Genomic DNA, 57,671 nt, shown 5'->3' with positions numbered 1-57,671 from the left:
CGAGCGCGGCTGGAGATGGCCCGGATTGGCCCGGCCGCGCCGGGTGAAGCTGAGGATGACACGCTCGCCATCGCGGGCGACATCCAGCCCGTCCGCATCGCCGGCAAAGACCGCGCGCAGCGAGCGACCCTCTGCGTCGCGCACCGGACGGCGCACCAGCTGGCCGACATCCTCGCGCATCAGCGTCCGCGCCGTATCCAGCCGCGTGGCATCGGCGAGGACGTCACCATTTTGCTCCTGCGCCGCCAGGCTGGCCGACATCAGACTGACCGAGATCGTGCCGATCACGGCGAAGATGAAGACCGAAACCAGGACTTCGGTCAGCGAAAAACCGGCCTCGGCGGGCGGTGATGTCGGAGCGAGCGGGGACATCACGGCGTCACCCGGCGAAACGTGTCGAGGCGGGCGAGGACCTGCTCGCCGCCGCTTTCGGTGAGTTCGATTTCGACGCGCACAAGACCCGGCTCACCGGTCGGCGCGGTTCGCGTGCGCCAGTCATAGCTGATCCCGCCCAGCTCATAGCGCCCGGAGCGGCCCTGCGGCACGCCGGCACGGAGCCATTCTGTGTTCAGCAGGTTCTCCGCCGCCAGGGCTGCCAGGGCCCGGCGCTCGACCGCGTCGGTATTGCGGGTCGTGACCTGGGTCAGAGTCATCAGGGCCAGACCGGCAATGGCCACCACGGCCAGGGCGACCATCATCTCGATCAGGGAGAACCCGGTATCGGAGCGCGGGGCGGACATCTAGAGCCCCACCCGCCGGATGAGTGCACCATCAACCTGCCAGGCCAGCTCGACCCGGCCCGCCTCGCCTTCAAGGCTCAGCGCGAAGGGTTCCGTGAGACCGGCCGGGTCGAACCAGATGACCGGGATGGCGGTCTCATCGGTGTCGGTCCGGGCGATCATCATCCCGTCCCGCACCTGCAGCCGCAGGGTCTCCGGCAAAAGGCGGGCGCGCAGGGCCGGGTGGTCCGAGAGCGGCCACCAGCGCTGGTCGACATAGCGATAGAAGGCATAGCGGCGCCCGAATTCCTCGATCACCAGACCGACCGGCTGGCCGGAGATGATGGCTTCCTGGCTCGCCGTCTGCAGACGCGCGGCCAGCGCATCGGACGCCGCCTGCAGGGGCGTACGCTCGGGCCGCAGGGACAGCGTTACCGCCAGCGCGACCGTCGCCATGATCGAGACCCCGACGAGGATTTCGATCAGCGACAGGCCCGCCTCGCGGTCGCGATATCTCGACCCGGACTGCATCAGCCCTGCCAGTTTCCGATATCCGCATCCAGGCCTTCCCCGCCCTCACGGCCATCACGGCCAAGGGAGAAGATGTCGATCATGCCATTTTGGCCCGGATAGACATATTGATAGGGATTGCCCCAGGGATCATCCTGCAGGCGACGGATATAGCCGCCCTCGCGAAAGCGCGACGCATCGGCCTCGCGCGGCGGGGTCACCAGGGCATTCAGTCCGGCCTCGGAGGACGGGTATTCCCGCATATCCATGCGATAGGCATCCAGCGCCTGTTCCAGCGTGGCGATATCGGTGCGCGCCTTCTGGACCATGGCCTGGTCCTGCGCGGGCAGGACATTGAGCAGCACGATCGTGCCCATGATGCCGATGATGACCACGGCGATCATGATTTCCAGCAGCGAGAAACCGGCTTCGCGGTCTTCCGTGTCGTCCGTATTGGATACGGGTTGAGCGAGTGGGTCGGTCATCGACGCCTCCCTAGCCAAGAGCCAAAGTGTTGAGTTGAAGAATGGGCAGGAGGATGGAGAGCACGATCACCACAACCACGCCGCCCAGGATGAGGATGATGCCGGGTTCCAGCAGGTTGAGCGCCACGGTGACGCTGCCGTCAATCTCCTGCTCCATCTGGTCAGCCGCGCGGCGGAACATCTCCCCCAGCGCGCCCGAGCGTTCACCGGCCGCGACCATGAACAGCATCAGGGCGGGAAACCAGGCCTGCGCCCGCAGGGCGTCGGACAGGGCGCGGCCGCTTTCGACTTCGCCCAGAACCGCATCGAGCTTGGCCTTGAAGGCCAGATTGCCGGTCGCGCGCGACGCGGCCCGCAAGGCGTCGGGCAGGATGGCCCCGCTCTCCACCAGAATACCCATTGTGCGGGCGAAACGGGCGGATTCGACCTGGCGCAGGAAGCCGCCAAGGCCGGGCAGTCGCGCGGTCGCGCCATGCACCCGCAAGCGGATCGCCGGCTGGCGCATGAGGAGGCTTGTCGCGATCACCAGAACGGCCAGGCCACCCAGAATGAACGGCCAGCCTGCGGTCAACAGGCTGGAGGCGGCGATCATGAAACGGGTCAGGGCCGGCAGGGCCATACCCATGCCGGTGAATTGCTCGGCGATGCGCGGGACGACGAAGGTCATCAACAGCGCGACAACGCCGGTCGCCACCACACTCAGCACGACGGGATAGACCAGCGCGCCGGTGATCCGGTTGGCGATGGCCTCTTCCTTCTCGAGATAATCAGCCAGCCGGGCCAGGACCTGGTCCAGCCCGCCCGCCGTTTCGCCGGCCGCGATCATGGCGCGATAGACGGCGGGGAAGGATTTGGGAAAGGCCTGCATGGCATCGGACAGGCGCTCGCCTTCGGAGACCCGCGCCCGCACCGCCATCAACACCCGGCGCATATGATGCCGTCCGCCCTGCTGGGCGAGCAGGCCGAGACATTCGGCCACCGGCATGCCGGCGCCCAGAAGACTGGCCAGCTGACGCGTCACCAGCATGCGTTCGCGGGCCGAGAGGTCCTGTTGGCGCAAGCGCTCACCGAGGCCGGGCTGCGTCCCCGCCGTGCGCCGGGCTTCGGCAGGACGGATGGCGAGCGGCGCCATCGACCGGCCGCGCAATTCCCGCCGCGCCGCCAGCGCACTGTCGGCGGTGATCAGGCCGCGCGCCGTCTTGCCGCGGGCATCGAGGGCTTCATACTCAAACGCCGGCATGACGCTCGCCCTCCTCGCGGCAAACGCGCAGGACTTCGGCCAGGCTGGTCGTGCCGGCGAGGGCCAGTTCGACGCCATTGCGGAACAGGGTCGGTCGTTTGGCAAAGGCATGGGCGGCCATGTCGGCCTCGCGGGCATCGTCATGGATCTGCTTGCGCAGCGTGTCGTCGACCATCACCAGTTCATACAGCCCGGTCCGGCCGTCATAGCCGGTCTGCTTGCACTGGCTGCAACCGGTCGGCCGGTGCAGGGTGATATCGCTTCGCCCGGCCAGGCCCAGCAGGTCGAGCTCGGCGGCGTCGGGCGTGTAGCTTTCGGCGCAATGTCCGCACAGGCGGCGCACCAGGCGCTGGGCGACAATCGCAGTCAGGGTCGAGGCGAGCAGATAGCTCTCCACACCCATATCGCGCAGGCGGGCAATCGCCGCCACGGCGGAATTGGTGTGCACGGTCGACAGGACGAGATGGCCGGTCAGGCTGGCCTGGACGGCAATGCGCGCGGTCTCGGCATCGCGGATCTCGCCGACCATGACGATGTCCGGATCCTGGCGCAAAATGGCGCGCAGACCGGCGGCAAAGGTCATCCCGACCTTGGTATTGACCTGGGTCTGGCCGATCCCGTCGATCGCGTATTCGACCGGATCCTCGACGGTGAGGATATTGCGGCTCTCCGCATTGAGCGCATTGAGCCCGGCATAGAGCGTGGTCGTCTTGCCCGCCCCGGTCGGACCGGTCACCAGGATGATGCCATTGGGCTGAGCGAGCGCCTTTTCCATATCCGCCAGCATCGCCGCCGGCAGACCGAGATCGGCCAGACGGAAACGGGCCGCGGAATTGTCGAGCAGACGCAGGACGACCCGTTCGCCATGCCGCGAGGGCAGGGTCGAAACCCGCACATCGACCGATTGCCGGCCCAGCGTGATCGACAGGCGGCCATCCTGGGGGATGCGTTTCTCGGCAATGTCGAGCCGGGCCATGACCTTGATCCGGGAGACCAGGGGCGAGGCCAGACGCGGCGGAACCGAGGCGGTCTCGTGCAGGACGCCATCGACACGATAGCGGATGGAGACGCGATCCTCAAAGGGCTCGACATGGACGTCCGAAGCGGCAGTGCGAACAGCCTCGGCGATGAGACCATTGATCAGGCGGATGATGGGCGCGTCGCTGTCACTGTCGAGCAGATCCTCGCTGCGCGGCATCTCGTCGATCAGACGGGTGAGACTGTCCTCACCCTCGCCGGCCTCCTCCATCGTCTCGCTGCCAACGCCCGTCCAGGCATAGATGTCCGACAGGGCCCGATCATAGTCGGCCGGGGCACATTCGCGGACCGGGCAGGTATGACCGACCACACGGCGCACCTCCAAGAGGGCCCGGCGGTCGGCGCCGCTGCGCAGAAGGAATATCCCCGCATCACCTGGGTTGGCCGCCGGCTGGAAAGCAATCCCGGCTTGGCGCGCGAAGGCGTAGGTGACCGGTGTGCGGCTGGCCGCGGGCGTGTCGGTAGCAGTGGCGGTATCGGTGGCGGTGTCAGTCACCGGCCGGCCCCGTTGCAGTCACTTCGCGGTCCATCTCCACCATCATCATCTCGACAATGGCTTCCAGCGAGCTGGTGCCGTTCTCACTGCCGGCGAGTTGTTCGGAGCGGATGAAGTCATAACGGTTCTCGGTCAGCGCCTGCATGTCGGCTTCCGAGCGGATGATGGTCGGGCGGATGAAGATCATCAGATTGGTGCGGCGACGCTCCGTGCCTTCGGAACGGAAGAGACGACCCACGCCCGGCAGGCGGCGCAGGCCTGGCACACCATTCTCGGTCCCTTCATCCTCCTGGCGGATCAGGCCGCCCAGCACGATGATCTCGCCATTATCGGCCAGAACCGTGGTGGAGATTTCCCGCTTGTTGGTGATCAGATCGGTCGACCCGGCACTGACTGCGCCGGCCACCGAGGAAACTTCCTGGACGATGTGAAGGCGGACCGTATTGCCCTCGGTGATCTGCGGCAGGACGGTGAGTTTCACCCCGACTTCCTCGCGGTCCACCGTACGGAATGGGTTGGTATTGTTCGAGCCCAGCGCCTCGCCCGTGGTCACCGGGATTTCCTGACCGGAAATGAAATAGGCTTCCTCATTGTCCAGCGCCATGATGGAGGGCGTGGCCAGGACGTTGGAATTCACATCGCTCTGGACCGCATTGAGGACGAGGCCGAACAGATTGCCATTGCCGTTCTGACCGCCAAAACCCAGCGTGCCGCCGGTCGCGCCCAATAGGGAATTGATCGCGGCCTGGCGCAGCGTGGTGTTGAGATCGCTGTCATCATCGCCCGCCGAGGCGGCGGCACCGGTCAGGGCGACCAGATCGGGATTATTGGCCGAGAAGCGGGTCATGGCGAGCGGGGCATCGCCCTCGCCGCCGGCCAGCAGCATCTGAACGCCCAGCGCCTGGGCGGTGCTGTCGGACACCTCGACGATAATCCCCTCGACCAGGACTTGCGGGCGGCGGATATCGAGCTGCCGGATGACCAGCTCGAGCTGGCGCTGCACATCCGGCTCGGCATTGATCACCAACGCATTGGTCGGAGCGTGATGGGAGACGGACGATGCCCGCGTGGCACCTTCAACGTCGGCCAGCGTATCGACGACTTGTTGCAGGATGGGCAGCAGGTCCTCACCATCGGCGTGGCTGAGATAGATGACGCGAAAGCTCTGATTGGACTGGCTGACACTGTCGACCCGTCGCACCAGGGCGATCATCTGGTCAACGGCCGGGCGATTGCCGCGCAGGAGGACCGTGTTCGAGGCCGGGATCGGGGCGATGGCAACATTGAAAATGGCCTCGTCCTCACCGGTCGCGGACCGGGTGCGCATCTGTTGCAGGATGCGCGTCATGTCGGCGGCGGAGACATTGGTCAGCTCGACCATTTCCACCACCGAGGTATCGCGGTCGAGATCGCGGATCACCTGGCGCAGGCGGGCAATATTCTCGGCATAATCGACCATCACCAGCACATTGCCGGTCTCGGTCGCATTGACACTGCCCTCGGTCCCGATCAGGGGGCGCACCACGGCCAGTGCATCGCGCGAGGCGACATGGTTGAGACGGACGACGGCGGTCACATACTGATCGCCGCGCAGGTTGGAATTGACCGGATTGGCCGAGCGCGCCCCGGCCTGGTCGGGTACGATCTGATAGGCGCCGGAGGCGGTCGGCACGACTGTGTAGCCGTGAACCCGCATGGTCGACAGGAAGACCTGGAAATACTGGTCCGAGGTCAGCGGCGCCTGGGAGGTGATGGTGACCCGGCCGCGCACATTGGGATCAACGATGAAGGTATAGCCGGTCACCGCCGAAACATCATCGATGACGGCCTGGATCTCGGCCTGGTTGAAATTGACCACCTGGTCCTGAGCGCGGGCTTGTGCCAGCGGCGCGGCGAGGAGGAGGATCAGGGCGCACAGCGCCGTCAGGGCATGGTTCGCAGACAGGGTCATTGCGGCAGTGTCCTCGACAGGGTCAGGGGCAGGCCGCCCCGGGAAATGGAAACGCGGATCGTGTCGCCGTCATCGGCGCGATCGAGCAGCGCGGAAAGATCGGAAATGGCGGCCACCGGGCGATCGTCGATCGCGGTGATGACATCGCCGGTACGCAGAGCCAGCACGGAGAGCATGGCTTCATTGCCGCTCTCGATACGGTAGCCGGTCAGTGCGTCGCCGGCATATTGCGCCCGCACCTGGAACAGACCGGCCACATCCTCGAGCGCGCCGCGGCGAGCGGCCGACTGTGAGGGTCTGGCCGGCGCGCGACGGGCTTCGGCCTCACGGGCAGCAGCGGCCTCCTCCGGCCGCAGATAGAGAACTTCAGCGATGCCACGGCGGCTGATGCGGACATGGTCGACATGCACCGCCTCCAGCGTCACGCCATCGAGAATCTCGACGCCGGCGCGGAAGAATTGCTGCCGGTTATCGGGAAGCTGGATGATGGCGCCGCCCGTCTCCGGCGTGGCACCGCGGCGCAGACCGCGTAGGACCAGGGCGAGTCGGGTTTCCGGCATGATGTCCGGCGTGGCATCGACGATTGCGCCGGCTCGCGGGTCGGTGAAAAGGGAGGTGTCGCGCAATCGGCTGATATCGGCGACATAGGTGCTGGTCCCAAGCCGCGTCCGCGGATCATCCAGCGCGTCCTGCTGGAAGTCGCCGGCACTGGCGCCAAAGGCGATCAGCCAGATCAGGCGGGCGACAAGCCCGGTCAGCGCGATCAGAAGGGCCAGCTCGACGGCCCGGACAGTCAGGCGCATCCAGCCGGGCAATAACGCTGCCCTGCCTTGTACCTGGTCCGGAGTGTCTGCTTGCGTCATGGTTTCCAGCGCCCGTTTTCACGTTCCGGAAACACGGCCCGCGGGCGCGATTGATCCGTGTGCGATGCGACCCGGATACACCCGCTATACGTCAGTTTGACGACGGTTCGCCGTCAGTTTTACGACGTTTCGCGATTCATCGTTGGATGATGCAGGTCTTGTGGAAATCGGGGCGGACCGGCTGGCCCGCCCCGTTCCGTATGACTACCAGGTGCGGCTCACCGAGAAGCTCAGCGAGGTCCCGATTTCATAGGTGTCGACCGGCAGTTCAACGCCGCCGGCAGACTGGGTGGCTTCATAATCGTCACCCAGGATATTGCGGACCGAGAAACCGAAGTCCCAGTCATTTCCGCCCAGATCCAGGGTACGCGAGTAGACGAAGTCCAGGGAGGCCGGGAGCTGTTCGACGATCTCCGGGAGATCATCGGACAGGTTGGCCACGGCACGGGTGCGCTCTCCGGTATAGTTGTAGAGCAGTGCGCCACGGGCCCGGCCGTCGAAGGTTTCGAAACCGACCTGCAGGTTGAACAGATGCTCTGACTGGCCTTGCAGGGCCCGGCCGTCCTGAACGAAACCGGCTGCATTCAGCTCGATCGCGGACGGGCTGCCAAAGGCACCCTGGGCGATCGTGACCGTGCCATCCGCCGTCACGTCGGACTGGATGTAGGTGTAGTTCGTCTTGATGAACCACTCGCGGTCATTGAAGAAAGCACCGTCCCAGCGATCCGAGAAATCGAAGGTCTTCTCGAACTCGAACTCGGCTCCCGTCAACGTCGCCTCGGGCGCGTTGATGAAGGAGGTGTTCAGCCCGTCACCGATCGGGATGATGTATTCCTCGATCGGGTTTTCCAGCACCTTGTAGAAGGCACCGACAGTCACGAACTGATCACGGCCGAAATAATACTCCAGGCGCGCATCATAGCTCTCGATCTCGGTGTTCACGAGGAAGGGATTGCCCTGGAAACGCTGGTCCGTATCGGTGTTGAAGAACTCGGCGAAGGCCAGCTCGCGGAACTGCGGACGGGCGATCGATTGCGAGTAACCGGTACGGAGCTGGAGATTGTCCGCGAAGGTCCAGGTCAGGGTCAGCGCGGGAAGGACATAATCCTCCGAAATCCGCGTTTCGATCAGCCCGCTATCCGCTGCGCTGGCAGGGAAGGCATAGGTGTCGACTTCCTGGGTGCCCTCTTCGAAACGGGCGCCGACAGCGGCCCGCACGAAATCATTCAGCGCCACATCAAAGCCCGCATAATAGGCCTCGACATCCAGCGTCCCGGTATAGGCTTCCGGGAAGGTCAGGCCACCGGTCTCGATCAGGCGCAGACGCTCATCGACGATGTTCTGGGTCGCAAAGATATAGTCGATCCGCGAGAAGAGGAGGTCAGCGGGAATACCGTTTGATCCCTGTTCGAAAGCGAACTGACGCGTATAGGCGTCACGCTCGCGGCTGGTATTGGCGTAACCCGCCTTCAGCTCGGCATCGAGACCGCCGACGGAAACCGGCAGGGTCACGTCGAAACCGGCGTCCTGCGTGTTGTCCTCAATCTCCGAGAAGCGGGTGAAGTTGTCGTTGATGTCGCCTTCATAGCGATAGCTCTGGGCGGCGTCTTCGTACTGGTAGTTCACGAAGCGCTGATAGGGCGCATCCCGCGTCGCGGTCGCATCGGACAGGCGCCAGTCGAGCGCCAGGCCGCCGAGACTTTCGAACAGATGCTCACCGCGAAGCTGGTTGAACAGGACCTGACGTTCAAACCATTCGGTGTAGTCACCGCGCACAACAGCCGAAGAACCAGCATTGAACTGCTCTTCGATCCGCGCCTCTTTCGAGGTCGAGCGCAGCGCCATCGACAGGAAGGAGATGGCGTGGTCGTTGTAGAAATCGATGCCGACCGAGACGAGGCCCGAGGCTTCGATCGCATTTTCCGTGCCGAAGAAGTTGTTGATGCCTTCGCCGACCGGGGCCAGGCCGGAACGGTCTTCGCTGGGCGGACCGTTTTCATAGATCAGCTCGTCACCGGCGCCGATGGCGCCCTTGCCGCGCTGGCCTTCACGGGTTTCCCACTCATTCGAATAGGACCCGGCAACGAGAAGGCCGAGAGAGAAATTCTCGAAGTCGAACCGGTCACCGGCCTCGATGGAGACCGAGCCATTGGCATCGGTATCGATCTGCTGGACCACCCAGAGTTCCGAATTCACCAGCGAGCGGCCGATCGCCTGCTGCTGGGCGGCGGGCAGGTTGTTGCCGACGCGGGTCGTGTTGAAAACCGCGGCCAGTTCGGCCGGCATGTCGCGCAGGCCGTCATCATAGCCCAGCCAGTCCGTGTCGGAACCGGCATAGGTCAGGCCGTGATTGCCGGTCGTGACCGTATCGCCGCTGGCGCCGATCGAGACGCTGAAGAAGCCGTCATCCGGCAGGGTTGCCGTCTCGATGCCGATCACGCCGCCACCGAACTCACCCGGGAATTCCGGCGAGAAGGTCTTCTGGACCAGCACGTTGGAGAGAACATTGGTCGGCAGGAGATCGAGCGGGGCCGCACGACGGAAGGGTTCCGGCGACGGCATGGGCGAGCCGTTGAGCAGCGTGTTGGAGTAGCGCTCATTGAGGCCGCGAACGACCACGAAGCGACCACCTGTCGTCGACAGGCCGGTGACGCGGACCAGGGCCGAGGCCAGGTCACTGTCACCGGTGGTTTCAAGATCATCGATGGACAGGGAGGCCGCGACCTCCGAGGTCACACGCCGATCATCGGGAATGTATTGGAAGCGGACTTCGATGACATCTTCATCATTGTCCTGCGCGAGGGCGGCACCGACCGGCACCAGCGTCGTGGACGCCAGCAACGCAGCCGTGAGCGCAAATCGATTGGTATTCATCTTCATCACCATGTGACTGCGATTGACAGACACCGTCACCGGCCGGCCCGAAGGCCGACCGGTTCCGGCGGTTGCGTTACTGGGTGCGCTGGAAGGTCCAGCCCTGGTACCAGGTGTCGTTGGCGTCTTCGACGGCGCCGATATAGTCGACATCGACGAACCAGCTATCGAGACCATTGATGTCAAAGGCGGTGACCGCTTGTTCGGTCGCGCCCGGCACCACACCGGTATTGCCCGGGATGAAGGTGAAGCCCGTCATCGTGTGGGTGATCTCGGCATTGTTGGCCTGACCCAGGAACCAGGTCGAGAGGTCGACAGTGTCGCCGGCGCTTTCGTCGAAATTCGTCGTACAATCGAACACGATCGACTGCATGATGATGTCTTCGTCGCCAGCAGCGCCGCTGGCGCCGATCCGGTCGAAGGTTTCCTGATCGTCGATGTCGAGACAATCCTCGCCGAAATCGACCACGATGCCGTTATAGAGTTCGCCCGCCGTACCGGCCCGGAGCAGCATGCCCTGGTCCGATTCAGCCGCACCGCGTTCACCGATCAGGGTGAAGTTGGAGATGCGCGGGTTGGAGCGCGGCAGCAGCGTGTTGTTGGAGCCGCGATTGTCGAACTCGAAGCCCTGGTCGGCATCATCGCCGGACTGGGCGACGATCACGAACTGGGCGCGGCCGATCCAGCCATCGGTGTAGTCGAAGCTGTCATCGCGGATGCCGGTCAGGACCAGGTGGCTCACATCCACCGCGCCGCCGAACATCTCGACGCCATCATCGGCATTGTTGTGGACCTGGACATAATCGACTTCTGTCGCCGAACCGACACCCTGGAAGGCGATGCCGTTGAGCTCGTCCTCATTGTTGATGAGGAAGCCGGCATAGAGGAGGCGCGTGTAGAAGATATTGCCCGAGTCATCGGTCGGCGTGGCGCCGCCGAAGAGACCGGAGGAACCCTCGCCCGACTTCTCACAATCGACCGTGCCGCCGGCGGCGGTGCCGTCGATACAGGCATTGATCGGCGCGCGACCATTGAGGATCAGACCGCCCCACTGGCCACGATCATTGGCGCCAACCGTGCCTTCAACATCCGAACGCGAGGTCAGGGTGACCGGCGCGGTGCGGGTGCCGTTCGAGCGGATCGTGGAGCCGCGGGTGACGACGATGTAGTCGGACCCGGCCGAACCGAAGACGGTGACGCCCGGATCGATGGTCAGCTCGGCTTCGATGCCGGACGGCAGCGGGCTGGCCGGATCGGGACCGCGATCGACACCGACGAAGACCGGACCGACCAGCTCGTAGATCGAGCCGCGGGTCAGGCGCAGGTCGGCGGTGACATTGCCGGTCAGCTGGCAGACGCGCTGGCCATTGATGACTTCGGCAGATTCCGTGGTGCCCGTCGGGCAACCCGGATCGGCGAACAGGTTGGACGTCCAGCCGGCCGCCCAGTTCGAGGCCGCCGTTTCAGCGCCGGAGAAGGCACCGATATAGTCGACCGCATCAAACCAGCTATCCAGGGCGTTGATGTCGAAGGCCGTGACGGCCAGTTCAACCGGGCCCGGGAAGACGTCGGACATGGAGTTGTCGATCTCGGCATTGTTGGGCTGGCCGAGGAACCAATCCGACACATCCACCGGGTCGCCGGCGCTTTCGTCGAAATTCGTGGTGCAATCGAAAACGGTCGACTGGATGACCAGGTCTTCATCGCCGGCCGCGCCAGAAGCGCCGATCCGGTCGAAGGTTTCCTGATCGTCGATGTCCAGGCAATCCTCTCCGAAATCGACGACAATGCCGTTGTAGAATTCACCGGCGGTACCGGCGCGGAGCAGCATGCCCTGGTCACTCTCGGCGGCATTGCGCTCGCCGATCAGCGTGAAGTTGGAGATGCGCGGGTTGGAGCGCGGCAGCAGCGTGTTGTTGGAACCGCGATTGTCGAACTCGAAGCCCTGGTCGGCATCATCGCCGGACTGGCGAACCAGCACATACTGGGCGCGGCCGATCCAGCCATCGGTATAATCGAAGCTGTCATCGCGGATATTGGTCAGGACGATGTGGCTGACATCGACCGTGCCGCCGAACATCTCGATGCCGTCATCGGCATTGTTGGAGACCTGGACATAATCGACTTCCGTGCCGGAGCCGACGCCCTGGAAGGCGATGCCGTTGAGCTCGTCCTCATTGTTGATGAGGAAGCCGGCATAGCGGACCTGGACATAGCGCAGGATGCCCGAATTGTCGGCCGGATTGTCGCCGCCGAACAGGCCCGAAGAGCCTTCGCCGGACTTTTCACAATCGGCCGAGCCGCCAGCGGCGGTGCCGTCGATACAGGCGTTGATCGGCGCGAAGCCGTTGATGATCAGGCCGCCCCACTGGCCGCGGTCGAGCGGTGCTGCCGTGCCTTCGACATCTTGGCGCGAAGTGAAGACAACCGGCGAGTCCGAGGTGCCGACCGCTTCGAGGCGCGAGCCCCGCGCGACAACCAGATAGTCAGAACCGGCCGAACCGAACAGGGTTGCGCCTGCGCCGATTTCCAGCGTCGCCGAACCACCCCCATCAACGCCGACAAAGGTCGGACCGGTGATGATCACGCCGGCATTGGCGGCGATTGTGGTGTTGGACGTGATATTGCCGGTGATCTCACAGGCATTGATCGTGATGTCGCCATTGGTGACCGAGGTCTCACGGATTGAACCGGTGCCGCAGCCGCCGGCCGGGATCAGGTCGATCGTGGTCTGGCTGCCGCCACCACCACCGCCGCCGCCACCGCCGGGAGGCGTGCCGACATTGGTATTGCCTGGCGAAGAGATGGATGTGTCCGCGCAGGCTGCGAAGAATGCGCAGGAGGTGGACACAAGCAGAAGCTTGCGGAAGTTTTTCGTCACCGACATGAAAGTCCCCCGGGAAGGAATGAATTGGACCGTTGATCGGGGGGACCCGTTCCGCCCCGATCGCTCGGGAGGCGGGTAGACATCAGCATTGTAACGGCTGAATGACAGCGCAGTTCGGATTCCGAACCGGACGTTTGCCGGAGCCGCCACCAGCACTGGGGCACCCGCGCGGTCCGACCCGCTAGATGCTGCCCTGACAGGGAAATTCGACGCGGTGGCAAAACCGCCACAATCGAAGTATTCGCGTTTGAAATTTTTGTGACATCGCGGAATGTGAGCCGGACTACACCTTCATTACGGGAATTCACGAATTACAAGTCTTTCCCGACGCAATCTGTACTTTGATCCGGGTACGGATTTATTCTCGAGGGTTGCGAAAGCGGTGGCGATGCGCGACCGTTCGACGGCTTCGCCCTGCCTCGCCCAGCCCCGGCTCCGACACGGAGGACGCCATGTCGACGCGAAAATTCGGCCGCCGCAAATTTCCCGCTTTACACACCCGAAAATTGACTTTAATCGCGCTCTTCCCGGCGGAGGTGACGATGCCGGATTGGGTTAACAACGAGCAGGGGGTCACGTGAATTGCACACGTACCATACTCCCCTGGACCTGGTCCGTTCGCGGCACGTAGAAAGTCCGGTCGTCTGTGTACGTCCGGACCGCGTTGCCGAAGCAGGACGCTGGTTCCAGGACAATTTCCCGGGCGAAGTCCTCTACGCCGTCAAAGCCAACCCGGCACCCTGGATACTCCAGGCGTTGCACAAGGCTGGCACGCGCTTCTTCGACGTCGCCTCGATCCCGGAAATCCAGCTTGTCGCCGAGCATTGCCCGGACAGCCGCATGGCTTTCCTGCATCCGGTGAAGAGCCGCGAATCCATTCGCCGCGCCTATTATGAATTCGGCGTGCGGATCTTCGCGCTCGATTGCGAAGCCGAGCTGGCCAAGATCCTTGAGGAAACCAATCACGCCAGCGACATCACGCTGATCGTGCGGCTGGCCGTGTCCAATGACGGAGCCATGTTCTCGCTGGCCGGCAAATTCGGTGTGCCCGCCTATGAGGCCGCCGAGCGGATCCGCAAGGTGCGTGCCCATGCCGAAGAGCTGGGTGTGAGCTTCCATGTCGGCAGCCAGTGCATGCAGCCCTCGGCCTATCGCTCGGCCATGCTGGAAGCCTCGCGCCTGATCGTGCAGGCGGGTGTCACCGTCGACATCGTCGATGTCGGCGGCGGCTTCCCCTCCATCTATCCGGGCATGACCCCGCCGCACATGGACGACTACATCACCGCCATCGAAGACGCCTTCGAGGAGATGATGGTGCTCGAAAATGCCGATCTGTGGTGTGAACCGGGCCGGGCCCTGGTGGCCGAAGCCGAGTCCGTCCTGACTCGGGTCGAGCTGCGCAAGGGCGACGCCCTTTATCTCAATGACGGCGCCTATGGCCGCCTGTTCGACGCGGCGCACGCGAAATGGCCCTTCCCGGTCCGCTTGCATCGCCCGCGTGGGGAGATCGGCGAGCACACCGCCTCCTTCCGTTTTTTCGGTCCGACCTGTGACAGCCTGGACGCCATTCCCGGCCCGTTCGAACTGCCGGCCGATATCCGCGAAGGCGATGTCATCGAGATCGGCATGCTCGGCGCCTATGGCACCGCCCTGGCCACCGACTTCAACGGTTTCGGCGCCATCGAACGCGTCGCGGTTGAGGATATGCCGTGGCCGTCTATGTTCGAAGCCCAACCCGACCTGGCCGAAGACGACGAGGCCAAGGTCATCAACTTCGCGCGCGCCCGCCGTCGTCGGCCGCGCCTGCGCCGCCGCGCCTGACCAATTACGGCCTGGCTGATGCGCGAGGCCCGAGGAGCTACACATGAGCGAGAACTCAAACCGCAAGGCCGAGCTGCTTTCCAGCCCGGTTGAACATATCGACATCACCGCCTTTGACGGCCGTGCCATGATCGACGCCTGGGAGAAGATGTCCTTCACCTCGCGCGATGCCGCGCGCGCCGCGCGCATCCTGGAACAGGCTGTTGCCGATCCGGACTGCTCGGTCATCCTGACCCTGGCCGGCTCCACGAGCGCCGGGGGTTGCATGCATGTCTGGCGTGACATGGTGCGCAACAACATGGTCGACGCCATCGTCTCGACCGGCGCCTCCATCGTCGACATGGACTTCTTTGAAGCCCTCGGCTTCAAGCATTACCAGGCCCGCGAAATCCCCGACGACCGCGAGCTGCGCGATCTCTATATCGACCGCATCTACGACACCTATATCGACGAGGAAGAGCTGCAGGCCTGCGACGCCGCCACGCTGGAAATCGCCGATCTCCTGGAACCCGGTCCGCGCTCCTCGCGCTCCTATATCAAGGCAATGGGCAAATGGCTGGCCGACGGCAATGCCAAGAAGGAAGGCTCGCTGGTACAGGAATGCTATGAGCAGGGCGTGCCGATCTTCTGCCCGGCCTTTTCCGACTGTTCCGCCGGCTTCGGTCTCGTCAAGCACCAGGTCGAGCGGATGAAGGCCAACAAGCCCTATCTCTCGATCGACAGCGTCGCCGATTTCCGCGAGCTCACCGACATCAAGATCAAGGCCGGCAAGACGGGCCTCTTCATGGTCGGTGGCGGCGTGCCGAAAAACTTCGCCCAGGACACGGTCGTCTGCGCCGAAATCCTCGGCGTTGAAGTCCCGATGCACGCCTATGCCGTCCAGATCACAGTCGCCGACGTCCGCGACGGCGCCTGCTCCTCCTCCACCCTCAAGGAAGCCTGCTCCTGGGGCAAGGTCGACGTGGCCCTGGAACAGATGGTCTTCGCCGAAGCGAGCACGGTGGCGCCGGTGATTGCGTCGGACGTCTATCACCGGAGAGATTGGGAAAAGCGTCCCCGGCATCGGTATGGGGACATGTTCCAAGATTAAGCGCTTGGTTCTGCGTCAAAGAAAAAGCCCTGGCGGTGACGCCGGGGCTTTTTTTTGTGCTCGCACGAGTTTCCTGTTGTCATCCCGGGCGAATGGCCCGCGAAAGCGGGCCGCAGACCCGGGACCCACACGCCCGGTGCGGCAAGCCTTCGCGACAATAGGTCCCGGATCTCCGCCCGGCTCGAGGCCGGGCCTGCGTCCGGGATGACAAGCTTGGTGCAGGTATTGAAGCGCACCGCCGGCGCCCTCTCGGCAAAGGATTGAGGGAGTGGTACGCGCCGGGAGGCGCCTTCCTTCCAATACCCCACTCCATTTTTCCCGGACGTGCGTCAGCACGATCCGGGACCGACGGGAGACTCAGCGCCTGAAGGCTCGCTCCGTGGGTCCCGGGTCTTCGCCCGGGAAAAATGGGGTGTGAGTTTGGCGAGGCAAGGCCGACGTGGTGCTTCTCCCCGAACGGGGAGAGGCAGGTTATCCCCCACACCTCACCACCCACACCGTCATCCTGACGAAAGTCAGGACCCAGTCTCGCAAGCTCGATTTCGCCAAACATGGCAATAGCTTGCGTCGCACGCTGGGTCCCGGCTTTCGCCGGGATGACGGTGTTTGAAGCGGAAAATCCACAAAACTTATCCGCCCCCCATCACACCTAGCCCATAATCCCCCTGTCCCGCGTCACTCGAGGCCCGGATTGGTGATCCGGGGGCGTTGGGAGGACGGAGCTCGTCCGGTTGCCTGGAATCACCGCCAGACCAACCCGGCGTGGCCATCGGCAGGACGGCGGCACAAAGCTCGACCGTTTGTTCCTGTCGGTTTCGAGACGGGGCCGGTAACGGCCCTGAGTAAATCTCCGTGTGCGGGGTGCCCGATCACACAAGACAGATTGCCAAACCGGCATCGGCCGGGACCCCGCACGCCTCATATCGCCAGGTGGCAACACCGTGGCGCGGGCAAATCTGCCCGGTTTCACCACTCACTCCGATCAAGAAAGGAAAGCCCATGTCACGTCGCCTCCCCGTCCGCCATCGCCGAAGCCTCGGCTCTCACCGTCGCGCGGCGATATTCCAGGCACGGCCGGATAGGGAGGCCCCTGACGGGCGGATGACGGGACGTCATTGCCTGGGCGCCGCCGCGCTGGCGCTCAATACAGGTGATGACCGGGCAGCGGAAAGACTGCTGGAGCTGGCCAGGGGTTTCATCGCCCAGGCCCGGGCCGAAGTGGCGCTGGCCCGCGAAGAGATACGCCTGACCGCCGAGACCCGGATCGCCCGGCGCGACGCGAAGATGGAGTGGTACAAGGCCGTCGGCGCCAGCGTCGAGGAGGTCGAGTTCGACCTTCAGGTCGAAAAGGACGCCGAACGCATCCGCCGCGCCCGACAGGCCGGCGTCCCAGTGCCCGAACCGCGCTGGGAGACAAGCTGGGAGCTGGTCGAGGGCCGGCGTGAGGGCGAGACGATCACCCCCGGCTGGCATGACTCCCCCTACTCCGCCTCCACCACACACAGCCAGCGGCTCTGATTGATGCCGGCCGGATTGGTCACCCAGCCGGTGACACGCGGCGAGACGAGACGGCGGGTCGCCTCAAAGAAAATCGGCGTGGTGGGGTGCGCGTCGAGCATGAGCTGTTCGGCTTCGCCGAAGAGGGCTGCCCGCCGCGCCGGATCGACCGTGTGCAGGGCTTGCTCGGTGAGCGCGTCATAGGCCGGGTCATCCCAGCCGGTATAATTGATCTCCCCGGCCCGGCTCTCCCATTGCAGGAGGATGCCATAGGGGTCGAGGAAGTCGGGTACCCAGGCCGTCGTTCCCGCCTGGTAGTCGCCGACCCGCATGGCGGCGTAATGGATCTGACTGTCGCGCGAGGACACGTCGGCCTCGACCCAGGGGGCGATCAGGCGCCAGTCCTGCTGCACGACCGGCGCGATACGCGGCCAACCGGCAGCGGGCTGATAGTAGAGGGTGAAGCGGAAGGGGTTATCCGGCCCGAAACCGGCTGCCTCGAGCAAGGCACGGGCCTCGGCGCGGCGGGTCTCCATATCGGTATCGGCATAGTCCAGACCGACCTGCTCGGCCCGACCGGGAATGCCCTCGGGCACTTCGCGCCAGGCCGGGACATCATCGCCGCCGAGAATGTCATTGGCGATAAAGCGACGATCAATCGCCATGGAGAGCGCGCGTCGCACGCGGACATCGTCGAAGGGCGGCGACTGGGTGTTGAAGTCGATGCCGCGACTATAGAGGCCGGGCACAGTCTGGACGATTTCGGGTGCCCGCTCGCGCAGGAAATCGGTATTGGCGGCCGAGAATTCGACATTGAGATCGAGCTCGCCGCCGCGCACCCGCCGCTCGGCCGCGGCGGTGTCGATCGTGGGGTAGAAATAGACATCATCCAGGCAGACCCGGTCGGCGGCGTAGTAGGTCTCGCTGGCACTGAGATGGATGTAATTGCCGGTACGCCAGCTCTCCAGGGTAAAGGGACCGCTGGTGACGATATTCTCGGCGCGGACCCAGGCATTGCCATGCTCGGCGATGACATGGCGCGGCATGGGCTGGCCCCAATACATCAGGATGGAGGGCAGATAGGGCGCCGGATATTCCAGCGAGATCTCGACCGTCGCATCATCGATTGCCACGGCGCCGAGCTCGGAGGTCGCCATCTCGCCGGCATAGATCGCCTCGGCATTGGCGATCGGGAAGAGCGGCGCGGCATACTGGTTGCCGGTCGCCGGATCGAGCGTGCGGCGCAGGCCGAAGACAACATCATCCGCCGTGATGGGCAGACCGTCCGACCACAGGGCGGGGCGCAGGGTGAAGGTCCAGACCAGCCCGTCAGCCGAGATTTCGACATGGCTGGCCAGACCTTCGACCGGCATACCGTCCGGGCCCGCCTCATACAGGCCGACAAACATGTCCGAGACGATGGTGCGCTCGTCCATGATCACGGCGATGGCCGGATCCAGGCTGCCCGGCTCAAGCCGGTTGCCCCGGTGCAGCACCCTGCCCTCATCGAGGGCTTCGCCGCAGGCGGCCAGCCCGGCTGCGAGGCCGAGCATGCACACCAGCGTGGTCAGACGCGACAGTCCGGCAAGTCTGATCATGAGTTTTTCCCTGTTTGCGCGAGCGTGGACCGCGCCCCGTGTCGCAGCAAGGGAATTCGCGTCGGGCGGACCGGTTTGCTTAATTGCATACCTATCCTGCCTGGCCATGCGCAAGAAAAACCGTGACCTCGCCGCCTGTCCCAGTTATGCGGGCCATGCAAACAGGACTGTCGCAATGCTCGAGATTTTCACCTCCGCCCTCGTCACGTTTTTCGTGGCCATCGACCCGCCCGGCGTCGCGCCGATTTTCGCGTCGCTGACCAATGGCGCGCCGAAAGCGCACAAGCGGGCCATGGCGATCAAGTCCGTGGTGATTGCGTCCGGCGTCCTGCTGGGCTTCGCGCTGGCGGGCGGCTGGCTGCTCGAGGCCATGCATATCAGCCTCGACGCCTTCCGCATTGCCGGCGGCGTCCTGCTCTTCCTGATGGCGCTGGAAATGATTTTCGAAAAGCGTACCGAGCGCCGCGAAGAGCGGGCCGAAGGCATTATCGAGGAGCATGACGAGCATCCGGAACGCTGGGACGATATCTCGGTCTTCCCGATGGCCATCCCGATGCTGGCCGGTCCCGGCGCCATTGCCACGGTCATGCTTTACATGTCCGACGCCGGCGGCTGGATGGAAAAGGGCGTCGTGCTGGGCTCGGCCGGTGTGATCCTGGTCATCTGCCTGATCACCTTCCTGGCCATCGGCCCGGTGATGCGGGTGATCGGCGACTCCATGGCCGCCATGATCACCCGGATCCTCGGCGTCATCCTTGCCGCCCTCGCCGCCCAATTCATCATCGACGGCATACTGGGCGCCCTGGTCAACGCGCACGTCTGACGCTTAGTCGGCGAGCCGGGTCAGCGTCATCGACAGGCTGGGAAAACAGTCGCCTTGAGGCGGGCAGTACTCGCCCGTCTCGGTCCAGGTCTGGTCATCGATCACGGCCGTGAACACCATGCGCCCCTGGGCACCCAGCGGAATCTCCCAGACATAGCCGGTCTCGGTAATGGTCATCTCATAAGCCTCGGGACCGCCGCGCGCCGTGGCCGCGAACATCTCATAGCCGCTGGCCTCCAGGCTCACGACACCACCGGCATCATGGACCAGTCGCCCGTCGCGGCCGGCCCCGGCCGGGGCATAGCCCATACCGCGGATCATCACCGCATTGCCGGCCCCGACACTTTCGACACGCTCGAAAATGTCGAAGGTCTCGCGGCTACCATCGGGCATCATGGACCAGCCCGTGCCCTCCCAGCTGCCGATCATGCTGGCCAGGGCGTCTCCCGGCGTTTGTGTCGGCGGCGCTTCCTGCGCCAGAGCCGGAGCGGCCAGGCTGAGGGCCACCGCCAAACCGACAGCGCCGATACGGACGGCGAATGCGGGCTTGGAATTGGGGGCAGACCGGGTACGGGATTGGATGTAAGTGGCAGGCATGTCGTTCTCCTTCGATTGATGCCGCTTACTTTACAACACAAAGTTCTTTTCGCGAGCGGGATTCGAAGCGTGGGAGTCCACCCCGCTGTCATCCCGACCGGCCCGCACCGGCCCGGCCCGCTGACGAGCGCGAGGACGGAAACCAAGTGTTAGCCCAATTCTGCCATGCTCAGGCCATAGAGGGGTCGATGATAACGACCATGCGGGGGTGATGGAGGAATGCATGGGCTACAGCCTTGCCATGCTGCTCACCGCAGCGACCGTATCCGCCGGCGGATTGACGGCATCCGCTTTCAGCCTGACCCAGGGTCAGACAGACCAGGCCATCGCTTTTGGATGGCCGGCCATTGCCGTCGCTTTTGTGATCGTCATGCTCTTGCCGACCGGACGTCGCCGCGCTGCCGGGCGCGACCCGGGCAATCAGGACGAGCGCGTCGAGAAATAGGGCTCGTAGAGGTCCGGACGACGATCACGGAAGAAGCCCCAGGCAGCGCGATGCCGCTGCAGGAAATCCAGATCGAACGTGCCAGAGACGATGCCGGCGTCTGAGCGCCCGAGCTCGGAGACCTTCTCGCCGGTATGACTGGTGACGAAGGATGAGCCGTAGAAGACCTGCCCCTCCTCATCGCCAATCCGGTTGGCCGCGACCACCGGGATCACATTCGACACGGCATGGCCCTGCATGGCGCGCTGCCAGCGCTCTGCCGTATCGAGACTGTCATCATGCGGCTCCGAGCCGATGGCGGTCGGATAAAGCAGGACTTCGGCGCCCATCAGGGTCATCGCCCGGGCCGCTTCCGGGAACCATTGATCCCAGCAAATCCCGACGCCGATCCGGCCGAATTTCGTGTCCCAGACCTTGAACCCGGTATTGCCCGGCCGGAAGTAGAATTTCTCCATATAGCCCGGCCCGTCGGGAATATGGCTCTTGCGATAGACGCCCAGCGCCGACCCGTCGGCATCCAGCATCACCAGCGAATTATAGTAGTGCGGCCCGTCGCGCTCATAGATCGAGACCGGGATCACCACGCCCAGCTCGGCCGCCAGCGGCTGCAATGCCGTCACGCAGGGATGCTCCAGCGCCGGGTACGCCGTGGCGAAGAAGGCCTCGTCCTGGACCTTGCAGAAATAGGGGCCCTGAAAAAGTTCCGGCGGCAGGATGACCTGGGCGCCCTGGCCGGCGGCCTCACGGATCAGCGCACTGACCGTGGCGATATTGGCATCCATATCCGTGCCGAAGGCGGCCTGCAGACCGGCGGCGGTGAGCGTTCTTGCCATGGGCATCAATCCTCCAGGAAGCGGTCGAGCCAGTGTCCGGGCCCATCCCCTGTCCGCAGATCCATCACGGTCGGCCACAACCACCAGGCTGGACGGTTGTCCGAATTCCAGAGCGCCACAAAGGCGAAACCGGTCTCCGGTTCAAGCACAATCTGGGCGCCATAGCCGGAAAGATAACCGGAATGCAGGACCAGTGTCCGACCCTCCCAGTCATAGATGCGCCAGCCCAGCCCGTACCAGGTCTGATCAACACGTTCACGCAACTCGCCCAGCCGCCGCGTCTCGCGCAGCGTATCGGTCAGGGGCGCATGAATCCGCGAACGCACAGTATCGGACAGCCCCGGACGCGCGCCCATCTGGACCTGCGCCCAGACGATCATGTCGTCGAGCGAGAGGTTGAGCCCGGACGCCGAGGGGATGGTGTCATAGGGCGTTTCCGGGTCGCCGGCGCGATTGGCGAGTCGTCGCCAACCGCTGTGCGGCCGTGCCCAGGAGGGCGACGCGGTCAGCGCTGCCGTCCCGACTGAAGCCGCCGGCAGGCCGAGGGGCTCGATGAGGCGACTGCGGATTGCCGTCCCGAAATCCTCACCCGTGGCCTCGCTGACCACGCTTTCGAGCGCCGAGAAGGCGATATTCTGATAGGTATAGCAATCGCCGACCGGGCACAGCAGATCGACACTGGCCAGCCGCTCGCGAATCCGAGATGGCGCCTGACCGGCTTCCAGATCGAGATCATAGGCGTTCGGTGGCAGGCCGGTGCGATGACTGGCAATTTCCTCCAGCGTCGGCTGGCGACTGCCGCGTACGCGCAGCACATCTCCCGGGATCGGCGCAGACAGGTCGACCAGACCGTCCGCTTCCAGCAAGCCAAGCAGGGTGCCGGTAAAGGTCTTGGAGACCGAGGCCGCGCGAAACAGCGTCTCGCGGGTCACGGCCTCGCCGGACCCGGCCGCGGTTTCACCATGCGTGTAAATATAGACCGGCTCGCCATTCTCTATGACGGCCGCTACCAGACCGACAATCCGACGGTCCGCCATGGCCGCGTCGAGGCGGGTTTCGAGCGTCTCGAGATAGGGATAGGCGGCACCGGCATCCAGGAAACCGCTATCGGTCGCATCAGGACTGGCAGATATCTGGGCCTGGCTGGGCACAGACGCGAGGAGACAGGTCATGGCTGTCAGAACGGATCGGATCAATCCTTACTCTCCGGCTTGGTGACACGTCACACAGTGGAAGGCCCCTCCACCGGTCAGTATGGCACGCGCCGAGGCGCCGACCACCTCATGATCGGGAAAAATTCTGCGCAAGGCGGTGATCGCAGCCGCACCGCCGGGTGTGCCATAGACCGGAACCACCAGATGGCGCGGCCCGATAACCCAGTTCATGTGACTGGCCGGCACGACCTCGCCATCACCCAGATCGACCCGACCGGGCGACGGAATGCGCTGCACCTGAAGGCGCCGGCCGCGGGCATCGGTCATGCGCGAGAGCTGACGGGCGATCGCCTCGAGCACTTCAGCCTGAGGATCATCCTCCCCGCAGGGGCTTTGGCAGACGACGACGCCGGGACGGGCAAAGCGGACAATATTGTCGATATGGCCGTCCGTGTGATCAGCGACCAGGCCCTCATCCACCCACAGAACTTTTTTGACGCCGAGTGCGGTCTTCAACCGGGCTTCCACCTCGGCTTCACCCAGGCCGGGATTGCGGTTGGGGTTGAGCAGGCATTGCCGTGTGGTGATCAGCGTCCCCTCGCCGTCAAACTCCAGCGCCCCGCCTTCAGCGACCAGATCAACCGCCTCTTCGCGCGCGCCGGCCAACTTGGCGATCACCCCGCCAATCGTGTCGTCACCGGGCAGCTCATACTTGCCGCCCCAGCCATTGAAGCGAAAGCGCACCGCCACCGCCTCGCCATCGCGGCGCAGGAAGACCGGACCGGTATCGCGGGCCCAGACATCGCCGAAGGGCGCACGAACCACGCGCGCCTGATGCCCGAACGCCTGGCGGGCCGACGCTTCCGCCTGGCCGCTTGCGGCGAGAATGGTGAGGTTCAGCGTGCGGCCGGTCGCCGACGGGGCAATCGCGGCCTTGAGAAAGGTCGCGAACTCGGCCTGGGCTGGTTCCAGATCTTCCTCCCACAACGTGGCATCCGAAGGCCAGCAGGTGAAGAGATGCGCCTGGGGCGAGGTTTCGTGGGGCAGGTCGATTGTCATGGCCGCGCCTCTATCACGCAGCCGATTTCTTGGCGAGATGCAAAAAGGATAGTCGCCCGCGCAAAAAAGCCAGACCTTCACGCAAAAAAGAAGGGCGGCCCGAGAGCCGCCCTTCCCATGTGTCAGATGATGACTGCGCCTTAGAAGTTGTAGCGCAGGCCAACACGGACCGACCAGAGCGAGGCACCGCCCACGCGGGTCTCGGTCGTCGGGTTGTTGAAGTTCGTGTAGGCGAACTGGCTGCTGCCGTTCACGAGGCGAGCATCGACGACCCGGTTACGACGCGGGAAGCCAGCCTCGTTGAGGATGCCCCACTCGTCGTTCAGCAGGTTGGTGAAGTTGTCGATGTCGATGAAGAACTGCGAACGGTGACCTTCCATGAAGCCCGGCATCTCCTGGGAGATGCGCAGGTCAGCCTTGGTCCACCAGCCACCTTCGTCGCCATTGCGCTCGGCAAAGCCGCCCGCATTGCCGCTCAGGCCGGCTTCATTGATGAAGTCGAAGAAGGCCGTGACGTCAGCCGCCGACATGCCGGAGAAGTCGACATTGGCGTCCGACGGACCGGTCGGCACGTAGAGGAGCCAGTTGTCGCCCGACAGGAAGGGCGTGAAGTTCGTCAGATCACCACCGCCACGAGCGCTCATGGTGTAGCTGAACGGACGACCCGACGAGGCCAGCGCGAAGAGGCTGAAGCGGGTCGCATAGTCCTGAACAAACTCGTGCTCGTAATTCACGTTGAGCGTGAAGCGATGCGAGATGTTGTAGTTGGACAGGGACGCGATCTCGTCATTCGCGCCGACAAATGCGCGGCTGGTGTAGTTCGAGAAAGCGACCGACGAGGTCATCGGCTGGACGTCTTCGGCGTCATTATAGGCGTAGCCGAAGATCCAGTTGAGACCGAAGTCATAGTCACGCTCGACCGTGAAGGCGAAGTTGATGCTCTCAGCTTCGACATCGGTGTTGGTCAGCTCCAGCGTGTCCGGCGAATTCGGCGAGGAGTAGAGCGGGAAACCAGCCGGGCCCGTGCCGCTTTCGATCAGGTCACGACGCGTGATGATCGCGGCGTTGTGATCCTGCGACCAGAGCAGGTCGGCATTGATGCGGTAGTCACCGCCCAGGAAGTTGTCCATCGGAACGTAGAGGTCATACGTACCACCGAAGGCGACTTTCCACTCACCCGGGATTTCGAAGTTCGGGTCGAGATTGTTCATCTCGAAGCCCGGCGAACCCGTACCGGCGGCGACAGCGTCGATCAGCTGGGACGGAACCGAGTAACCCGGGCCGGCACCATCCGGATAGACAACGCCTGCGTCGAACAGCGTCGAGAAGCCGGCACCGTAGAAGAGGCCTTCATTGACGCCGAACTGGGAGATGAAGTCGGTCGAGTAGGTGTTGGAGAGCCAGACGTTCGGATCACCACCGGAGAACAGACCGAAGCCACCACGCAGGGAGAGATCGTCATTGACGTCCCACTGGATGCCGAGGCGCGGCTGAAGCAGGTCACGACCGTCCATGTTCTGGGCGTTCGAGTAGCCGTAAGAGGCCAGGAAGTTGGCATTCTCACGCGGCGAATCTTCAGAGGTGTAGAAGTCGTAGCGCAGACCGGCGGTCACGACGACACCATTGCCGAGGTCCCATTCGTCCTGTGCGTACAGGGCGTTGGAGGCATAACCCCAATCGGCAGCCGCGTCGGCCGGGTTCAGGCTCGGCGCGTTGTTGTAGTCGATATCGTCCGGGATACCGTTGCGGAAATCGGCGATGCTGTCGAAGTCGTACTGACCGATCGTGTGCTGGACGAAGAGGTTGAAGATCTCCGTCTCTTCACGCTCATAGCCGAACGAGAAGGTGTGGTTTTCCCAGGTGTAGGAACCGCGGGCGACCACGTTGAACACGGTGTAGTTCAGCTCGTTCGACTGACGGGAGTCGTCTTCACCGATGTAGATCGTGTTGCGCTGACCGGTGCCATCGACGGCAACCGAGTTGCTGTCGGTGATGCGCATCTCGCCAAAGCCGTCCTGGCCGATCGAATTCTGGCGGTTGACCAGATCGGTGAAGCCGATGCGGACTTCGGTGGAGAAATTGTCGGTCCAATCCGAATACAACGAACCAACATAACGGTTCAGCTCGGCGCCACGCTCATAGAGGTGGTTGGAGAATTCGAACTCGTTCGGGTCACCATCAGACGCGGTGATGTTGTAGCCGTCATTGTAGAGATAAACGAAGTCAGCGCGGTGCTGGTTGTTAATCTCCCAATCCAGACGAATAAGCAGCTTGTCGTCTTCGTTCGGGAAGCTCGACGGTGCGAAGCCCGGATCGTAGTTGTAAACGGTGCGGGCGATGTCGAGGATCTCGTCGAACTCGGCCTGCGTGAAGCCGGCCACTTCGTTCAGGGCACCAGAGCCTTCAACGCCGCGCGTGAAGGTGTTGGCACCTTCGAGGTGCTCATAGTTCACGAAGAAGAAGAGGCGATCTTCGACGATCGGGCCACCCACGTGGAAACCGTAGCGCTGCTCGTCGAATTCCGGAGCCTGGACACCGGAGCCTTCAAGGCTGTCGCCCTGCAGGGAGTCACTGGTGTAGTCGTAGAAGGCACCACCGTGGAATTCATTGCCGCCGGAGCGGGTCACGGTGTTGATGTTACAGGCCGAGAAACCGCCGTAGAAGACGTCAAACGGTGCCAGCTCGACAGCGACCTGGGACAGGGCGTCGAACGGGAAGGGCTGACGCTCGGTCGGGAAACCGTTCCGGTTCAGGCCGAAACCGTCATTGATGCGGACACCGTCGAGGGTCAGCGAGTTGAAGCGCGAGTTGGCGCCGGCGCACTGGATGCCGTCGACATCAGCTTCGTCGACATAGACGCGCGGGTCGGTCCGGATGATGTCGTTGATCGTGCGGTTCACGGACGGCAGACGCTCGAGGTCCTGCTGGGTGAAGACGGCCGACGGGCCGACCGCGACTTCAACGGCGTTGATCGCGGAGGCGGTCACGACGATGACGTCGGCGGACTCGGAATCAAGGCTGAGGCTGAGTTCCGTGGAGGCACCCAGTTCGATGAAAACACCCTCGACGCGCTGACCGGCGAAGCCCGGCGCCGTCACGGTGACGATGTAAGGACCACCCGGGCGAAGATTGTCGGCGGCAAAAGCGCCGGTCGAGCTGACCGTCGTCGTACGGACGGAGCCGGTCGGCTGGTGCAGGACAGTGACGGTCGCGCCATTGACCGGGCTGCCATTGCTGGAAGACACCGAACCGGCGATCGAGCCTGTGGTCTGCTGGGCGTAAACCGCGGCAGGCGCCGCAGCCAGCAGGGCGATGGCCGCCGTGCCGAGTGAAAGTTTTTTAGTAAAAGACATTGAGCATGTCCCCCGAATGAACCGAAGAGTGGGGAGGCGTTCCCCGTACGAAGCAGGGGCCGTCTACGCCGGGCCGTCGAACTTTCCAAGACACATACACGAAGCTTTTGTGACAGCCCGCGTGTTGCAGAGCGGCAGACATTGCGCTCGCAACTGCAGCAAACCGCAAGATATGTGTGTGCAGCCGCACAAAACCTCAAAATCCGCCACTCCGGAAATTTTCCAACGCAGATTTTTATCCACGCAGGCCTTTACGGTCGGAGTCGAAAAGCGCATAGGCTGCGGCGAAAATGTAACACTTTTTAACAGGCCTTCGGACCCGACATGACCGAGTCGTCCCCCCCCCTTTTGCCGAATCGTTTCTCGTGGACGCGGGCTGCGCTCGTGCTGATCGCCGGTTTTGCGATCCTGCGGATTGTCGCGCTGGCGATCAGTCCGGTCTCGCTCTACCAGGACGAGTCGCAATACTGGGTCTGGTCGCGCCATTTCGACTGGGGCTATTATTCCAAGCCGCCGATGATCGCTTGGCTGATTGCGCTGTCGACGACGCTCATCGGCGACAGCGACTTTGCCATTCGCCTGCCCGCCCCGCTCCTGCATACCGGGACCGCGATTTTCCTGATGCTGGGCGCGCGCCAATTATGGGGCGACCGGGCCGGTTTCTGGGCAGCGACCCTCTATCTGACCATGCCGGGTGTCTGGCTGTCCGGTGTGGTGATCTCCACCGATGCGGTGCTGTTCTGCGCCTGGTCGGGCGGCCTCTTCGCCTTGCTGAGGCTGCGCGCCGGCGGCGGCTGGGGCGCAGCCATCGGCCTCGGCGTGGCCCTGGGTTTCGGCTTCCTGTCGAAATACGCGATGATCTATTTTCTGGCCTCGACCGGTCTCGTCCTGGTGTTTGACACAGCAAGCCGGACAGCGCTTCTGAGCCTGCGTGGCGTGGCGGCGCTGGGCACATTTCTGGCCATGCTGGCACCCAATCTCGCCTGGAATGCTGCCAATGACTTCGCCACAGTCAGCCATACTGCGGCCAATGCGAACTGGGGCGGCGACCTCTTTCATCCCGGCGAGTTGATCGAATTCCTGCTCGCCCAGCCGGGCGTGTTCGGTCCGGTCACCTTCGCCGTGCTTTTGACCGTGTTCGGCCTCGCCCTCTCCCGCTTCCTGCGCCTCGATCCCGACGAGCGCCTGCTGGTCATCTACGCCCTGCCGCCGCTCGCCGTGGTCATGGTCCAGGCCTTCATCTCGCGCGCCCACGCCAACTGGGCCGCCGCCACCTATATCGCGGGCACACTCCTGGTTGTCGGCTTTCTATTGCGCGGTGCAACATGGCGACGCTGGGCCCTCTTCGGCTCGATCGGATTGCACAGCGCAATCGGCCTCTTCGTGGTCGCGCTCGCCGGCAGCCCGGCGCTCGTCGAGGCGCTCGGCGCGGGCGATGCCACCAAGCGTATCCGCGCCTGGGACGAAACCGCCGACGCCATCGTCGCGGCGGCCAATGCCGACGACTACGCCCTGATCGTCTTTGACGACCGTAATGCCTTCCACCAGATGCAGCGCTACGCGCCGCAGCTGGAGGGACGCATGGCGATGTGGTTGCGTCATGCCGGACCGTCCAATCATGCCGAGGACGTCTGGCCCTTGTCAGACGACCAGGACGGCCTGCTGCTGATCGTGTCCAACCGGCCGCGCGAAGTGCCGCGCCTGCGGGAGGATTTCGCCCGTTTCGAGCCCGTGAGTGAGCTCGCGATTGCGCTGGATGATGGCTATACGCGCGATTTCAGCCTGTGGGTGGCCGAGGGCCATCAACGTGTCGAACGCGACGAAGCGTATGAAATCCGCTGGCGGGCGCATGATGAGGCCGATACCACGACCCCTCTGCGCGGTTATAGCGGCGAGGACGAGTAAGCGCCTTCAGGCAGGCCCAGCGCCAGGGCCAGGTTCTGCATCGCCTGCACCGCAGCGCCCTTGAGCAGATTGTCCAGCGCCGACACAACGACCAGCTTGTGGCCGCTCTCATCAAGCGAGAAGCCGCCAATGACTGCGCCGGGTTGGAGCGCGCCGTCGCGCACTTCCGGAATCCGGTCGATCACCGTGACCAGCGCCTCACCGGCATAGGTCCGCGTAAAGAGCGCCTCGACCTCAGCCACGCTCATCGCGCGACCCAGGGTCAGGTGGGTGGTCGCGACGATACCGCGGAAGAAGGCGGCGACATGCGGAGTGAAGCGCACGCCCTCACCCATATGCCGGGCCATTTCGCGCTCGTGCAGATGGCCGCTCAGCGCATAGGGCATGAGATTGTCGGCCAGCGCCGCCGTGTCATTCTTGCGCGATGGCGTGGTCCCCGCCCCGGAATAGCCCGACACGCCGAAGACATGGGCATCACCGACGAGATGCCCGCGCAGCGGCGCAATAGCCAGCTGCCCAGAGGTCGCATAACAGCCCGGATTGGCAATCCGGGTGGCTCCGGCGAGGGCCTCGCGGCCATGGATTTCCGGCAGGCCATAGGTCCAGCCCTCATCAAAGCGATAATCAGCCGACAGGTCGACAATCACCGTCTCGTCCGGGATAGCGGCGACAAAGGGTGCCGCCGCGCCATTGGGCAAAGCCAGGATGACCGCGTCCACGCCGCGCGCCGCGATATCCGCCGGGGCCAGCGCTTCGAAAGCCAGATCGGTGGCAATCTCCGGCGCCATCTCGCCCACCGGCCGACCGGCCCATTCGCGCGAACTGGCGAAGGCGAGCTCGAGATCAGCCCGGTCCGCAATCAGACGCAGGAGTTCTCGCCCGGTATGACCGCGCGCACCGACCAGACCGACCCGCCGCACACTCATTGCGGGGCCTCGAGCGTCGGCGGCAGGGCGAAGGCCTTCTCGACCACATCGGCAATCTCCGACGGGGCCATATCGCCGCGCCAGAACACGGTCCATTCGTCGCGCCGGATCGCGCCGTCGCATTCCTCGAAATAGAAGCCATTGACCGGATTGCTGGTCCGCGAGCGCCAGATCAGCTGCGGCGCGTATTCCACCAGACGGTTCCAGACCGTCCGCCCCAGACCCTCGCCGCGCGCCTCGTCGAGGACCGCAAACTTGTCGAGATAGATCCAGCCATCCAGTCGCGTGGTGATCGCCGCCGCCCGATAGCTCTCGGTGACGAAGGCCTTGTCGACGACCAGATTGTCCCAATAGCCCGCAACGGCGGAACGCCCGAAGGCGGCGGTGACCAGCTTGTCCATCCGGCCCAGATCGAGCGCCGCCTTGTCATCGGTGGAGACAATGCGCTCACCGCGGCGGATCAGCGTGCCGGCACCGGCATGGGTGAAAAGCTCGCGCGCCAGTTCGGCCGGGCGGGTGATGGAGACCGAGGAAGAGAGCGGCAGATCGTCGAGCAGACGCTTGATCTCCTCCAGCTTCAACCGCATCCCGCCATTGACCCAATTGGCCTGCATCAGCTCGCCGAAATCGGTGGCCAGGTTGATCGAGGACAGGATGTCGCCATCCGCATCCAGCAGACCGCCCGTCCCGGTCAGGAAGACCACCTTGTAGGGTTGCAGGGCGTGCACAAGGGCGCGCACGGCCACATCGGCATTGATATTGACCAGCTTGCCGTCGGGCGTTTCGCCCAGGCAAGCGAGAATGGCCGCCTGCCCGGCCCGGGCTGCAGACCCGACCAGATCGAGATGGATGCGACGCGGCTCACCGACCCGGCCCAGGCGGGCCTCATCGACAATATCCGCTTCGAACACGCCGCGCGGCACAGCGGCGGCCCGGCCGCCGGCATCGCGGATCGCATCGACCAGGGTCAGATTGGCCTGGGTCAGCGTGTCACGAATGATCGGAATGGCCTCATCGCGGGTCACACGCAGTCCGTCGACGCGCTCGGTCGGGATATTGGCCGCCGCGAGAGCCGCATCGAGTTGCGGGCCGCCGCCATGCACCACGACCGGGGTCAGCCCGACCGTCTGCAGGAAGGCGAGCGCCGAGGCGAGGCCTTCCAGATCGTCCTGGATGACAGCCCCGCCGACCTTGATGACGGCGAAGCGTTCCTGGTCGATGCCGGAAAAACGGTGGAGATATTCGCGGATCTCCTTGCCGTCGCGCATGTGCGACAGCAATTGGACGATGGTCTGCCGGACGCCCGGCCCGTTCGTGGTCATTCCACCCCTCCCGCCTGCTGGGCGAGGGCTTCCATCACGGCCATCTGGACCGGCAGGCGATTGGCCGCCTCCTCAATCCCCATGAAGGCCGGACTGTCGACCACGGCATCGGCAATCTTCACATTGCGCCGCATCGGCAGGCAGTGGCTGACGGCGGCCTCATTGGTCAGCGCCATTTTCTCGGGCGTGATCATGAAATCGGCGCCCTTGGCCCGATAAGGCGCTTCGGCATCCCAATTGCCATAGAAGGGCAACGCCCCCCAGCTCTTGGCATAGACCACATCGGCGCCATCATAGGCGGCCTCGACATCGGTCGTCAGGCTGACCGACCCGCCGCCCTCGGCGGTGAACTGTTCGGCCGAGGACATATAGCGCTCGTCCAGGCGGTAGACCTCGTCCGGCACCAGGATGCGGACATTGGCGCCGAATTTGGAGGCGATCAGCAGCGAGGAATTGGCCACGGCTGTGTTCAGCGGTTTGGGATGCGGCACCCAGGTCAGGAGATAAGTCTTGCCGGCGATCGGCCCCATGCGCTCCTGCAGCGCCAGCATGTGGGCCAACTCCTGACAGGGGTGGACGATAGTCTCCATATTGATGACCGGAACCGTCGCATGCCGGGCGAAAGCCTGGATCATCGGATCCTCGCGCTCGGACTGCCAGTCCTTGAAATGCGGGAAGCAGCGAATGGCGATCAGGTCGACATAGGTCGACAGGACACGGGCCGCCTCGCGGACATGCTCTTCCTCATCCCCGTCCATGACGGCGCCATCCCCGAATTCCATCGGCCAGGTCGCGCCCTTGGCATCGAGCACGATGGCGTGCCCGCCCAGACGGTGAGTGCCGATATCAAAGGACGACCGGGTGCGCAGGGACGGATTGAAGAAGACAAGGGCGACCGACTTGCCTTCGAGCGATCGGCTCACCGCCCCGGACTTGAAGGCACTGGCTCGGTCGAGCAGCCCCTGAAGTTCGTTGCGGGTCCAATCTGCGGTCGAAAGGAAATGGCGCATGTCCGGTCCTTGCTGGCGGGTTGAGGGGTGAAACTGTGCGCAGGCCAAGCCTCACGCCCGCACTCTCTAGGACATCCGTGCACGCCGCGCACGGAAAATTCCAGCATCCAGCCCTGTCACCTTTGAAGGGGAGTGGAAATTGCGGCGTGTGTGTGGAACAAGCCGGTCATCACTGGATTTGAGGATCGCCCATGTCCGTTCTCGCCGTCATTCCCGCCCGTTACGGTTCCACCCGCTTTCCCGGCAAGCCGCTGGCGAAGATTGCCGGCCGGATGATGATCGAGCGGGTCTGGCGCATTGCCGCCGCGGCCGAGGGTGTCGACCGTGTCGTGGTCGCCACCGATGACGAGCGGATCATGGACGCTGTCACCGCCGCCGGCGGCGAAGCCGTGATGACGAACGAAGCCTGCCGCAATGGCACCGAGCGCGCCCTGGACGCGGTCCGGCGCCTCAAGAGCGATGCCGAGATCATCATCAATGTGCAAGGCGATGCCCCGCTCATTCCGCCTTGGGTGATTGGCGGTGTGGCCGAGACGCTGCGTGCCGACCCATCCCTGCAAATGGCGACACCGGCCATCGCCCTTCCGAAAGACACCGAAGCCCGCATGCGCGCCGACAAGGCGAAGGGGTCCGCGTCCGGCACAACCGTTGTCTTCAACAAGGCCATGGACGCGATGTATTTCTCCAAGAATGTCATCCCCTTCCGCCGCAAGCCGGATGAAGGCGCGCCGACCTACCAGCATATCGGCCTGTACGGCTATCGCCGCGAGACGCTGGAACAGCTGGTCGCGCTCGACCCGACGCCTTTCGAGCTGACCGAAAGCCTGGAACAATTGCGGGCTCTGGAAAACGGAATCCCGATCCGCATCGTGCTGACTGATTATCGCGGTCGCTCGGCCTGGTCGGTGGACTCGCCGGAAGACGCGGTCCGGGTCGAGGCGATCATCCAGCGCGAAGGGGAGCTGGTCTGATGGGACGCGTCCTGCTCGCCCGCCACGGCAATACATTCGGCCCTGGCGACACGCCGGTCTGGGTCGGTGCGAAGGAAGACCTGCCCCTGGTCGAGAGCGGGGAGGCCCAGGCCCGCGCGCTGGCTGAAGCCCTTGCCGCAACCCGGCTGACCCCGGCCCGCCTCATTTGCGGCCCGCTGAAGCGCACGCGCCGCGCCGCAGAGATCGTGGCTGAGCTGACCGGTTTTGCGGGATCGGTCGAGATCGACCCGCGCCTGACCGAGATCGATTACGGGTCCTGGGGCGGCAAGACCAATGACGAGATCATCGCCGAGTTCGGCCCGGACACACTCGATTGCTGGGACAAGCGCCATACGAGGCCGGGCGGGGTCGACTGGTCACCCTCGGACGACACGCTGAAAGCCAATGCCCTCGCCGCCATGGCCGACGCCGCCAAGACGGACGGCCTCGCCGTGGTCATCACCTCGAACGGCATATTGCGCTATATGCACGCCGCCCTCGACGGCACAGACGCCAATGCCAAGGTCAAGACCGGGCATGTGTGCGGGGCATTCTTTGACGGCAAAACCGGCACGCGGATCTGCTGGAATGAGGCGCCGAATGCGGCCGTGATCACGCGCTATTTCAGCTGATCAGTCGCAATCGGCGAGCAAGGCCTTGATCGCAGTCCAGGCCTCCGGCTCGGTCAAGAAGGGCGCATGCCCGACATTGGGCACGTCTACCGTGCGCAAGTCCGGCTTTTGCCGCTTCATCTCGGCCACGGTCTGCGGCGTCAGAAGGTCGGAGATACCGCCGCGCACAACCAGGGTGGGGATGTCCGCGAAGGGCGTCCAGAACGCCCACAAATCCGGCAGCGGGGCATCGCCCTCCATCTGTTCGACCAGCGCGCCATCATAGGCGAGCGCGATCTTTCCATCCTCACGCTCAACCCAGGTCTTGCGCGCGAAATCATCCCAGAAATCCGCATCATCGGCCCGCTTGGGAAAGGCGGCGAGATTGGACTGGCGGGTGCGGGCAGCCGCCTCCTGCCAGCTGTCCACCGGATCCCGGCTGGCGACATTCGACTTGATCCGGTCGAGGCCGGCCTGAGCGATCTCCGGCCCGATATCATTGATCACCGCGGCGGCGATGCGCTCGGGCTGGAGGCCGGCGATGATGAAGGTCATCAACCCGCCCATCGACGTGCCGACAAAGACCGCACGCGGCAGCTCGATCGACGCCATCAGACCAAGAATGTCGCCGGCATAAGTCGGCGGCTGATAGCGCGCCGCGACCGGGTCATGGTCAGACAGGCCACGCCCGCGGGCGGAGACGACGATGACGCGCCGGGCCAGGCCCGCAATCATCGGCGCAAGGTCCTCGAAATCACGGACATTGCGGGTCAGGCCGTGCAGGCAGATCACCGGCAGGCCGGTTTTCCGGCCCACGGCCGGATAGTCGCGCCAGTGAATGCGCGGACCATCCGTCGTGGTGAAGTGGTGATCGGTGTAGTTCGCGTCAGTCATCAGGACGGTTCGGCCTCCGAAGGCGGTTCCACTTGCGGAACGGGCACGGTCTCACCATCGCCCTCCCAATCCCGGGCCAGATAGCGCGCGGCCCAGAACATGAAGAAGGCCGCAACCAGGTAGAGACAGGCCCCGATCACGATCGAGATGCGCAGCGAGCCATCGCCGAAGGTCGGCTGCAGCACGGTGGAGACCCGGCCGAGCACATAGACCCCGCCGCCAATGCCAAGCAGGTTGTTGATCAACAGGAAGACCGAGGAGGCACTCGTGCGCATGTGCGGCGGCATCAGGTGCTGGAAGGCCGACAGGACCGGTCCCAGCCAGGCAAGGCCCAGCGCGGTCGGGATGAAGAGGATGATCACGGCCAGAAGCGGCGACGGCGCCATGATGCCGGCCCAGTAGAGCGGAGCGCTGAGCAGGAAGGCGATCGCCGGAACCGTGGCGAAGGCCGAGCGCTTGGACTTGCCCATCAGATCGCCCATCACGCCACCGAGGAAAATCCCCAGACTGCCGGCCACAAAGAGAACGCCGCCGAACAGCCAGCCGGTCTCGACCAGACCGAGCTGGAAGCTGCGCGAGAAGAAGGAGGGCAGCCAGAAGAAGACGCCATAGCCCATCATCGAGGAGGCCGAGGCGCCCAGGATCATCAACCAGAAGCTCGGCTTTTCGAGGGCCAGCGACATGAAGTCCCGGAAGGCCGCGAAAAACGCGCCCAGGAGACCACCGACCACGACATGACCGATCAGCCAGCCGATAGCGGCGGTACCAAAGCCGGCCCCGCCCAGCGCCGGAACGATCCAGGCGACCAGGGCGGACAGCGGCATCAGGACGGCAAGGCCGATCATCAACATGGCCGGGCTGGTTGTACGGGCAACCCAGCGCCCGCCCATCCAGCCGGACACGGCACCGACAAGGGCGGCGCCGGCGAGCAGGGGGACGGACTGGATCGATGTCGCACCAAAGACGAGGATGTTGAAGATCGACAACAGGCTTGGCAGCGCGAAAATGACTGCGCCCGCAATGGAGAGAATGCGTGTCTTGCGGTCGGAGTAGACGCCGACAAGCTGTTTGCTCTCGGCTTTCTGGGTCGGAACACTGTCGAACTGGCCGCGCGTGGGTTCTTTCACGATCAGCTTGAAGATCGGCGCGAGCACAATCCCGGCAATACCCACGATGAAGAAGGCGGATCGCCAATCGAGCGCATCGGAAATGCCGCCGCCGGCGATCTGCGAGCCGGCGATGACGCCGAAAGCGGAGCCGACAGGAATGCCGAGCGAGTAGATGGCCAGGGCCCGCGAGCGCTCGGCAGGCGGGTGATAGTCGGCGATGATCGTATAGGCCGGGGCAACACCGCCGGCTTCACCAATGCCGACACCGACCCGCGCCAGGAAGAGCTGGGTGAAGTTCTGGGCGAAGCCACTCAGCGCAGTAAATCCGCTCCAGACGGTCAGCGCGACCGTCATGATCCAGGTCCGGCTCATACGGTCGGCGAACCAGGCGATCGGGACACCCAGCGTGGAATAAAGAACCGCAAAGGCGATACCGCCGAGCAGGCCGAGCTGCTCATCGGTCAGGCCGAGGTCTTCCTTGATCGGAATGGCGAGGATGGAAATGATCTGGCGGTCCAGGAAGTTGAACGCATAAACCAGAAACAGCAGAAGCATGACCAGACTGCGATAGCCGGCACTTGCTTTCTGGGTGGCACCGGATGCGCCTCCCCCACTTTCATTCGCCATGATCTCTCCCCTCAAGGCCTGCCGGTCATTTTTGACCGTGCGATATGCGGTCGTGCAATGCGTCGCTCTCCGTCGACGCAAACATGAATGGTCATTCAGGTTTGGTCAAACCCGATTTCCATGCCGCGCCTGAGTGCGATAGCTTGCACCACGACGTGACGAATGCACGATGTTGCACAGAAACGGGCCAAGCCCAATAAGTCTTAGGGGGTTGAGATGAAACATACCGGATTTCCTGCAGCGCTGATCGGCCTCGCGGTCGTCGCCTGCTCTCCGTCTGCCGAGACCGGCACGGACACCATGGCCGACACCGCGACCGAGACGACCGGCGCGCATACCGAAAGCATGACCGGCGCGGCAATCAATGAGGCGGACCTGCGTCATCGCATCGCCACCCTGGCCGATGATTCCTTCGAGGGTCGCGCTCCGGCCACGCCCGGCGGGATCGCCGCCAGTCAGTGGATCGCCGACGAGATGGCCCGGATCGGTCTCGAACCGGGTTATGAGGGCAGCTATTTCCAACCCGTCTCCCTGCTCGCCGTCAGCCTGGACGCGGAGCAATCAAGCTTCGACGTGTCTTTCGAAGGCGAGCCGCTCGGCCTGAGCATGAACGAGGACATCGTTTATTGGTCCAAGCTCAACGCCTCTGACATCAGCGTCGAGGACAGCGATCTGGTCTTTGTCGGCTATGGCGTCGTGGCGCCGGAATATGGCTGGGATGATTATGCCGACCTCGATGTCGAGGGCCGGACCGTGGTCATGCTGGTGAATGATCCCGGCTATGCCAATCCCGACAGCGGCCTCTTCAATGGCAATGCCATGACCTATTACGGGCGCTGGACCTACAAGTATGAGGAAGCGGCCCGCCAGGGCGCGGCGGCCGTCATCCTGATCCACCAGACCGCCCCGGCCTCCTATGGCTGGAATGTCGTCTCCGGCTCCTGGAGTGGCACCCAGCTCGACCTCGCCCGTGAACCGGGTGAAGGCCAGTTCGCCAATGTCGAGAGCTGGGTCACTGAGGACAGGGCCCGCCAGATGTTCGAGCTCGCCGGATTGGACTTCGACGCCGTCACGGCTGCCGCCGCAGAGCCGGGCTTCACCCCGGTCGAGATGACCGGCCTCACCGCATCCGGCCAATTGGTCAATTCGGCCGAGACCATGGAGTCGCGCAATGTGGTCGGCGTGGTGCCGGGCACGACGCGTCCGGACGAATACGTGCTCTACACCGCGCATTGGGACCATATCGGCATCCGCGACGTGCCCGAAGGCGAGGATGGCCTCTATAACGGCGCCGTCGACAATGCGACCGGCACCGCCGCCATCCTGGAAATCGGCGAAGCCTTTGCCGCCAACCCGGCCGAGCGATCGGTGATGATCCTGGCCGTGACCGCCGAGGAATCCGGCCTGCTGGGCTCGGCCTATTATGGCGAGAACCCGATCGTACCCTTTGACCAGACAGTGGGCGGGCTCAACATTGATGCGATCCTGCCCACCGGCCGCGCCCGCGACGTCGTCGTGGTCGGCCACGGCGCTTCGGAACTGGAGGATATCCTCACCGACGCCGCCGCCGAACAGGATCGCTATATCGTGCCGGACCCCAATCCGGAGGCCGGGTATTTCTACCGGTCCGACCATATCGAGCTGGCCAAGCAGGGCGTGCCGATGCTCTACGCCGATGGCGGGTTTGACCTGCGTGAGGGCGGCCGCGAAGCCGGTGAAGCCATCGGTGCCGACTATCGCGCCAATCGCTATCACGGTCCGGCCGACGAATATTCCGAGGACTGGAATATGGAGGGCATGGTCGAGGACACGACGCTCTTCTTCACGGTCGGCTCACGCTTGGCCAATTCGGACGCCTGGCCGAACTGGTATGAGGGCAATGAGTTCCGCGCCCTGCGTGACGCACAGCGCAGCGAGTAGGTCGCCGGGTATCCGGATGTAGGAAGGGCGGCCCGCCATGCGGTGCCGCCCTTCTTATATGGCCGGACAAGCCGGAGGCACGCCCCCACCCGTTGCACACAATCTTAAGCACCGGGCGTCAGGATCACACCGAAAAACCGCCAGGGGAGACAGGGAAAAATGGACGGATCGACACGGGCATTGAGCCTGGCCGGGCTTGTACTCGCGCTTGCGGGCACGGCCCAGGCCCAAGATTTCAGTATGCCGCAAGACGATGATTACTTCACCGCCTCAGGCCCCGATGGCGCGACCGTGCAATTCCTGTTTGGTGGTCCGAGCGCGACCACGAGCCCCACCCGGGGGACCAGCACCGGCAGTGTTCAACTCGGAACGGCGGACGATCTTCCGGGCTTCTGGACAATGGACAATGAGACCGGCGAGATCACGGTGACAATCATCGACCCCTACTCGCTTGTCGGCACGTGTGATCGCTGGCCGGACTACATAGTCGGCGAAACACTTCCGGCGGCATCTGAGCGGACCTGCTGGCTGCCGGAGCAATTCAGTCAATACACATTGACCTATCACGGCCAGCAATAGCCGGCCCGGCGACTGGCCGGCGATCAGACCTGATCGAAATGTCAGAGAGGAACGCCTGTCGCCACGACCTCTAGAAGGTCCGGCGCACCACAACCTTCTCGCCGCGCTCTTCGAGGCGCTTGGCATAGCGCTTCTCGTCCAGCGTCGCGCCGGAGTGGATGCAATAGACGGTGCGGGCCTCGGAGATGCGCGGCCAGTGGATGAAGTCACACAGCAGCGATTGCATGCCGGAGGACACATTCACTTCCAGCGTGCCCATGCTCTGGGCAAAGGCGAGATTATTCTGGAACATGCCTTCGGCGCGCAGTTTCTCGAGCGCGTCGGTGAAATCCCCGCCGAGGAAATTGCGGATATTGCGACCTTCAATCTCATTACGGCGAATGCCAAAAAGATCGAGTGCGCCCAGGGAGATGGCTTTGATCATGCCCATTGAGTCGGTGACAAATTCGACCGAGGGGTTGAGCGAGACCAGGTCGACCCAAGTTGGTGCCGGCGCGATGACAAAGGCGTCCTGAACCAGTTCCGCCATGCGGCGCTTGATCCGTTCTGGCGGTTCGCTGTCACCATTCTCCCAGCGCGAGATCATGGCCTGAGTGACCCCCAGATCCGCAGCCAACGCCGCCTGCTTGAGGCGTTTGGACATCCGGAAATTGCGGATGACCGACGGCCAGTTGACCTTGCTCGAAGTCATCGACAACTTGATATCTTCTACCAAATCCGCCCCCCTTGCGGGCTCATTCCGGCCCGGACATCTCCACCTGCCCGCCGAACTCACGGCGCAGACGGTCAAATTCCACCGGGCTGACTCTCGCCCCGGTCAGCATCCACCTGACCGTTCCATCTTCGCCGATATGCGGCCAGTGCAGGCCATGAACCGGACCAATATCGCGTTTACCATGTGAATTGGCAAAACAATACCGATCCGCACTTTCAACGCTTTCAAGCGCGCCGTCAAAAAATCCGCGCTCAATGAGAAGCGCGTGCAAGGCGACCAGGTCTCCCTGGAAAAGACTTGCCAGGGTCTGGCCCTCGATCTGGTCGCGCGGCCTATCCGCTTCACGGGCAAGACCCGTGCTGGCTGTTTCGATCACGCCGTCGCGATCCACCACTGCGGCAATACCGGGCTGAACGGCGACGTGCTTGCGCCAACCCACCAGCGGTGAGGCCATATCCTCCGGCGTCCCGGCGAGGGCCCGGATCCGCGCCTGCATGTCCGCCGCCGGCTGAACTGCACCAGACTCCCAGCGCGACACCATGGCCTGGGTTACGCCCAGATCATAAGCCAGAGCCGCCTGTTTGACATTGTGAGTGAAGCGGTAGCGGCGCAGGAGGTTGCGCCAGAAAATCGGGTCGCTCCGGACGGGTATTTCAGCGCCCGCCACGACCTAGATCGCCTTGCGCAAGACCATGGCGCCGCCCAGGCGCGCCTTGACGTCAGCATGAACGCGTTCGGAGACATCCGCGCCGGACAGCAGCCACAGGATTTCCGGACCGGGCAGGAAACTGGGGCGATGCAGCCCATGAACATAGCCTGGGCGTCGCTCGCCATCCGGGCTCAGAAAGGTGATGACATCTATGCTCTCCGCGGAAGCCAGTCGGCCTTCGAACAGACCTGCGGCGACAAGGGCATCGAACAAGCGCGGCCAGTCGCCTTCGAAGGCCTCGTGAATATAGCGCCCCTCGAGCTCAAGGCGCTGACAATCAAGACTGCGGCAAAAGCCCCGGCTGGCCCGCAAAATGCGGCCCTCACCATTGATCACGCCCACCACCGCCGGGTGCCGCCCGATCCGGTCGAGCCAGGCCGATCGCGAGACTGATGTCTGGGACGCCCAGTACAAGTCGAACACCCGTTCCTGAACCCCTTCGGAGGGGATTGCGACGCCGGATTCCCAGCGTGAGATCATGGTCTGGGTGACCCCGAGATCATGCGCCATGGCGGCCTGTTTGAGGCCCTTCGAAAGACGATAATGACGGATCACGGACGGCCAGTGAATGGTCTGGACATCAAGGCTGAGCGTCGGGTCGGACATATGCGCTTCTCCGGATTGAGAGGGCGCGCCGGTGCCGGTCATCGGCGGTTATATTTTATAACCCAAGCTGCGCGGCTTGTGAACCCTGAAGCCTAAAGCAACCAAACGGACGAAAACGCTGAAGCGTTTGCGACACTTGTGTGAAGATGCGTCAGAATGGCAAGAGGCTGATTGATCGCAAGGCCTGGTGTTTGCTACCTGCCCCGGCGTTTTGTCTCCAAGAGGGTGCCCGGCCATGGCCGATTTGAACACGACGGTTTGGATCTTCTCGATCCTCGGCTTCCTGATCGCCGCCTATTCGATTGTCGCCAATGATGCGATTCAGACCCTCGGCACCTTCCTCAGTTCCAATACCAAACGACCCTGGTGGGTTTTGTGGGCCTATGCCTGCTCGATCATCGTCGCGGTGATGTTGTGGGGGTTCTACGGTGGCGGTGGCGATATCGCGTTTGGCCGCCTCAATTCCCTGCCCTATCCGGACGGCGGCGTGCAGTGGTGGCACGCCATCCCGCCGCTTTTCCTGCTCATCCTGACCCGTTACGGCATTCCCGTTTCGACCACCTTCCTGGTCCTGACCATTTTCGCACTGACCGGCGGCGCGAATACCGAAGGGGTTTTACCGAGAATGCTGACCAAGTCAGCGCTCGGCTATATCGTCGCCATCAGCGCAGCCTTCTTTGTCTACCTGATCATCTCGCGCATGTTCGAACGCTGGATCGAGCGCACCAAGGACGAGCCCCATCACCCGGTCTGGTATGTCGCCCAATGGTGCGCGACCGCCTTCCTCTGGGCACAATGGTTGATGCAGGATCTGGCCAATATCTTCATATTCCTGCCCCGCACCACCGAGCTGGTCCCGGTTCTGGACGACAATGGCCTGCCGCTCATGCGCGAAGGTGTGGCGGTGCTGCAGACGCAGGTCACCTTCTCGCCGCTGCTTCTGGTCTTTGCGACGGTCGTGATGCTGGCCCTGCACGCAATCATCTTCCGCAATCGTGGCGGCGAGATCCAGAAAATCGTTCTGTCGAAGACCAACTCCACCGACATCCGCGCGGCCACCGCGATCGACCTGATCTACGGGATCATTCTCTACATCTTCAAGGAAGTGAACGATGTCCCGATGAGCACGACCTGGGTCTTCCTGGGCATGCTGGCCGGTCGCGAAATCGCCATCGCCTATATCGCCGGCCTGCGCTCGAAGCTCTCGGCGCTCTGGGATGTCACCTCGGACGTCTTGCGCGCCTTTCTCGGCCTGATCATCAGTGTCGTCCTGGCCATTTTCCTGCCGGCCTGGGCGCGCGGCGAGCTCGGCGAGCTGATGGCGGACCTGCCCGGCTATGTCGCACGGGCCCTCGGTTTCTAGCCTCGTCCACCACCCGAATGGGTGTGGATAATTCATATTTTATGAGTGCCCATTCATATGCGCTGAGCGCCAAGATAACTCCAAGATTCAAAGGGGTTAGAATTCGGTCTTGGGGACGGATTGGGCCAGCACGGTTCGGTCGCTTCGCTTGCGGCTGCGATTGAAGCAGGGCGCGATGGCAGAGCTCATCGGCGTCTCGCAAACCTATGTGTCACGCCTGGAGGCGGGACTGGTGACGCCGCCGGCCGCGGTCGCCGAGGCCATTGTCAAGCTGGCCGAGGATCCACGAACGCGATCCCTGTTTGACGATTTGCGTGCGACGGTCGAGCACAGCCCCTTTCCCTGCCTGCTCCTGCAGACCGGTCCCGAAGGGCTCCGCATCGAAGCCGCGAGCACAATCATGAGGCAGGACTTTCTCGCGGGAGAACACCGGATCGAGAACGCGCCAGCCCTCAAGCGGCTGACCGGCGATCTGGAGGCATTACACAGACAGGGTCTTGCCGACGGCAATATTCTTGGCGCCTCGGCGGTTTGGACCGACCACGATGCGATCAACCGCTTCTGGCAGGTGCGCTATACGCCGATCCGCGACGAGACCGGGGCCAGCTTCATGCATGTAACGCTGGCCGACCTCGAGGACAGCCCGGCGGCCCGCGCCGCCGCCAATGACGCCAAACCACGCATCGAACGCTTCAATGGCAGCGAGGGCTGAGACCGCGAGCCGGGTCGGCCCGCCACTCACCGATAGCGGGACTGTAACTTCGCGAGGGCTGCCTTGCCCGGGGTCAGGCGTTCATAGGGCACCTGGTTGAGCGGGATTTTCGGGAGCTTGTTGGCCGCCTGCATGTCCGGCAGATCGCTGTTGAGATAGAGAAGACCGGTGCGGATCTCGCCCTCGGTCTTGTTCATCAACAGGGTCTCGATCGCCTGGGCGCGGTCACGCGGATCGTAATTGCTCTCGGTCTTGCGCAGGAAAAGCTCGCCACCATCCTGCATGGTCACCCGCATCGCCCCGTCCTTGTCATAGGATCCGGTGACCTCGTCGGCATGGGCGACGAAATCCGTGTGCACGAGCGGATGATAATACTTGTAGGTATGGGCGTAGCTCTTGGTCGAGCCCTTGTGATCATTGAAGGTCACGCAGGGCGAGATGACGTCGATCAGGGCAAAACCCTTGTGCTTGAGACCGGCCTTGATCAGCGGCACGAGCTGGGACTTGTCGCCGGAAAAGGCGCGCGCCACGAAGCCGGCCCCCAGCGTCAGCGCCTGGACACAGGGATCGATCGGCATCTGGTCATTCTCGACGCCCTTTTTCGACTTCGAACCATAATCAGCCGCGGCCGAGAACTGGCCCTTGGTGAGACCATACACGCCATTATTCTCGAGAATATACAGCATGTTGAGATTGCGCCGAATGGCATGGGCGAACTGGCCGAAACCGATCGAGAGCGAGTCCCCGTCCCCGGAAATGCCGATATAATTGAGTTCGCCATTGGCGGCATTGGCCCCGGTCGCCACGGAGGGCATGCGCCCATGCACGCAATTAATGCCGTGCGACTGGCCCATGAAATAGGCCGTCGTCTTGGACGAGCAGCCAATCCCGGAGACCTTGGCCGCGCTTTCCGGCGCCAGATCGAGTTCCCAGAAGGCCTGGACCAGGGCGGCGGTCACCGAGTCATGGCCGCAACCGGCACACAGCGTCGACATCACGCCTTCATAATTACGAACCGACAGGCCGAGCTTGTTCTTGGGCAGATGCTTGTCGATGAAAGGCTTGCTCATGGAGGTCATGCGACGTCTCCCAGGGCTTCGAGATGGGCCGAAATGCCCTCGATGATGAATTTCGGATTCGCCGCCATACCGGCATAATCGAGGATCGAGACCAGCTTGTGCTTGGGCGCTTCGGTCTCATTGACCAGCAGCGAGCGCAATTGCCCGTCACGGTTCTGCTCGACCACGAAGACCTCGTCATATTGCTCGATGAATTGGTCGACCTCGGCATTGAAGGGGAAGCCGCGCACGCGCAGATAATCCAGGTTCACGCCATTTTCGGCGAAGCGGTCGAGGGCTTCCAGGACCGCGCCATCGCAGCCACCGACCGAGATAATCGCCCGGCGGGCATTCTGGCCGCAGCGCGTGATGACCGGCGCCGGGACGGCATTGGCGGCATTTTTCCACTTGGTGGTCAGACGATCGAGCACTTCCTTGTACTCGTCACTGTCCTCGGTATAGCCGCCTTTCCAGTTATGGCCCGATCCGCGCGTGAAATAAGCGCCCTTGGGATGGGTGCCCGGCAGGGTGCGCCAGGGAATGGCGTCGCCGTCGCGGTCTTCATAACGGTAGAATTTCTCGAGGCTTTCGATCTCGTCGGCGGTCAGGACCTTGCCGCGATCGGGCTGGTAGCTGTCATCCCATTCCAGCTCCGGGATCATCCAGTCATTCATGCCGATATCAAGATCGGTCATGAAGAAGACCGGCGCCTGGAAGCGTTCGGCAATGTCGAAGCTCTGCACCGCCATCTCGAAGCATTCCTTCGGATTGGCCGGGAAGAGGAGGATATGCTTGGTATCGCCATGGCTGGCATAGGCGGCCAGGGTGATGTCGCACTGCTGGGTCCGGGTCGGCAGGCCGGTCGAGGGACCGGCGCGCTGGACGTCGAACAGCACGACCGGCACTTCGCCATAATAGGCAAAACCGATGAATTCGCTCATCAGAGAGATGCCGGGACCGGAGGTCGGGGTGAAGGCGCGCGCGCCATTCCAGCCAGCACCAATGGCCATGCCGACCGAGGCGAGCTCGTCCTCACCCTGGATGATGCAGAAATTCTTCTCGCCGGTTTCCGGATCGACGCGGAATTTCTCGCAAAAGCCCTTGAAGCCATCCATCAAGGAGGTCGAGGGCGTGATCGGATACCAGGCGCCGAAGGTCGCCCCGGCATAGACACAGCCCAGGGCGGCAGCCGTATTGCCATCGATCATGATGTGACCGGCCGTCTTGTCCATCGGCTCGATGCGCAGTGGCAACGGATCGGCGAAATGCTCGCGGACATAATCCAGGCCCAGCCCGATCGCCTTCATATTGGCGTCGATGAGGTGTTCCTTGGTCCCGAACATTTCCTTCACCAGGCCGCGAATGACCTCGACATCGAGACCGGTCAGACCGGCGACGGCGCCGACATAGGCCATGTTTTTCATCAGCACGCGGGTGCGGGCATTGTCGAAGGCGGCATTGACCAGGCGGGCGAGCGGCACACCGATCGCGGTGACATCTTCGCGCGCATGCAGGTCCGGCCGCGGCCAGGTCGAGTCGTAAAGGAGGAAACCGCCCGGCGACACCTCGGCGAGATCCTGTTTATAGGTCTCGGCATTCATGGCGACGATGAATTCCGCCGTGCCGGAGCGGGCCATATAGCCGTCCTTGGTCAGGCGGATCTCATACCAGGTCGGCAGGCCCTGGATATTGGAGGGGAAGAGATTCTTGCCCACCACCGGCACGCCCATGCGGAAGATCGCCTTCATCAGCAGGCCATTGGCCGAAGCCGAACCGGTGCCGTTCACATTGCCGATCTTGATGACGAAGTCATTGACCCGGACTTCGCCTGACACGTCCACGAGATCCTTCATTCGGCAGCCACTTTCTTCGTTTCATCGTCGACATGCGGAATGAAGATGTCGGCATCCTGCATGTCCCACGCGGCGGTCGGGCAGCGCTCGGCACACAGGCCGCAATGCAGGCAGAGATTTTCGTCCTTGACCATGACCCGCCCGGTATCCTTCAGCGGCTCCGAGACGAACAGGTCCTGGTCCTTGTTATTGGCCGGAACCCGCAGCGACTGGCGCAGCTCGGCTTCTTCCGCCACCGGCACGATGGACAGGCAATCGACCGGGCAGATGTCCATACAGGCATCGCATTCCTTGCAGAGCGGGGCCTCGAAGACGGTCTGCACATCGCAATTGAGACAGCGCTGGACCTCGGTCGCGATCTGCTCGGCGGTATATCCCGTCTCCACTTCCATCTTGCGATTGGAGAGGCGCGCCTTCAGTTCGGCCAACGGCATTTGCCGGCGAGGCTCGCCGGTATAGCTGTTGGAATACATCCACTCATTCACGCCCATCTTGGCGGATTGAAGATTGACCCCGCGCGGCAGACGCGTCGCCAGCGCCGTGCCCTCGCAATGCTTGTGGATCGAGATCGCCGCCTGGTGTCCATGCTCGACCGCCCAGATGATATTCTTGGGTCCGAAGGCGCTGTCACCGCCAAAGAAGATGCCCTTCTTGGTCGACTCGAACGTCTTCTCGTCAACGATCGGCACGCCCCATTTGTCGAATTCGATCCCGATATCGCGCTCGATCCAGGGGAAGGCATTCTCCTGCCCGATCGCCAGGATGACATCGGTACAGGGAATGATTTTGGTACCGGCGATCTGGGTGTCGGTGATCTGGCCGTCCTCATCGAGCTGATACTCCATCAACTCGAATTCCATGCCGGTCAGCTTGCCATTCTCGACCACAAAACGCTTGGGCGAGTGATTGACCAGGATTTCGACATTCTCGTCCTCGGCATCCTCGAGCTCCCAGGGGGAGGCCTTGAAGAATTGCCGCGGCTTGCGGGCCATCACCTTCACATCATCGGCACCGAGGCGCAGCGAGGTGCGGCAGCAATCCATGGCGGTATTGCCGACACCGATGATCAGGACGTCCTTGCCGATCTTGTCGGTATGCTCGAAAGCGACACTTTCCAGCCAGTCGATACCGATATGGATATTGGCATCGGCCTCGTCGCGGCCCTCAATCTTGAGATCCTTGCCCTTGGGCGCACCGGAGCCAATGAAGACGGCGTCATAGCCGCTCTCGGCCAGCGCCTTGAGGCTCTCGATGCGGTGACCGGTCTTCAGTTCCACGCCCTGGTCGAGAATGTATCCGATCTCCTCGTCCAGCACTTCTTCCGGCAGGCGGAAGGACGGGATGTTGGAGATCATCAGACCGCCGGGGCGGTGATGGGCTTCAAAGATCGTGCACTCATAGCCCAGCGGGGCGAGGTCATTGGCCACGGTCAGCGACGCCGGACCGGCGCCGATCAGGGCGATCTTCTTGCCATTTGTCGTCGCCGGTTTTTGCGGCAGGAGATGTTTGACTTCGTCGCGATGGTCGGCCGCGACGCGCTTCAAGCGGCAGATTGCGACCGGTTCCTCCTCGACGCGGCCCCGCCGGCAGGCCGGCTCGCAGGGGCGATCGCAGACCCGGCCGAGAATGCCCGGGAAGACGTTGGAACGGCGATTGACGAGATAGGCTTCGGTGAATTCACCTTGCGCAATCAGGCGGATATACTCGGGCACCGGCGTATGTGCCGGGCATGCCCACTGGCAATCCACGACCTTGTGAAAATAGTCGGGATCGCGCGTATCGGTCGGCTTCATGCTCCTCACCCCGGGCTTGCGCCCGTTCCGTATTATGGGCCGGCGACCGTCGAGGGCCGCAGAATTGCAACCATTCTCACATGGTCAACGCCGCAAGGGTCAAGCGAATTCCCCCTTAAGCGACCGATTGCGAACGGGTTTGTTTGTTAGTGCGAGTGAGTTGCAAAATGGTGGCGGTAACGGACGAATGCATTGCAGCTAGAATCGATACAATCTCAAAAATGGCAGTTTGAATGGACCATTAGGTGCAGAACGTCTTTGCTCAGTTCGGCCATAGCGCACAGTCCTCGCCTTGGGAAACGGCTGTAGTCTCGTTTGCTGGCGTGTTGCTCGGCGGTCTGATTTCGCTTTTTTCAGCCATGTACTTGAATGCACGCGCGAACAGGAAAAGCACCCTCAAAGACGGACTTATATTTGTTTCGAACGCCACCTCGCTGATAAATGACATCGCATCCATTCATAGGCCAATTATGAATCAAATAAATATGGCCAATTTACTATTTCAAAGCGAATTGTACTGGCAAGCCATCCTACCTTTTGTATCTTCGAGAGATGCATCGTTTATCTCTCCCGCTGAATCGATACATTTCGCTATGGAAAAAATGGATGATGAAACACTTAATAAGTTTACACAACTAATAAATCTACGCAACACGCTTGTTGCGGCGCTCGATTACTACAGTAAATCGCGACTTGAACTATCATCTCTTCTCGATGAGCATTCCACAATAGAAGAAGATAATCCAGTTGGCGGCTTGATGAAGACTGAGTTCACTAGCACCGGAAATGCCGGACTGATACGCCGCATTGGCGAAATTCGAGGCATCGCAAAAGAACTCGTAGAATTGGCAAGCGAAGCGATGGCTCTCGCCTACGCCTTTTCGGAGCACGTCAACACCAAGCTTCATGAGCAGTATCCGAAACGGACCGGACTGTTCGGAAGGAAAATTCCAAACCAATTTCCATATAGACTCGCTCCGATGTAGTGCTGCCCCATGACACGCCCCTCACCGCTGCAAAACCGCGTCACGCCCACCGGCGAGATCTGTGCCCACTCGGCCCGCGGCACGCTGATGGGCAATCGCGGCATCCTGCATGATGACCGCCAACAGCTCGGCACCGCGCGCTGGAAACACCAGGCCTGGGTCACCTGCTCACTCGCTTTCAAGGAGCGCCGCCGCGTGCTGATGGCGCCGGGCTGTTATACCGAGCTCTTCTTCACCGACGAAGCCGTCGCCCTCGCCGCCGGGCACCGCCCCTGCGCCGAATGCCGGCGAGACGATTTCAATCGCTTCCGGGATGCTTTTGCCAAGGCCCATCCCGACCTGCCACATCGCGCACCGGACATGGATCGTGTCCTGCACAAGGCACGGGTCTTCTCACGGTCGCGGGAGCAGGTGACCTATGAGGCAATGCTGGCGGACCTGCCGGAGGGTGTGTTCTTTCGGGTCTCGCCTGACGGGACGCCGCTGGTGCGGTGGCAAGGTCGCGTCTGGGCCTGGTCGTTTGATGGCTATTCGACAGGGCCGGACGCTTTGACGGATCGGGTTGAGGTGCTGACGCCGGAGCCGACGGTGAAGACGATTGCCGCGGGCTATGTGCCGGTGTGCCACGCCGCCGGATAAACCCCCATTTTTCCCGGACGCGCTTGGGCGCGATCCGGGACCCACGAGAGACTCATCATCACCGGAGAGGCCCGTTGGTCCCGGCTCTGCGACCTGCCTGCGCAGGTCTCCGGCCGGGAAAAATGTGTTTTGGATCGAAGGCGCCTCACAACTCATCCACCGAGTGCTCATGCACCCGCGCTTCGGCCTTCAGCCAAGCGATGAAGGCCCGCGCATCCGGGCTCAGCGGGCGGTTCCTTGCCGTGACGATATGATAGGCGGAGCGGACCGGGGTGGTGCCGTCGGGGAAGAGGGCGACGAGGCGGCCACTGGCGAGATCGTTCTGGACCAGGGCGCGCTTGGCCAGGGCGACGCCGCGCCCCGCGACGGCGGCGTCAATGACCAGGGCTGACTGGTTGAACCGCACGCCGCCCGACACATCCACACCCCGTGCTCCACGCGCCTTGAGCCAGGAGGCCCAGTCGGCGCCGTCGACCTCGGTTTCCGGTGAAGCGTCGTGCAGCAGGGTCTGGCCACGCAAGTCCTGCGCGCGGGCCAGCGGCGGGCCGTCGCGCAAGAGGTCGGGTGAGCAAACCGGCAGGACTTCTTCGGCCAGCAGGGCCTCTTCATTCAGGGTCATGTCGCCACCCGGCCCATAGCGTATGCCCAGATCGGCGGCGCCGGCGGCCAGATCGACGCGCTCCGAGGTCGCGGCAATCCAGACTTCCACGCCCGGCACTTCCTCCTGGAAGCGGAAGAGGCGCGGCGCCAGCCATTTACCGGCAAAGGAGGGCGCGACCGAGACGGTGAGGGCGCGGCGATGGATGGGCTGGCGCATCAGCGAGACCGCACGTTCGAGCGTTTCAAAGGCTTCCGATGTGATACCGGCCGCAGCACGACCGGCCTCGGTGAGGCTCAAACCGCGCCCTTCGCGCACAAAAAGCGGGGCACCGACATGCTCCTCCAGCTGCCTTATCTGCTGGCTGATGGCGCCCGGCGTGACCGCCAATTCGTCGGCGGCACGGGCAAAGCTCTCCAGCCGGGCGGCAGCCTCGAAGGCCCGCAGGGCATTGAGTGGGGGAAGGCGAGAGGTCTGAGCCATGGCTTGAGTTTAGTTTTTCTAACGTCAAAAGCCAATAATGGTCGTTTGTAATCGCTGCATCGAATAGAAATATTGAACTCGTCGCGCCACGAAGGCGCAGGAACGGACGAGTGACCATGCGTGTTTTCCCTGCCTCCATTCCCCTAGATGGACAGACGGTGATCGTTGTCGGGCAAGGCCCGATGGCCGAGCCAAAGGCACGCCTGTTTGCATCATCCCCAGCCCGGTTGCTTTGGTTCACCGGTGCGTCCAATGATCCTGTTGCTTCGGATATTGCCCAGTATGCGAAGATTATACGCCGAGTGCCGACCCGGCGGGACCTTCGTGGCGCGACATTGATTTTCCTTGCCGGCGGCGAAGAGCGCCAGCTCGACAAGCTCGCCCGTTGGGGCCGCAGCCAGGGCGCGATGGTCAATATCGTCGACAGTCCGGCCGCCTCGGACTTCCAGACGCCGGCCATTGTCGACCGTGACGGCATTGTCGTCTCCATCGCCTCGGGCGGCGCCGCGCCAGTTCTGTCGGTCGATATCCGCGCCGCGATCGAACAAATCCTGCCCGCCCGCATCGGCGTCATCGCCGACCTCGCCCGCGAGCTGCGCGGCACGGTGAAATCCGTCCTCGGCAAGTTCGACGACCGCCGCGCCTTCTGGGAACGCGCCTTGCGCGGCAAGGCCCGTGACCTTGCGCTTTCCGGTAACAAGTCCGGCGCCCGCCGTGAAATGCTGCGTGAGTTGAATGGCGAGACGTCCGAACGCAATGGCATCGTCCACCTGGTCGGCGCCGGTCCCGGCGATCCCGATTTGCTTACCCTCAAGGCCGCCCGCCTGCTGCGCGAGGCCGATGTCATCGTGCATGACCGCCTGGTCAGCGAAGGCGTGATGGATCTGGCTCGCCGCGACGCCCTGCGCATCGATGTCGGCAAGACCAAGGGCCATCATCCCGTCCCGCAGGATGAAATCGGCGCCATCCTCGTGCGCGAGGCCCGCAAGGGTCAGCGCGTGGTCCGCATCAAGGGCGGCGACCCCTTTGTCTTTGGGCGCGGCGGCGAAGAGCTGGATGTCGTCCGCGCGGCCGGTATCGCGGTCGAGGTCACGCCCGGCATCACCGCTGCGGTCGCCTGCGCCGCTTCGGCCGGCATTCCCCTGACCCATCGCGACCATGCCCAGTCGGTGACCTTTGCCTCCGGCGTGGTCAAGCAGGACGGGCCGGACGCCGATTATCGCGGCCTGTCCGCCGCCAATTCCACCACCGTCTTCTATATGGGCGTCGGCGCTGCGCCGGAGATCCAGGCCAAGATGGTCGCCGCCGGACGCGATCCCGCAACGCCGGTGGCCCTGATCGAGAACGGCACCCGGGACAATGAACGCCGCGTCTACGGAGCGCTCGGCGACCTCGCCGGGCTGGTCACGCGCGAAGCCATTACCGGTCCCACCATCATGATTGTCGGCGAGGTCGCCGGCACCGCCATCAGCCAGGCCGCCGCCAAGATCGGCCAGGAGCAATTCGCATGAAGACCATTACCGCCAACCGCCTCACCGATGGCCGGGTGATCTATCGCACCGCGACCGGCGACTGGACGACCGAGCTGGCCGAGGCCGCCCGCCTCGACGAGGACCAGGCCGATGCCGTGCTCGAGATCGCCTCTGATGAGAGCCATATCGCCGTCGGCGCCTATCTCATCGAGCTCGAGGATGATCGGCCCGGCGGCCAGAAATGGCGCCGCGAGGGCATCCGTCTCGCCGGTCCGACGACCGGTTCCACCCATGCCCAAGCGACGGCCTGAGCCATGTACCAGTATGACAGCTATGACCACGCCATGGTGGCCGACCGGATCGCGGAGTTTCGCGACCAGGTGGCGCGTCGCCTCGATGGTCGCCTCACGGAGGACCAGTTCAAGCCGCTGCGCCTGATGAATGGCGTCTATCTGCAGCTGCACGCCTATATGCTGCGGGTGGCCATCCCCTACGGCACGCTGAACAGCACGCAGATGCGCACCCTGGCCGGGATCGCGCGCGATTATGACAAGGGCTATGGCCATTTCACCACGCGCCAGAACCTGCAGTATAACTGGCCGGCCCTGGTCGATATTCCCGACATTCTCGACCGCCTCGCCGCCGTCGAAATGCATGCCATCCAGACCTCGGGCAATTGCATCCGCAATGTCACCGCCGACCCGTTTGCCGGCGCCGCCGCCGACGAGCTGGAAGATGGTCGCCCCTGGGCCGAGATCATCCGCCAATGGTCGAGCTTCCACCCGGAATTCACCTTCCTGCCGCGCAAGTTCAAGATCGCCGTCAACGGGGCCAAGGCCGACCGGGCCGGTATCCGCGTGCATGATATCGGTCTGCAGATTGTCCGGAATGATGCCGGCGAGACCGGGTTTGAAGTCTGGGTCGGGGGTGGTCAGGGCCGCACGCCGCGCCTGGGTCATCTGATCAAGCCCTTCCTGGCGCCGGAAGACTTGCTCTCCTACCTCACCGCCTGCCTGCGCGTGTACAACCAGCACGGTCGCCGCGACAATCTCTACAAGGCCCGGATCAAGATCCTGGTCGAGGCGCTGGGTCCGGACGAGTATGGCCGCCAGGTCGAGGATGAGTGGGCCGTGATCCGCGAGGGCGAGCTGAAACTCCCTGCCGCCGAGATCGCCCGTATCCGCCGCTTCTTCGACCAGCCCAAACAGGCCGAGCCGACGCCCGTTCCGGTGACGGAGAACCGTGCCTTCGCCCGCTGGCTGGACCGCAATCGCCGCGATCATGCGGTCGAGGGCCTGTCCTCGCTGGTCATCTCGCTGAAGCCCATCGGCGGCACGCCGGGCGATATCACCGACGCGCAAATGGAGGCTGTCGCCGACCTCGCCGAGCGCTTCGGTTTTGACGAAATCCGCGCCACGCCGGACCAGAATCTGATCCTGCCGCATGTCCGCAATGGCGATCTGGAAGCGGTCTGGAACGGTCTGGTCGAGGCTGGCCTTGCCACCGCCAATGCCGGTCTGGCGACCGATATCGTCGCCTGCCCGGGACTGGATTACTGCAATCTCGCCAATGCCCGCTCCATCCCGATCGCCCAGGCCATCTCCACCCTGCTGGAGGCCGAGGGCCTGTCGGAGAAAGCCGGCGATGTGACCATCAAGATCGATGGCTGCATCAATGCCTGCGGCCATCACCATGTCGCCCATATCGGCGTGCTGGGCGTGGACAAGCGCGGCGAGGAATTCTACCAGATCACCCTGGGCGGCGCCTTCGGCTCGGATGCCGCGATCGGCTCGATCATCGGCAAGGGCCTGGCCGGCGAGGATGTCCCCGCCGCCATTGCCCGCCTGCTGCACACCTATCTCGATATTCGCGCCGAAAATGAGCGCTTCATCGACACGCTGCGCCGTGTCGGATCCGACGCCTTCAAGGAGGCCATCTATGCTGACGCTTGATCGCAAGACCGATACCCGGCCCGTCGCCGACGCTCAATTGGCCGCCGGTGGGGGTCATATCGTGGAATTGCCCGGCGATGCCGACTGGCGGGAGGCGAAGGCCGAGATCGCCGGCGCCGTGCGCGTCGATATCCGCTTTTCCAAATTCAATGATGGTCGCGGCTTCACCCTGGCGACCCAGCTGCGCGAACGTATCGGCTATACTGGCAAGCTGCGCGCCGTCGGTGATCTCATCCCCGACCAGGCCCAGCACCTGATCCGCGTCGGCTTCGACGATGTCGAGCCGGACCGCAAGGGGCTGGAGGCCGACTGGACCCGTGCCCGCACCCGCTTTGCCCACGCCTATCAACCCGGTCGCGGCAATGTCACACCGCTCTTTCGTCACCGCCATGCGGAACCGGTCGATGACCTCGCCGGCCTCAATGCCCGCTATCGTGACCTGTCTCCGCAGGAGATCCTGCGCGATGCCATCAAGCAGGAATGGGTCGGCAAGACCGCCATCCTCTCCTCTTTCGGGGCCGAGGCTGCGGTCAATCTTCACATGATCGCGCAGATCGATCCGGACACGCCGGTCATCTTCCTGGACACCGGCCGCCTCTTTGCCCAGACCGAGCAGTATCAGCGCCAGCTGACCGACCAGCTCGGCCTGACCCATATCCGCGTCCTCACGCCGGACAGCGAGGAAGTTGCTGACGAGGACCGTGATGACCGTCTGTGGCGCCGCGACCCCGACGCCTGCTGCGCCCTGCGCAAGGTGCGCCCGCTCGACGCGGTGATCGGCGAGTACGACGCCCTGATCACGGGCCGCAAACGCTTCCATGGCGGCGGCCGGATGAGCCTGCCTGTCGTGGAACGCATCAATGGCCGTATCCGGGTCAATCCACTGGCCAATTGGGACGCTGCCGCGATCGAGGACTATTTCCGGCGCTTCGATTTGCCGCGACACCCGCTGACCGATATGGGGTATGCCTCGATCGGGTGCTGGACCTGCACCGCGCCGGTCCAGGCCGAGGGCGATATCCGCTCCGGCCGCTGGCTCGGCCAGTCCAAGACCGAATGCGGAATCCACACCCCGGCCCCAATCGCCGACGAACAAGTTGCGGCTGAATAAGAAAACAGACGAAAGGACACTGCCCGTGTCTGCCAAACATGTGCTCGACCTGATCGGCCATACGCCGCTGATCCGGCTCGATGGCCCGTCCGATGCGACCGGCTGTGAAATCCTCGGCAAGGCCGAATTCCTCAATCCGGGCGGCTCCGTGAAGGACCGCGCCGCGCTCAATATCGTGCGGGAAGCCGAGACTGACGGCACGCTCAAGCCCGGCGGCACCATCGTCGAGGGCACGGCCGGCAATACCGGGATCGGGCTCGCCCTGGTCGGCGGCGCGCTGGGTTATGACGTCATCATCGTCATGCCGCGCACCCAGTCGGAAGAAAAGAAGGCCGCGATCCGCTCCTTCGGCGCCCGCCTGATCGAAGTCGATGCGGCGCCCTTCTCCAGCCCCAACCACTTCGTCCATTATTCGCGCCGCCTCGCCGAGGAGCTCAATGAGAGCCAGCCAAACGGTGCAATCTGGGCCAACCAGTTCGACAATCTCGCCAATAAGCGCGCCCATGCCCTGACCACCGGCCCGGAGATCTGGGACCAGACCGGCGGCGCGATCGATGGCTTCATCTGTGCGGTCGGCTCAGGCGGTACGCTGGCCGGCGTCGCCGAAGCCCTGCGCGCCCGCAAGCCTGACATCGCTATCGGTGCCGCCGATCCGGCCGGCGCTGCGCTCTACAACTATTTCACCAAGGGCGAGCTGAAGGGCGAAGGCTCCTCGATCACCGAGGGCATTGGCGTCAACCGCATCACCGGCAATCTGGAAGGCCTCGACGTCTCCCATATCTACCGCATCGAAGACGCCGAAATGCTGCCCATCCTGTTTGATCTGGTGAAGTCCGAAGGCCTGTCCCTGGGCGGTTCGGCCGGGATCAATATCGCCGGCGCCATGCGCCTGGCCCGCGATCTGGGGCCGGGCAAGACGATCGTGACCATGCTGTGCGATAGCGGCGCCCGCTATGCCGGCAAACTCTTCAATGCGGACTTCCTGTCCTCGCGGGGCTTGCCTGTTCCGCCCTGGGCCGATACCGAAGCGCCGCGCGTGACGGCCTGAGCGGCCTCAACCCGCCAAAACCGAGTATGAGACGATGACCATGACCGCGACCGCGCCTGCCAAGAAGAATGCCGTGTCCGCCAAGCCGGGCCCCTATACGGTCGAGACCGTGTTGTCGGTGACGCATTACACCGACCGGCTCTTCCATTTCCGCATCACGCGTCCGGATACTTTCCGCTTCCGCTCCGGCGAATTCATCATGATCGGGCTGCCCAAGGAGGACGGCAAACCCCTCCTGCGCGCCTATTCCGTGGCCAGCCCCTTCTGGGATGAAGCGCTCGATTTCTACTCGATCAAGGTGCCGGACGGACCGCTGACTTCGCGCCTCCAGCACATCAAGGAAGGCGATAAAATCCTGCTCGGCCGCAAGCCGGTCGGCACGCTGGTGCTCGACGCCCTCAAGCCCGGCAAGCGCCTCTACATGATCTCGACCGGCACCGGCATCGCGCCCTTTGCCAGCCTGATCCGCGATCCGGAAACCTACGAGAAATTCGACCAGGTCATCCTGACCCAGACCTGCCGCGAATCCGCCGAACTGACCTATGGCAGCGAACTGGTCGAGGCGGTCAAGGATGACGAGCTGATCGGCGAACTGGCGCGCGAGAAACTGGTCCATTTCAGCTCGGTCACCCGCGAGGACGGCCCGGTCAAGGGCCGCGTCACCGACATGATCGAAAGCGGCGAGCTCTTCGACCGCCTCGGCGTCCCGCCCCTCGATCCCGAAGTCGACCGTGTGATGATCTGCGGCTCGGAAGGCCTGCTGAAAGACGTCAAACAAATCTGCCTCGACCGCAATTTCGTCGAGGGCTCGAACGCCGCGCCGGCGGATTTCGTCGTCGAGAAAGCGTTTGTGGCGACGTAGGCGCGCCACCACTGGCGGCCAGACCCTTCCACACATCCCTTCCCCTATTATTTTTCCCGGAGGCGCGCAGCGCCATCCGGGACCAACGGGTTTGGCTTGAAAGGGATATCCGAGGCCGATACACGCGCGTCATCCCGGGCGCAGCCCTGACCTGATCAGGGCGAAGACCCGGGACCCATACGCCCGGTGCGGCCAGCTTTCGCGATAATCGGTCCCGGATCGCCGCCCGGCTCAAGGCCGGGCATATGTCCGGGATGACAAGGTTTTGTGACTTTATCCCACACTGTGCACCGCTTTCCTTCTCCCTTGGGAGAAGGTGCCCCGGAGGGGCGGATGAGGGGGATTCGCTGGACGAGCTGAACGAATATTTCCGCGCTGATGATGACAGTGTCCGCCTCGACATGGTGCAGACCCTGCGCGACATCGCCCGCATGCTCGACGGCGAGTTCGGCGAAGGCATGGAGCCCAACGGCTGGGCCCGCGATCCCGACGAATATCACAAGC

The 57,671-nt window shown here is 63.5% G+C and carries 48 protein-coding genes (1 of these 48 running past the window's edge); 20 read left to right on the top strand and 28 right to left on the bottom strand.

Features of this window, described 5'->3' with window-relative positions; all coding sequences use genetic code 11:
- From gspJ to Q0X62_RS01110, 10 genes are all read right to left on the bottom strand, one after another.
- A protein-coding gene (gene gspJ / locus Q0X62_RS01155; RefSeq protein WP_297730714.1) for a type II secretion system minor pseudopilin GspJ crosses the window boundary here: on the bottom strand, positions 1-372 show its 5' portion. 285 nt of this gene lie to the left of the window's left edge; the window shows 372 of its 657 coding nt (coding positions 1-372); the start codon lies at positions 370-372; the stop codon falls past the left edge of the window.
- On the bottom strand, positions 372-740 hold the full coding sequence (gene gspI / locus Q0X62_RS01150) for a type II secretion system minor pseudopilin GspI (RefSeq protein ID WP_297730712.1): 369 nt from the start codon (positions 738-740) through the stop codon (positions 372-374). The genes gspJ and gspI overlap by 1 nt, the downstream gene beginning before the upstream one ends.
- Positions 741-1,250, bottom strand: coding sequence for a GspH/FimT family pseudopilin (locus Q0X62_RS01145; protein ID WP_297730710.1), 510 nt, complete (start codon positions 1,248-1,250; stop codon positions 741-743).
- On the bottom strand, positions 1,250-1,714 hold the full coding sequence (gene gspG / locus Q0X62_RS01140; protein WP_297730708.1) for a type II secretion system major pseudopilin GspG: 465 nt from the start codon (positions 1,712-1,714) through the stop codon (positions 1,250-1,252). Before gspG ends, Q0X62_RS01145 begins: the two co-directional genes overlap by 1 nt.
- A 10-nt stretch (positions 1,715-1,724) precedes the next feature.
- Positions 1,725-2,954, bottom strand: coding sequence for a type II secretion system inner membrane protein GspF (gspF, locus tag Q0X62_RS01135; protein WP_297730706.1), 1,230 nt, complete (start codon positions 2,952-2,954; stop codon positions 1,725-1,727).
- Positions 2,941-4,488 carry a type II secretion system ATPase GspE gene (gspE, locus tag Q0X62_RS01130; RefSeq protein WP_297730704.1) on the bottom strand — a complete coding sequence of 516 codons (1,548 nt, stop codon included), beginning with the start codon at positions 4,486-4,488 and terminating at the stop codon, positions 2,941-2,943. The genes gspF and gspE overlap by 14 nt, the downstream gene beginning before the upstream one ends.
- A complete protein-coding gene (gspD, locus tag Q0X62_RS01125; protein WP_297730702.1) occupies positions 4,481-6,439 on the bottom strand; it encodes a type II secretion system secretin GspD in 1,959 nt (652 codons plus the stop codon). Before gspD ends, gspE begins: the two co-directional genes overlap by 8 nt.
- Positions 6,436-7,302, bottom strand: coding sequence for a type II secretion system protein N (locus tag Q0X62_RS01120; RefSeq protein ID WP_297730700.1), 867 nt, complete (start codon positions 7,300-7,302; stop codon positions 6,436-6,438). Before Q0X62_RS01120 ends, gspD begins: the two co-directional genes overlap by 4 nt.
- 204 nt (positions 7,303-7,506) lie before the next feature.
- Positions 7,507-10,176, bottom strand: a complete 2,670-nt coding sequence (locus tag Q0X62_RS01115) for a TonB-dependent receptor (RefSeq protein ID WP_297730698.1) — start codon at positions 10,174-10,176, stop codon at positions 7,507-7,509.
- Between the two features lie 76 nt (positions 10,177-10,252).
- Positions 10,253-13,063 carry a hypothetical protein gene (locus tag Q0X62_RS01110; RefSeq protein ID WP_297730696.1) on the bottom strand — a complete coding sequence of 937 codons (2,811 nt, stop codon included), beginning with the start codon at positions 13,061-13,063 and terminating at the stop codon, positions 10,253-10,255.
- Positions 13,064-13,645: 582 nt separating this feature from the next.
- Between Q0X62_RS01110 and Q0X62_RS01105 the strand changes: the two genes are divergently transcribed.
- From Q0X62_RS01105 to Q0X62_RS01095, 3 genes are all read left to right on the top strand, one after another.
- A complete protein-coding gene (locus tag Q0X62_RS01105; protein ID WP_297730694.1) occupies positions 13,646-14,884 on the top strand; it encodes a type III PLP-dependent enzyme in 1,239 nt (412 codons plus the stop codon).
- Positions 14,885-14,927: 43 nt separating this feature from the next.
- Entirely contained in the window at positions 14,928-15,974 is a 1,047-nt protein-coding gene (locus Q0X62_RS01100) for a deoxyhypusine synthase (RefSeq protein WP_297730692.1), read from the top strand.
- A gap of 1,101 nt (positions 15,975-17,075) precedes the next feature.
- The gene (locus Q0X62_RS01095) at positions 17,076-17,492 is read left to right on the top strand and encodes a hypothetical protein (protein ID WP_297730690.1); all 417 of its coding nucleotides are present in this window, start codon (positions 17,076-17,078) and stop codon (positions 17,490-17,492) included.
- On the opposite strand, the gene Q0X62_RS01090 is transcribed toward Q0X62_RS01095, so the two are convergent.
- Positions 17,456-19,069 carry an ABC transporter substrate-binding protein gene (locus Q0X62_RS01090; protein WP_297730688.1) on the bottom strand — a complete coding sequence of 538 codons (1,614 nt, stop codon included), beginning with the start codon at positions 19,067-19,069 and terminating at the stop codon, positions 17,456-17,458. The two genes, Q0X62_RS01095 and Q0X62_RS01090, sit on opposite strands and share 37 nt — an antisense overlap.
- A 175-nt stretch (positions 19,070-19,244) precedes the next feature.
- Here Q0X62_RS01090 and Q0X62_RS01085 point away from each other — a divergent pair, with 175 nt between their 5' ends.
- Positions 19,245-19,892: a MarC family protein gene (locus Q0X62_RS01085; protein ID WP_297730686.1), complete on the top strand. Its 648-nt coding sequence runs from the start codon at positions 19,245-19,247 to the stop codon at positions 19,890-19,892.
- 3 nt (positions 19,893-19,895) lie between these two features.
- On the opposite strand, the gene Q0X62_RS01080 is transcribed toward Q0X62_RS01085, so the two are convergent.
- A complete protein-coding gene (locus Q0X62_RS01080) occupies positions 19,896-20,489 on the bottom strand; it encodes a hypothetical protein (protein WP_297730684.1) in 594 nt (197 codons plus the stop codon).
- Positions 20,490-20,712: 223 nt separating this feature from the next.
- On the opposite strand from Q0X62_RS01080, the gene Q0X62_RS01075 reads away from it, so the two are divergent.
- On the top strand, positions 20,713-20,934 hold the full coding sequence (locus Q0X62_RS01075; protein ID WP_297730682.1) for a hypothetical protein: 222 nt from the start codon (positions 20,713-20,715) through the stop codon (positions 20,932-20,934).
- Here Q0X62_RS01075 and aguB read toward each other — a convergent pair.
- The 4 genes from aguB to Q0X62_RS01055 form a co-directional block, all read right to left on the bottom strand.
- On the bottom strand, positions 20,910-21,767 hold the full coding sequence (gene aguB / locus Q0X62_RS01070) for an N-carbamoylputrescine amidase (protein WP_297730680.1): 858 nt from the start codon (positions 21,765-21,767) through the stop codon (positions 20,910-20,912). The genes Q0X62_RS01075 and aguB overlap by 25 nt on opposite strands.
- 5 nt (positions 21,768-21,772) lie before the next feature.
- Positions 21,773-22,963 (bottom strand): serine hydrolase, encoded by a 1,191-nt coding sequence (locus tag Q0X62_RS01065; protein WP_297730678.1) that lies wholly within the window; start codon positions 22,961-22,963, stop codon positions 21,773-21,775.
- Between the two features lie 3 nt (positions 22,964-22,966).
- The gene (locus tag Q0X62_RS01060) at positions 22,967-23,980 is read right to left on the bottom strand and encodes an agmatine deiminase family protein (protein ID WP_297730676.1); all 1,014 of its coding nucleotides are present in this window, start codon (positions 23,978-23,980) and stop codon (positions 22,967-22,969) included.
- A gap of 140 nt (positions 23,981-24,120) precedes the next feature.
- A complete protein-coding gene (locus Q0X62_RS01055; protein WP_297730674.1) occupies positions 24,121-27,333 on the bottom strand; it encodes a TonB-dependent receptor in 3,213 nt (1,070 codons plus the stop codon).
- 324 nt (positions 27,334-27,657) lie between these two features.
- On the opposite strand from Q0X62_RS01055, the gene Q0X62_RS01050 reads away from it, so the two are divergent.
- Positions 27,658-29,238, top strand: coding sequence for a glycosyltransferase family 39 protein (locus Q0X62_RS01050; RefSeq protein WP_297730672.1), 1,581 nt, complete (start codon positions 27,658-27,660; stop codon positions 29,236-29,238).
- On the opposite strand, the gene argC is transcribed toward Q0X62_RS01050, so the two are convergent.
- From argC to Q0X62_RS01035, 3 genes are read right to left on the bottom strand one after another with little or no spacing between them, the layout of a single operon-like run.
- Positions 29,217-30,164 (bottom strand): N-acetyl-gamma-glutamyl-phosphate reductase, encoded by a 948-nt coding sequence (gene argC / locus Q0X62_RS01045; RefSeq protein WP_297730670.1) that lies wholly within the window; start codon positions 30,162-30,164, stop codon positions 29,217-29,219. The genes Q0X62_RS01050 and argC overlap by 22 nt on opposite strands.
- The gene (locus Q0X62_RS01040; RefSeq protein ID WP_297730668.1) at positions 30,161-31,486 is read right to left on the bottom strand and encodes an acetylglutamate kinase; all 1,326 of its coding nucleotides are present in this window, start codon (positions 31,484-31,486) and stop codon (positions 30,161-30,163) included. Before Q0X62_RS01040 ends, argC begins: the two co-directional genes overlap by 4 nt.
- Positions 31,483-32,496: an N-acetylornithine carbamoyltransferase gene (locus Q0X62_RS01035; protein ID WP_297730666.1), complete on the bottom strand. Its 1,014-nt coding sequence runs from the start codon at positions 32,494-32,496 to the stop codon at positions 31,483-31,485. Before Q0X62_RS01035 ends, Q0X62_RS01040 begins: the two co-directional genes overlap by 4 nt.
- A 191-nt stretch (positions 32,497-32,687) precedes the next feature.
- On the opposite strand from Q0X62_RS01035, the gene kdsB reads away from it, so the two are divergent.
- Together kdsB and Q0X62_RS01025 are read left to right on the top strand one after the other, a co-directional pair.
- On the top strand, positions 32,688-33,467 hold the full coding sequence (gene kdsB / locus Q0X62_RS01030) for a 3-deoxy-manno-octulosonate cytidylyltransferase (protein ID WP_297730664.1): 780 nt from the start codon (positions 32,688-32,690) through the stop codon (positions 33,465-33,467).
- Positions 33,467-34,099, top strand: a complete 633-nt coding sequence (locus Q0X62_RS01025; RefSeq protein ID WP_297730662.1) for a phosphoglycerate mutase family protein — start codon at positions 33,467-33,469, stop codon at positions 34,097-34,099. The genes kdsB and Q0X62_RS01025 overlap by 1 nt, the downstream gene beginning before the upstream one ends.
- Here the strand turns inward: Q0X62_RS01025 and Q0X62_RS01020 are convergent, their stop codons facing one another.
- Positions 34,100-34,972, bottom strand: a complete 873-nt coding sequence (locus tag Q0X62_RS01020) for an alpha/beta hydrolase (RefSeq protein WP_297730660.1) — start codon at positions 34,970-34,972, stop codon at positions 34,100-34,102. It abuts the gene before it with no gap.
- Positions 34,972-36,708, bottom strand: coding sequence for an MFS transporter (locus tag Q0X62_RS01015; protein WP_297730658.1), 1,737 nt, complete (start codon positions 36,706-36,708; stop codon positions 34,972-34,974). Before Q0X62_RS01015 ends, Q0X62_RS01020 begins: the two co-directional genes overlap by 1 nt.
- 216 nt (positions 36,709-36,924) lie before the next feature.
- Here Q0X62_RS01015 and Q0X62_RS01010 point away from each other — a divergent pair, with 216 nt between their 5' ends.
- Both Q0X62_RS01010 and Q0X62_RS01005 read left to right on the top strand, forming a co-directional pair.
- A complete protein-coding gene (locus Q0X62_RS01010) occupies positions 36,925-38,628 on the top strand; it encodes a M28 family metallopeptidase (RefSeq protein ID WP_297730656.1) in 1,704 nt (567 codons plus the stop codon).
- A gap of 159 nt (positions 38,629-38,787) precedes the next feature.
- Positions 38,788-39,207, top strand: coding sequence for a hypothetical protein (locus tag Q0X62_RS01005; RefSeq protein WP_297730654.1), 420 nt, complete (start codon positions 38,788-38,790; stop codon positions 39,205-39,207).
- 70 nt (positions 39,208-39,277) lie between these two features.
- Here the strand turns inward: Q0X62_RS01005 and Q0X62_RS01000 are convergent, their stop codons facing one another.
- The 3 genes from Q0X62_RS01000 to Q0X62_RS00990 are packed head-to-tail and all read right to left on the bottom strand — an operon-like array spanning position 39,278 to position 41,237.
- Positions 39,278-39,898 carry a helix-turn-helix domain-containing protein gene (locus Q0X62_RS01000; protein ID WP_297730652.1) on the bottom strand — a complete coding sequence of 207 codons (621 nt, stop codon included), beginning with the start codon at positions 39,896-39,898 and terminating at the stop codon, positions 39,278-39,280.
- Positions 39,899-39,941: 43 nt separating this feature from the next.
- Entirely contained in the window at positions 39,942-40,589 is a 648-nt protein-coding gene (locus Q0X62_RS00995) for a helix-turn-helix transcriptional regulator (protein WP_297730650.1), read from the bottom strand.
- A gap of 3 nt (positions 40,590-40,592) precedes the next feature.
- A complete protein-coding gene (locus Q0X62_RS00990) occupies positions 40,593-41,237 on the bottom strand; it encodes a helix-turn-helix domain-containing protein (RefSeq protein ID WP_297730648.1) in 645 nt (214 codons plus the stop codon).
- A 235-nt stretch (positions 41,238-41,472) separates the two neighbouring features.
- Between Q0X62_RS00990 and Q0X62_RS00985 the strand changes: the two genes are divergently transcribed.
- Positions 41,473-42,600 (top strand): hypothetical protein, encoded by a 1,128-nt coding sequence (locus tag Q0X62_RS00985; RefSeq protein ID WP_297730646.1) that lies wholly within the window; start codon positions 41,473-41,475, stop codon positions 42,598-42,600.
- Positions 42,601-42,709: 109 nt separating this feature from the next.
- Positions 42,710-43,312 (top strand): helix-turn-helix transcriptional regulator, encoded by a 603-nt coding sequence (locus tag Q0X62_RS00980; protein WP_297730644.1) that lies wholly within the window; start codon positions 42,710-42,712, stop codon positions 43,310-43,312.
- A gap of 26 nt (positions 43,313-43,338) precedes the next feature.
- Here Q0X62_RS00980 and Q0X62_RS00975 read toward each other — a convergent pair whose 3' ends face one another.
- The 3 genes from Q0X62_RS00975 to Q0X62_RS00965 are packed head-to-tail and all read right to left on the bottom strand — an operon-like array spanning position 43,339 to position 48,016.
- The gene (locus Q0X62_RS00975; protein WP_297730642.1) at positions 43,339-44,391 is read right to left on the bottom strand and encodes a 2-oxoacid:ferredoxin oxidoreductase subunit beta; all 1,053 of its coding nucleotides are present in this window, start codon (positions 44,389-44,391) and stop codon (positions 43,339-43,341) included.
- Positions 44,388-46,223: a 2-oxoacid:acceptor oxidoreductase subunit alpha gene (locus tag Q0X62_RS00970; RefSeq protein ID WP_297730640.1), complete on the bottom strand. Its 1,836-nt coding sequence runs from the start codon at positions 46,221-46,223 to the stop codon at positions 44,388-44,390. The genes Q0X62_RS00975 and Q0X62_RS00970 overlap by 4 nt, the downstream gene beginning before the upstream one ends.
- A complete protein-coding gene (locus Q0X62_RS00965) occupies positions 46,220-48,016 on the bottom strand; it encodes an FAD-dependent oxidoreductase (RefSeq protein WP_297730638.1) in 1,797 nt (598 codons plus the stop codon). Before Q0X62_RS00965 ends, Q0X62_RS00970 begins: the two co-directional genes overlap by 4 nt.
- Before the next feature lie 245 nt (positions 48,017-48,261).
- On the opposite strand from Q0X62_RS00965, the gene Q0X62_RS00960 reads away from it, so the two are divergent.
- The gene (locus Q0X62_RS00960) at positions 48,262-49,002 is read left to right on the top strand and encodes a hypothetical protein (protein ID WP_297730636.1); all 741 of its coding nucleotides are present in this window, start codon (positions 48,262-48,264) and stop codon (positions 49,000-49,002) included.
- Positions 49,003-49,011: 9 nt separating this feature from the next.
- A complete protein-coding gene (locus Q0X62_RS00955; protein WP_297730634.1) occupies positions 49,012-49,641 on the top strand; it encodes a hypothetical protein in 630 nt (209 codons plus the stop codon).
- Between the two features lie 145 nt (positions 49,642-49,786).
- Here the strand turns inward: Q0X62_RS00955 and gcvA are convergent, their stop codons facing one another.
- The gene (gcvA, locus tag Q0X62_RS00950; protein ID WP_297730632.1) at positions 49,787-50,722 is read right to left on the bottom strand and encodes a transcriptional regulator GcvA; all 936 of its coding nucleotides are present in this window, start codon (positions 50,720-50,722) and stop codon (positions 49,787-49,789) included.
- A gap of 116 nt (positions 50,723-50,838) precedes the next feature.
- Between gcvA and cysG the strand changes: the two genes are divergently transcribed.
- From cysG to Q0X62_RS00920, 6 genes are read left to right on the top strand one after another with little or no spacing between them, the layout of a single operon-like run.
- On the top strand, positions 50,839-52,233 hold the full coding sequence (cysG, locus tag Q0X62_RS00945) for a siroheme synthase CysG (protein ID WP_297730630.1): 1,395 nt from the start codon (positions 50,839-50,841) through the stop codon (positions 52,231-52,233).
- Positions 52,230-52,505, top strand: coding sequence for a DUF2849 domain-containing protein (locus Q0X62_RS00940; protein ID WP_297730628.1), 276 nt, complete (start codon positions 52,230-52,232; stop codon positions 52,503-52,505). The genes cysG and Q0X62_RS00940 overlap by 4 nt, the downstream gene beginning before the upstream one ends.
- A 3-nt stretch (positions 52,506-52,508) precedes the next feature.
- Positions 52,509-54,146: a nitrite/sulfite reductase gene (locus Q0X62_RS00935; RefSeq protein WP_297730626.1), complete on the top strand. Its 1,638-nt coding sequence runs from the start codon at positions 52,509-52,511 to the stop codon at positions 54,144-54,146.
- Positions 54,133-55,257, top strand: a complete 1,125-nt coding sequence (locus Q0X62_RS00930) for a phosphoadenylyl-sulfate reductase (RefSeq protein ID WP_297730624.1) — start codon at positions 54,133-54,135, stop codon at positions 55,255-55,257. Before Q0X62_RS00935 ends, Q0X62_RS00930 begins: the two co-directional genes overlap by 14 nt.
- A 25-nt stretch (positions 55,258-55,282) precedes the next feature.
- Positions 55,283-56,305: a cysteine synthase A gene (locus Q0X62_RS00925; RefSeq protein ID WP_297730622.1), complete on the top strand. Its 1,023-nt coding sequence runs from the start codon at positions 55,283-55,285 to the stop codon at positions 56,303-56,305.
- A 40-nt stretch (positions 56,306-56,345) separates the two neighbouring features.
- Positions 56,346-57,167 carry a ferredoxin--NADP reductase gene (locus Q0X62_RS00920; protein ID WP_297730620.1) on the top strand — a complete coding sequence of 274 codons (822 nt, stop codon included), beginning with the start codon at positions 56,346-56,348 and terminating at the stop codon, positions 57,165-57,167.
- Positions 57,168-57,671: the final 504 nt, after the last annotated feature.

The sequence above is a fragment of the uncultured Maricaulis sp. genome, from assembly GCF_947259345.1.
GTDB lineage: Bacteria > Pseudomonadota > Alphaproteobacteria > Caulobacterales > Maricaulaceae > Maricaulis.
The sequence above is the reverse complement of the archived record's forward strand: the minus strand, read 5'-3'. Positions and strand labels throughout refer to the sequence as shown.

Coding starts and splice junctions, on each gene's coding strand:
- Q0X62_RS01085 (WP_297730686.1), top strand. CDS start 19,245: ATGCTCGAGATTTTCACCTCCGCCCTCGTCACGTTTTTCGTGGCCATC.
- gspF (WP_297730706.1), bottom strand. CDS start 2,954: ATGCCGGCGTTTGAGTATGAAGCCCTCGATGCCCGCGGCAAGACGGCG.
- Q0X62_RS00965 (WP_297730638.1), bottom strand. CDS start 48,016: ATGAAGCCGACCGATACGCGCGATCCCGACTATTTTCACAAGGTCGTG.
- Q0X62_RS01080 (WP_297730684.1), bottom strand. CDS start 20,489: ATGCCTGCCACTTACATCCAATCCCGTACCCGGTCTGCCCCCAATTCC.
- Q0X62_RS01050 (WP_297730672.1), top strand. CDS start 27,658: ATGACCGAGTCGTCCCCCCCCCTTTTGCCGAATCGTTTCTCGTGGACG.
- Q0X62_RS01095 (WP_297730690.1), top strand. CDS start 17,076: ATGACGGGACGTCATTGCCTGGGCGCCGCCGCGCTGGCGCTCAATACA.
- Q0X62_RS00955 (WP_297730634.1), top strand. CDS start 49,012: ATGACACGCCCCTCACCGCTGCAAAACCGCGTCACGCCCACCGGCGAG.
- Q0X62_RS00935 (WP_297730626.1), top strand. CDS start 52,509: ATGTACCAGTATGACAGCTATGACCACGCCATGGTGGCCGACCGGATC.
- aguB (WP_297730680.1), bottom strand. CDS start 21,767: ATGGCAAGAACGCTCACCGCCGCCGGTCTGCAGGCCGCCTTCGGCACG.
- Q0X62_RS01090 (WP_297730688.1), bottom strand. CDS start 19,069: ATGATCAGACTTGCCGGACTGTCGCGTCTGACCACGCTGGTGTGCATG.
- argC (WP_297730670.1), bottom strand. CDS start 30,164: ATGAGTGTGCGGCGGGTCGGTCTGGTCGGTGCGCGCGGTCATACCGGG.
- gspD (WP_297730702.1), bottom strand. CDS start 6,439: ATGACCCTGTCTGCGAACCATGCCCTGACGGCGCTGTGCGCCCTGATC.
- Q0X62_RS01000 (WP_297730652.1), bottom strand. CDS start 39,898: ATGACTTCGAGCAAGGTCAACTGGCCGTCGGTCATCCGCAATTTCCGG.
- gspG (WP_297730708.1), bottom strand. CDS start 1,714: ATGACCGACCCACTCGCTCAACCCGTATCCAATACGGACGACACGGAA.
- kdsB (WP_297730664.1), top strand. CDS start 32,688: ATGTCCGTTCTCGCCGTCATTCCCGCCCGTTACGGTTCCACCCGCTTT.
- Q0X62_RS01040 (WP_297730668.1), bottom strand. CDS start 31,486: ATGACCACGAACGGGCCGGGCGTCCGGCAGACCATCGTCCAATTGCTG.
- Q0X62_RS00970 (WP_297730640.1), bottom strand. CDS start 46,223: ATGAAGGATCTCGTGGACGTGTCAGGCGAAGTCCGGGTCAATGACTTC.
- Q0X62_RS01020 (WP_297730660.1), bottom strand. CDS start 34,972: ATGACTGACGCGAACTACACCGATCACCACTTCACCACGACGGATGGT.
- cysG (WP_297730630.1), top strand. CDS start 50,839: ATGCGTGTTTTCCCTGCCTCCATTCCCCTAGATGGACAGACGGTGATC.
- Q0X62_RS01005 (WP_297730654.1), top strand. CDS start 38,788: ATGGACGGATCGACACGGGCATTGAGCCTGGCCGGGCTTGTACTCGCG.
- Q0X62_RS01110 (WP_297730696.1), bottom strand. CDS start 13,063: ATGTCGGTGACGAAAAACTTCCGCAAGCTTCTGCTTGTGTCCACCTCC.
- Q0X62_RS01035 (WP_297730666.1), bottom strand. CDS start 32,496: ATGCGCCATTTCCTTTCGACCGCAGATTGGACCCGCAACGAACTTCAG.
- Q0X62_RS01060 (WP_297730676.1), bottom strand. CDS start 23,980: ATGACAATCGACCTGCCCCACGAAACCTCGCCCCAGGCGCATCTCTTC.
- Q0X62_RS01115 (WP_297730698.1), bottom strand. CDS start 10,176: ATGAATACCAATCGATTTGCGCTCACGGCTGCGTTGCTGGCGTCCACG.
- gcvA (WP_297730632.1), bottom strand. CDS start 50,722: ATGGCTCAGACCTCTCGCCTTCCCCCACTCAATGCCCTGCGGGCCTTC.
- Q0X62_RS00975 (WP_297730642.1), bottom strand. CDS start 44,391: ATGACCTCCATGAGCAAGCCTTTCATCGACAAGCATCTGCCCAAGAAC.
- Q0X62_RS00985 (WP_297730646.1), top strand. CDS start 41,473: ATGGCCGATTTGAACACGACGGTTTGGATCTTCTCGATCCTCGGCTTC.
- Q0X62_RS00920 (WP_297730620.1), top strand. CDS start 56,346: ATGACCGCGACCGCGCCTGCCAAGAAGAATGCCGTGTCCGCCAAGCCG.
- Q0X62_RS01100 (WP_297730692.1), top strand. CDS start 14,928: ATGAGCGAGAACTCAAACCGCAAGGCCGAGCTGCTTTCCAGCCCGGTT.
- Q0X62_RS00930 (WP_297730624.1), top strand. CDS start 54,133: ATGCTGACGCTTGATCGCAAGACCGATACCCGGCCCGTCGCCGACGCT.
- Q0X62_RS01010 (WP_297730656.1), top strand. CDS start 36,925: ATGAAACATACCGGATTTCCTGCAGCGCTGATCGGCCTCGCGGTCGTC.
- Q0X62_RS01145 (WP_297730710.1), bottom strand. CDS start 1,250: ATGCAGTCCGGGTCGAGATATCGCGACCGCGAGGCGGGCCTGTCGCTG.
- Q0X62_RS01120 (WP_297730700.1), bottom strand. CDS start 7,302: ATGACGCAAGCAGACACTCCGGACCAGGTACAAGGCAGGGCAGCGTTA.
- Q0X62_RS01025 (WP_297730662.1), top strand. CDS start 33,467: ATGGGACGCGTCCTGCTCGCCCGCCACGGCAATACATTCGGCCCTGGC.
- Q0X62_RS01015 (WP_297730658.1), bottom strand. CDS start 36,708: ATGGCGAATGAAAGTGGGGGAGGCGCATCCGGTGCCACCCAGAAAGCA.
- gspI (WP_297730712.1), bottom strand. CDS start 740: ATGTCCGCCCCGCGCTCCGATACCGGGTTCTCCCTGATCGAGATGATG.
- Q0X62_RS01075 (WP_297730682.1), top strand. CDS start 20,713: ATGGGCTACAGCCTTGCCATGCTGCTCACCGCAGCGACCGTATCCGCC.
- Q0X62_RS01055 (WP_297730674.1), bottom strand. CDS start 27,333: ATGTCTTTTACTAAAAAACTTTCACTCGGCACGGCGGCCATCGCCCTG.
- Q0X62_RS00940 (WP_297730628.1), top strand. CDS start 52,230: ATGAAGACCATTACCGCCAACCGCCTCACCGATGGCCGGGTGATCTAT.
- Q0X62_RS00990 (WP_297730648.1), bottom strand. CDS start 41,237: ATGTCCGACCCGACGCTCAGCCTTGATGTCCAGACCATTCACTGGCCG.